Annotated in this window: 55 protein-coding genes (1 of these 55 running past the window's edge); 29 read left to right on the forward strand and 26 right to left on the reverse strand. The window is 56.8% G+C overall.

Going from position 1 to position 56,873, the window contains the following annotated elements; all coding sequences use genetic code 11:
- Window positions 1–249: 249 nt before the first annotated feature.
- Window positions 250–756, reverse strand: coding sequence for a molybdopterin-guanine dinucleotide biosynthesis protein MobB (mobB, locus tag ACQUTP_RS22880; RefSeq protein WP_080848117.1), 507 nt, complete (start codon window positions 754–756; stop codon window positions 250–252).
- Window positions 753–1,334 carry a molybdenum cofactor guanylyltransferase MobA gene (mobA, locus tag ACQUTP_RS22885; protein WP_080848115.1) on the reverse strand — a complete coding sequence of 194 codons (582 nt, stop codon included), beginning with the start codon at window positions 1,332–1,334 and terminating at the stop codon, window positions 753–755. Before mobA ends, mobB begins: the two co-directional genes overlap by 4 nt.
- A gap of 71 nt (window positions 1,335–1,405) precedes the next feature.
- On the opposite strand from mobA, the gene ACQUTP_RS22890 reads away from it, so the two are divergent.
- The 3 genes from ACQUTP_RS22890 to dsbA all read left to right on the forward strand — a co-directional run bounded on the left by ACQUTP_RS22890 (window position 1,406) and on the right by dsbA (window position 3,388).
- Entirely contained in the window at window positions 1,406–1,675 is a 270-nt protein-coding gene (locus tag ACQUTP_RS22890; RefSeq protein ID WP_002882612.1) for a YihD family protein, read from the forward strand.
- 75 nt (window positions 1,676–1,750) lie between these two features.
- Complete coding sequence (locus tag ACQUTP_RS22895) at window positions 1,751–2,737, forward strand: serine/threonine protein kinase (protein ID WP_004203612.1); 987 nt, start codon at window positions 1,751–1,753, stop codon at window positions 2,735–2,737.
- A gap of 27 nt (window positions 2,738–2,764) precedes the next feature.
- Entirely contained in the window at window positions 2,765–3,388 is a 624-nt protein-coding gene (gene dsbA, locus ACQUTP_RS22900; RefSeq protein ID WP_004203613.1) for a thiol:disulfide interchange protein DsbA, read from the forward strand.
- 30 nt (window positions 3,389–3,418) lie between these two features.
- Here dsbA and ACQUTP_RS22905 read toward each other — a convergent pair whose 3' ends face one another.
- Complete coding sequence (locus ACQUTP_RS22905; protein WP_017899843.1) at window positions 3,419–4,336, reverse strand: acyltransferase; 918 nt, start codon at window positions 4,334–4,336, stop codon at window positions 3,419–3,421.
- 396 nt (window positions 4,337–4,732) lie between these two features.
- Here ACQUTP_RS22905 and polA point away from each other — a divergent pair, with 396 nt between their 5' ends.
- Window positions 4,733–7,525: a DNA polymerase I gene (gene polA, locus ACQUTP_RS22910; RefSeq protein ID WP_004203617.1), complete on the forward strand. Its 2,793-nt coding sequence runs from the start codon at window positions 4,733–4,735 to the stop codon at window positions 7,523–7,525.
- A 359-nt stretch (window positions 7,526–7,884) separates the two neighbouring features.
- On the opposite strand, the gene yihA is transcribed toward polA, so the two are convergent.
- Window positions 7,885–8,520 (reverse strand): ribosome biogenesis GTP-binding protein YihA/YsxC, encoded by a 636-nt coding sequence (gene yihA, locus ACQUTP_RS22915; protein ID WP_017899842.1) that lies wholly within the window; start codon window positions 8,518–8,520, stop codon window positions 7,885–7,887.
- 585 nt (window positions 8,521–9,105) lie between these two features.
- On the opposite strand from yihA, the gene yihI reads away from it, so the two are divergent.
- Both yihI and hemN read left to right on the forward strand, forming a co-directional pair.
- On the forward strand, window positions 9,106–9,612 hold the full coding sequence (yihI, locus tag ACQUTP_RS22920; RefSeq protein ID WP_002882743.1) for a Der GTPase-activating protein YihI: 507 nt from the start codon (window positions 9,106–9,108) through the stop codon (window positions 9,610–9,612).
- Between the two features lie 188 nt (window positions 9,613–9,800).
- Window positions 9,801–11,174, forward strand: a complete 1,374-nt coding sequence (gene hemN, locus ACQUTP_RS22925; protein WP_080848114.1) for an oxygen-independent coproporphyrinogen III oxidase — start codon at window positions 9,801–9,803, stop codon at window positions 11,172–11,174.
- 35 nt (window positions 11,175–11,209) lie between these two features.
- Here hemN and ACQUTP_RS22930 read toward each other — a convergent pair whose 3' ends face one another.
- The 4 genes from ACQUTP_RS22930 to glnA form a co-directional block, all read right to left on the reverse strand.
- Window positions 11,210–11,320 carry a YshB family small membrane protein gene (locus ACQUTP_RS22930; RefSeq protein ID WP_004152951.1) on the reverse strand — a complete coding sequence of 37 codons (111 nt, stop codon included), beginning with the start codon at window positions 11,318–11,320 and terminating at the stop codon, window positions 11,210–11,212.
- A 110-nt stretch (window positions 11,321–11,430) separates the two neighbouring features.
- Window positions 11,431–12,840 (reverse strand): nitrogen regulation protein NR(I), encoded by a 1,410-nt coding sequence (gene glnG / locus ACQUTP_RS22935; protein ID WP_002882749.1) that lies wholly within the window; start codon window positions 12,838–12,840, stop codon window positions 11,431–11,433.
- A gap of 8 nt (window positions 12,841–12,848) precedes the next feature.
- A complete protein-coding gene (glnL, locus tag ACQUTP_RS22940) occupies window positions 12,849–13,898 on the reverse strand; it encodes a nitrogen regulation protein NR(II) (RefSeq protein WP_004203621.1) in 1,050 nt (349 codons plus the stop codon).
- A gap of 188 nt (window positions 13,899–14,086) precedes the next feature.
- Window positions 14,087–15,496 carry a glutamate--ammonia ligase gene (glnA, locus tag ACQUTP_RS22945; protein ID WP_002882753.1) on the reverse strand — a complete coding sequence of 470 codons (1,410 nt, stop codon included), beginning with the start codon at window positions 15,494–15,496 and terminating at the stop codon, window positions 14,087–14,089.
- Window positions 15,497–15,874: 378 nt separating this feature from the next.
- Between glnA and typA the strand changes: the two genes are divergently transcribed.
- The 5 genes from typA to fabY all read left to right on the forward strand — a co-directional run bounded on the left by typA (window position 15,875) and on the right by fabY (window position 20,707).
- The gene (gene typA, locus ACQUTP_RS22950) at window positions 15,875–17,698 is read left to right on the forward strand and encodes a ribosome-dependent GTPase TypA (protein ID WP_002882755.1); all 1,824 of its coding nucleotides are present in this window, start codon (window positions 15,875–15,877) and stop codon (window positions 17,696–17,698) included.
- Window positions 17,699–17,833: 135 nt separating this feature from the next.
- On the forward strand, window positions 17,834–18,433 hold the full coding sequence (gene yihX / locus ACQUTP_RS22955) for a glucose-1-phosphatase (protein ID WP_004203624.1): 600 nt from the start codon (window positions 17,834–17,836) through the stop codon (window positions 18,431–18,433).
- Entirely contained in the window at window positions 18,427–19,287 is an 861-nt protein-coding gene (locus tag ACQUTP_RS22960; RefSeq protein ID WP_004203625.1) for a virulence factor BrkB family protein, read from the forward strand. Before yihX ends, ACQUTP_RS22960 begins: the two co-directional genes overlap by 7 nt.
- Window positions 19,284–19,721 carry a D-aminoacyl-tRNA deacylase gene (dtd, locus tag ACQUTP_RS22965; RefSeq protein WP_004203627.1) on the forward strand — a complete coding sequence of 146 codons (438 nt, stop codon included), beginning with the start codon at window positions 19,284–19,286 and terminating at the stop codon, window positions 19,719–19,721. The genes ACQUTP_RS22960 and dtd overlap by 4 nt, the downstream gene beginning before the upstream one ends.
- 44 nt (window positions 19,722–19,765) lie before the next feature.
- Window positions 19,766–20,707, forward strand: a complete 942-nt coding sequence (fabY, locus tag ACQUTP_RS22970; protein WP_025999202.1) for a fatty acid biosynthesis protein FabY — start codon at window positions 19,766–19,768, stop codon at window positions 20,705–20,707.
- Window positions 20,708–20,718: 11 nt separating this feature from the next.
- Here fabY and ACQUTP_RS22975 read toward each other — a convergent pair whose 3' ends face one another.
- The 5 genes from ACQUTP_RS22975 to fdnG all read right to left on the reverse strand — a co-directional run bounded on the left by ACQUTP_RS22975 (window position 20,719) and on the right by fdnG (window position 27,484).
- Window positions 20,719–21,636, reverse strand: coding sequence for an alpha/beta hydrolase (locus tag ACQUTP_RS22975; RefSeq protein WP_004203629.1), 918 nt, complete (start codon window positions 21,634–21,636; stop codon window positions 20,719–20,721).
- A gap of 324 nt (window positions 21,637–21,960) precedes the next feature.
- Window positions 21,961–22,890, reverse strand: coding sequence for a formate dehydrogenase accessory protein FdhE (gene fdhE / locus ACQUTP_RS22980; RefSeq protein ID WP_004203631.1), 930 nt, complete (start codon window positions 22,888–22,890; stop codon window positions 21,961–21,963).
- A complete protein-coding gene (gene fdoI, locus ACQUTP_RS22985) occupies window positions 22,887–23,522 on the reverse strand; it encodes a formate dehydrogenase cytochrome b556 subunit (RefSeq protein ID WP_004203632.1) in 636 nt (211 codons plus the stop codon). The genes fdhE and fdoI overlap by 4 nt, the downstream gene beginning before the upstream one ends.
- Window positions 23,519–24,421: a formate dehydrogenase subunit beta gene (gene fdxH / locus ACQUTP_RS22990; RefSeq protein WP_100098557.1), complete on the reverse strand. Its 903-nt coding sequence runs from the start codon at window positions 24,419–24,421 to the stop codon at window positions 23,519–23,521. The genes fdoI and fdxH overlap by 4 nt, the downstream gene beginning before the upstream one ends.
- Before the next feature lie 12 nt (window positions 24,422–24,433).
- Entirely contained in the window at window positions 24,434–27,484 is a 3,051-nt protein-coding gene (gene fdnG / locus ACQUTP_RS22995; RefSeq protein ID WP_085956538.1) for a formate dehydrogenase-N subunit alpha, read from the reverse strand.
- Between the two features lie 156 nt (window positions 27,485–27,640).
- On the opposite strand from fdnG, the gene fdhD reads away from it, so the two are divergent.
- The 9 genes from fdhD to ACQUTP_RS23040 all read left to right on the forward strand — a co-directional run bounded on the left by fdhD (window position 27,641) and on the right by ACQUTP_RS23040 (window position 34,069).
- Window positions 27,641–28,477, forward strand: a complete 837-nt coding sequence (fdhD, locus tag ACQUTP_RS23000; RefSeq protein WP_017899836.1) for a formate dehydrogenase accessory sulfurtransferase FdhD — start codon at window positions 27,641–27,643, stop codon at window positions 28,475–28,477.
- A 128-nt stretch (window positions 28,478–28,605) separates the two neighbouring features.
- Window positions 28,606–28,818, forward strand: coding sequence for a YdgH/BhsA/McbA-like domain containing protein (locus ACQUTP_RS23005; RefSeq protein WP_004203637.1), 213 nt, complete (start codon window positions 28,606–28,608; stop codon window positions 28,816–28,818).
- A gap of 389 nt (window positions 28,819–29,207) precedes the next feature.
- Window positions 29,208–30,188 carry a 6-phosphofructokinase gene (locus ACQUTP_RS23010; protein ID WP_004203638.1) on the forward strand — a complete coding sequence of 327 codons (981 nt, stop codon included), beginning with the start codon at window positions 29,208–29,210 and terminating at the stop codon, window positions 30,186–30,188.
- An 11-nt stretch (window positions 30,189–30,199) separates the two neighbouring features.
- Window positions 30,200–30,514 carry a PTS sugar transporter subunit IIB gene (locus ACQUTP_RS23015; protein ID WP_004203640.1) on the forward strand — a complete coding sequence of 105 codons (315 nt, stop codon included), beginning with the start codon at window positions 30,200–30,202 and terminating at the stop codon, window positions 30,512–30,514.
- Entirely contained in the window at window positions 30,507–31,874 is a 1,368-nt protein-coding gene (locus ACQUTP_RS23020; RefSeq protein WP_004203642.1) for a PTS sugar transporter subunit IIC, read from the forward strand. The genes ACQUTP_RS23015 and ACQUTP_RS23020 overlap by 8 nt, the downstream gene beginning before the upstream one ends.
- Window positions 31,861–32,703: a class II fructose-bisphosphate aldolase gene (locus ACQUTP_RS23025; protein WP_025999201.1), complete on the forward strand. Its 843-nt coding sequence runs from the start codon at window positions 31,861–31,863 to the stop codon at window positions 32,701–32,703. Before ACQUTP_RS23020 ends, ACQUTP_RS23025 begins: the two co-directional genes overlap by 14 nt.
- A gap of 59 nt (window positions 32,704–32,762) precedes the next feature.
- A complete protein-coding gene (locus ACQUTP_RS23030) occupies window positions 32,763–33,032 on the forward strand; it encodes a hypothetical protein (RefSeq protein WP_017899833.1) in 270 nt (89 codons plus the stop codon).
- A gap of 9 nt (window positions 33,033–33,041) precedes the next feature.
- Window positions 33,042–33,479 carry a PTS sugar transporter subunit IIA gene (locus ACQUTP_RS23035; protein WP_004203645.1) on the forward strand — a complete coding sequence of 146 codons (438 nt, stop codon included), beginning with the start codon at window positions 33,042–33,044 and terminating at the stop codon, window positions 33,477–33,479.
- A complete protein-coding gene (locus ACQUTP_RS23040; RefSeq protein ID WP_004203646.1) occupies window positions 33,476–34,069 on the forward strand; it encodes an AAA family ATPase in 594 nt (197 codons plus the stop codon). The genes ACQUTP_RS23035 and ACQUTP_RS23040 overlap by 4 nt, the downstream gene beginning before the upstream one ends.
- Here the strand turns inward: ACQUTP_RS23040 and ACQUTP_RS23045 are convergent.
- Together ACQUTP_RS23045 and ACQUTP_RS23050 are read right to left on the reverse strand one after the other, a co-directional pair.
- Complete coding sequence (locus tag ACQUTP_RS23045; RefSeq protein WP_043521891.1) at window positions 34,066–34,389, reverse strand: AzlD domain-containing protein; 324 nt, start codon at window positions 34,387–34,389, stop codon at window positions 34,066–34,068. The two genes, ACQUTP_RS23040 and ACQUTP_RS23045, sit on opposite strands and share 4 nt — an antisense overlap.
- The gene (locus ACQUTP_RS23050) at window positions 34,389–35,048 is read right to left on the reverse strand and encodes an AzlC family ABC transporter permease (protein ID WP_032431168.1); all 660 of its coding nucleotides are present in this window, start codon (window positions 35,046–35,048) and stop codon (window positions 34,389–34,391) included. Before ACQUTP_RS23050 ends, ACQUTP_RS23045 begins: the two co-directional genes overlap by 1 nt.
- Before the next feature lie 99 nt (window positions 35,049–35,147).
- On the opposite strand from ACQUTP_RS23050, the gene ACQUTP_RS23055 reads away from it, so the two are divergent.
- From ACQUTP_RS23055 to ACQUTP_RS23075, 5 genes are all read left to right on the forward strand, one after another.
- Window positions 35,148–35,696: a helix-turn-helix domain-containing protein gene (locus ACQUTP_RS23055; RefSeq protein ID WP_002882865.1), complete on the forward strand. Its 549-nt coding sequence runs from the start codon at window positions 35,148–35,150 to the stop codon at window positions 35,694–35,696.
- A gap of 90 nt (window positions 35,697–35,786) precedes the next feature.
- Entirely contained in the window at window positions 35,787–36,782 is a 996-nt protein-coding gene (locus tag ACQUTP_RS23060) for a substrate-binding domain-containing protein (RefSeq protein ID WP_004203649.1), read from the forward strand.
- Window positions 36,783–36,896: 114 nt separating this feature from the next.
- Entirely contained in the window at window positions 36,897–39,020 is a 2,124-nt protein-coding gene (locus ACQUTP_RS23065) for an alpha-galactosidase (protein ID WP_285755414.1), read from the forward strand.
- 41 nt (window positions 39,021–39,061) lie between these two features.
- Complete coding sequence (locus ACQUTP_RS23070) at window positions 39,062–40,327, forward strand: MFS transporter (RefSeq protein ID WP_032455458.1); 1,266 nt, start codon at window positions 39,062–39,064, stop codon at window positions 40,325–40,327.
- Between the two features lie 51 nt (window positions 40,328–40,378).
- Window positions 40,379–40,972 carry a maltose acetyltransferase domain-containing protein gene (locus ACQUTP_RS23075; RefSeq protein WP_017899831.1) on the forward strand — a complete coding sequence of 198 codons (594 nt, stop codon included), beginning with the start codon at window positions 40,379–40,381 and terminating at the stop codon, window positions 40,970–40,972.
- Between the two features lie 122 nt (window positions 40,973–41,094).
- On the opposite strand, the gene rhaM is transcribed toward ACQUTP_RS23075, so the two are convergent.
- From rhaM to rhaB, 9 genes are all read right to left on the reverse strand, one after another.
- Entirely contained in the window at window positions 41,095–41,409 is a 315-nt protein-coding gene (gene rhaM, locus ACQUTP_RS23080) for an L-rhamnose mutarotase (protein ID WP_017899830.1), read from the reverse strand.
- Window positions 41,406–42,554, reverse strand: a complete 1,149-nt coding sequence (gene fucO / locus ACQUTP_RS23085; RefSeq protein WP_017899829.1) for a lactaldehyde reductase — start codon at window positions 42,552–42,554, stop codon at window positions 41,406–41,408. Before fucO ends, rhaM begins: the two co-directional genes overlap by 4 nt.
- 88 nt (window positions 42,555–42,642) lie before the next feature.
- Window positions 42,643–43,647 (reverse strand): ABC transporter permease, encoded by a 1,005-nt coding sequence (locus ACQUTP_RS23090; RefSeq protein WP_032455459.1) that lies wholly within the window; start codon window positions 43,645–43,647, stop codon window positions 42,643–42,645.
- Entirely contained in the window at window positions 43,644–44,651 is a 1,008-nt protein-coding gene (locus ACQUTP_RS23095; protein WP_017899827.1) for an ABC transporter permease, read from the reverse strand. Before ACQUTP_RS23095 ends, ACQUTP_RS23090 begins: the two co-directional genes overlap by 4 nt.
- Entirely contained in the window at window positions 44,648–46,159 is a 1,512-nt protein-coding gene (locus ACQUTP_RS23100) for a sugar ABC transporter ATP-binding protein (RefSeq protein WP_032455460.1), read from the reverse strand. Before ACQUTP_RS23100 ends, ACQUTP_RS23095 begins: the two co-directional genes overlap by 4 nt.
- 133 nt (window positions 46,160–46,292) lie before the next feature.
- The gene (gene rhaS / locus ACQUTP_RS23105; RefSeq protein ID WP_004203661.1) at window positions 46,293–47,279 is read right to left on the reverse strand and encodes a rhamnose ABC transporter substrate-binding protein; all 987 of its coding nucleotides are present in this window, start codon (window positions 47,277–47,279) and stop codon (window positions 46,293–46,295) included.
- A gap of 81 nt (window positions 47,280–47,360) precedes the next feature.
- Window positions 47,361–48,191, reverse strand: coding sequence for a rhamnulose-1-phosphate aldolase (rhaD, locus tag ACQUTP_RS23110; RefSeq protein WP_004203662.1), 831 nt, complete (start codon window positions 48,189–48,191; stop codon window positions 47,361–47,363).
- A 149-nt stretch (window positions 48,192–48,340) separates the two neighbouring features.
- Window positions 48,341–49,600 (reverse strand): L-rhamnose isomerase, encoded by a 1,260-nt coding sequence (locus tag ACQUTP_RS23115; RefSeq protein ID WP_004203663.1) that lies wholly within the window; start codon window positions 49,598–49,600, stop codon window positions 48,341–48,343.
- Window positions 49,597–51,063, reverse strand: a complete 1,467-nt coding sequence (rhaB, locus tag ACQUTP_RS23120) for a rhamnulokinase (protein WP_032455461.1) — start codon at window positions 51,061–51,063, stop codon at window positions 49,597–49,599. Before rhaB ends, ACQUTP_RS23115 begins: the two co-directional genes overlap by 4 nt.
- A gap of 310 nt (window positions 51,064–51,373) precedes the next feature.
- Here rhaB and rhaS (ACQUTP_RS23125) point away from each other — a divergent pair, with 310 nt between their 5' ends.
- The gene (gene rhaS / locus ACQUTP_RS23125) at window positions 51,374–52,210 is read left to right on the forward strand and encodes an HTH-type transcriptional activator RhaS (protein ID WP_004203665.1); all 837 of its coding nucleotides are present in this window, start codon (window positions 51,374–51,376) and stop codon (window positions 52,208–52,210) included.
- 73 nt (window positions 52,211–52,283) lie between these two features.
- The gene (gene rhaR, locus ACQUTP_RS23130; protein WP_004203666.1) at window positions 52,284–53,129 is read left to right on the forward strand and encodes an HTH-type transcriptional activator RhaR; all 846 of its coding nucleotides are present in this window, start codon (window positions 52,284–52,286) and stop codon (window positions 53,127–53,129) included.
- Window positions 53,130–53,161: 32 nt separating this feature from the next.
- Here rhaR and rhaT read toward each other — a convergent pair whose 3' ends face one another.
- Entirely contained in the window at window positions 53,162–54,196 is a 1,035-nt protein-coding gene (gene rhaT / locus ACQUTP_RS23135; RefSeq protein WP_004203667.1) for an L-rhamnose/proton symporter RhaT, read from the reverse strand.
- A gap of 289 nt (window positions 54,197–54,485) precedes the next feature.
- Between rhaT and sodA the strand changes: the two genes are divergently transcribed.
- Window positions 54,486–55,106 carry a superoxide dismutase [Mn] gene (sodA, locus tag ACQUTP_RS23140; protein WP_004203668.1) on the forward strand — a complete coding sequence of 207 codons (621 nt, stop codon included), beginning with the start codon at window positions 54,486–54,488 and terminating at the stop codon, window positions 55,104–55,106.
- A 72-nt stretch (window positions 55,107–55,178) separates the two neighbouring features.
- Window positions 55,179–55,853: a 6-hydroxyaminopurine reductase gene (yiiM, locus tag ACQUTP_RS23145; protein ID WP_032455462.1), complete on the forward strand. Its 675-nt coding sequence runs from the start codon at window positions 55,179–55,181 to the stop codon at window positions 55,851–55,853.
- 63 nt (window positions 55,854–55,916) lie between these two features.
- Here the strand turns inward: yiiM and cpxA are convergent, their stop codons facing one another.
- A protein-coding gene (cpxA, locus tag ACQUTP_RS23150; RefSeq protein ID WP_004203670.1) for an envelope stress sensor histidine kinase CpxA crosses the window boundary here: on the reverse strand, window positions 55,917–56,873 show its 3' portion. The gene runs 417 nt beyond the window's last position; 957 of the gene's 1,374 nt are visible here — the last part of the coding sequence; its start codon lies beyond the right edge, outside the window — the gene reads right to left on this strand; it ends in the stop codon at window positions 55,917–55,919.

Genomic DNA, 56,873 nt, shown 5'->3' on the forward strand with positions numbered 1-56,873 from the left:
CGCCGTAGCGCCGATGGTAGTGTGGGGTCTCCCCATGTGAGAGTAGGGAACTGCCAGGCATCAAATAAAGCAGAAAGCTCAGTCGGAAGGCTGAGCTTTTTTGCGTTTGTGCCATCCGGGAAGGGTGCCGGCATGCCCCCCCGGTGGCGCTGCGCTTACCGGGGCTACTGATCCGACATGGGGCTACGCCCCGGTCGCCCGGCCAGGGGCGTAGCACCGCCTTTGGGAAAAAAATCGCCTGAATACCTGCTACTGCCTCGCTAACCAGCCGACAATAAATGACGCAATCTGCGGAATATTATTTAAATCCAGCAGCGGAAGTGAGGTCGCGATCGATACATCGCTGGCCACGGCGATCGTATGCTCATCAGTCGTTAACTCTTCCACACAATGGCCGCTGTTTTGCCGAAAAAGCAGGATCTTAGGCACTGCTTCATGCTTGAAACCCTCGACCAAAACCAGATCCAGTCTGCTGGCATCCATTCGACTAACCAGCCACGTGAGATCTAATTCCGGCTTCTCTGGCGTCTCGGTCATCAATGCCCACCGCTGTTCGCTGGCGACAATAGTTTGCGCAGCGCCCGCCTTACGCAGTTCATAGCTATCTTTGCCCGGCTTATCCACGTCCATATCATGATGGGTGTGCTTTATCAGTCCCGGGCTTAATCCTAGAGCGCAAAGCTCAGGGATAAGACGCTTTAATAATGTTGTTTTTCCGGTACCGCTCCATGCGGCGATCGCCAGTAATGGGATCATGATGGCTCCTGCATCTGCTGCAAATCTTCGAGCGTATTTACATTAATGAAAGCAGTTTTCACATCGCTGAAATTCACCGGGCGCCCACCCATTTGTCGCATAAAAACCATCACCCTGCGCTCTCCATGTGCCAGATAAGCCTCCAGTTCCGGAATGATTTGACGATGAACTAATGCAACGGCGGGATGATCCCGTTCGCCGTCATGGGCCCAAACCACCGGTGCAGCGCCTTTTTGCTGGATAAAGCGCTCCACCAAAAAGGACGGAATGAACGGCGTGTCGCAGGGGCAAAAAACAAACCATGGGCTCGCGACCTGCTGCATCACAGCAAGCATTCCGGCCAGCGGCCCCTGAAAACCCTCCTGTATGTCTCGAAAGACCGGATATCCGCTGGCACGCCACTGTTCAAGATGACGATTGGCGCTAATGACTAACTCATCTACCTGCGGAGCTAATGCTTCCGCGACGTGTCGCCAGAGAGGACGTCCATTGAGCAACTGTAATCCTTTATCAATGCCGCCCATTCGCGTGGCCCTGCCGCCCGCCAGCACGACGCCGGTTATCGCCTCGCTTTGCATATGAATATCGCCTCTTTCATTGTGGGATTGACCCTGTTAACTTGTCCCTATCAAGAGTAAGGAGCATGACCATGAAATGTAAACGTCTGAATGAAGTAATTGAACTCCTCCAGCCCGCCTGGCAGAAAGAGCCAGAACTGAACCTGATGCAATTTTTGCAGAAACTGGCGAAAGAGGCTGGCTATGATGGCGAACTGAGCGATCTTTCCGACGATATTCTGATCTATCACCTGAAGATGCGTGATTCTTCAAAAGATGCTGTCATCCCGGGTATTCAGAAGGATTATGAAGAAGACTTTAAAACCGCGCTGCTGCGCGCCCGCGGCGTAATAAAAGAGTAAAAGGTTGTAAGCGCTGCCGCGTAAAGCGCAATGAGATGATATCCTGAACTATTCGTACGATTATCGGATGTCAGGATGCACGATAAGGCTTTTACTTTTCAGACGCTTCGCCCGGATACCATTATCGATGGGTTATTCGATCTGGGTATGCGGGTGGATTCCGGTCTTACCCCGCTGAACAGCTATGAGAACCGCGTTTATCAGTTCCAGGACGAAGAGCGTCATCGTTATGTGGTGAAGTTCTATCGTCCTGAGCGCTGGTCGGCAGCACAAATCCTTGAAGAACACCAGTTTGCGCTTCAGCTTGTAGAAGATGAAGTGCCCGTTGCGGCGCCGCTGTTATTTAACGACAGTACGCTTCATCAGCACCAGGGGTTTTATTTTGCCGTTTTCCCAAGCCTTGGCGGCCGACAGTTCGAGGCGGATAACCTTGATCAGATGGAGTGGGTTGGCCGTTATCTGGGGCGCCTGCACCAGACCGGGCGCAAACAGCGCTTTTCTGCGCGTCCGGAGATTGGCGTGCAGGAATATCTGCTGGAACCACGCCAGGTATTTGAACAGTCGACGCTTATCCCCTCAGGCCTGAAGGCCGATTTCCTGAAGGCGACCGATAAACTCATCGCTGCCGTCATGACGCAATGGCACGGTGGCGGGACTACTTTGCGCCTGCATGGTGACTGTCATGCAGGCAATATCCTCTGGCGCGATGGGCCGCTGTTTGTCGATTTAGACGATGCGCGAACCGGCCCGGCGATTCAGGATCTGTGGATGCTGCTCAACGGCGATAAGGCTGAACAGCGTATGCAGCTGGAGACCATCGTTGAGGCCTATGAGGAATTCAGCCCCTTTAACAGCGATGAAATCGCGCTTATTGAACCTTTACGCGCCATGCGACTGGTTTATTATCTGGCGTGGTTGCTCAGACGCTGGGACGATCCGGCATTTCCGGTTAATTTTCCCTGGTTAACCGGGGAGGATTACTGGCGAGGGCAGACGTCTACTTTTCTCGAGCAGGTGAAGGTTCTACAGGAACCCCCGCTTCAGTTAACGCCAATGTATTAATGTGATATATCCAGGAGAGAGTAAATCATGAAAAAAGTTTGGCTGGCGCTGGCTGGTATGATTCTGGCTTTTAGTGCATCCGCTGCCCAGATCACCGACGGCAAGCAGTACATCACCCTTGATAAGCCGGTTGCTGGCGAGCCGCAGGTGCTCGAATTCTTCTCATTCTACTGCCCGCACTGCTATCAGTTTGAAGAAGTGCTGCATGTCTCTGACAGCGTGCGCCAGAAACTGCCAGAAGGCACCAAAATGACCAAATACCATGTCGAGTTCCTGGGGCCGCTGGGCAAGGAGCTGACGCAGGCATGGGCTGTGGCCATCGCGCTGGGCGTTGAAGATAAAATTACGGCGCCGATGTTCGAAGCGGTGCAGAAAAACCAGACCGTACAGAGCCTGGCTGACATTCGTAAAGTGTTCGTCGACGCTGGCGTGAAAGGGGAAGACTACGATGCCGCATGGAACAGCTTCGTGGTGAAATCTCTGGTCGCTCAGCAGGAGAAAGCGGCAGCCGATCTGCAGCTGCAGGGGGTACCGGCTATGTACGTCAATGGTAAGTACCAGCTGAACCCGCAGGGGATGGACACCAGCAATATGGATGTCTTCGTCGCTCAGTATGCGGATACCGTGAAGCAGCTGGTTGAGAAGAAATAAAAAAAACGCCGGTCACTGACCGGCGTTTTTTTATCTACTTTGCCGTGACTTCCTTGCTTTGTCCCGCATGATGTCAGTTAACTGACGGTCTTTCTCTTCCCATAGCCCATTCAGCCAGCGCTGGAAACCACGCTTAAAGTTCTTATCGTTGACGTAATCGCCGTGTAGCTCTTCGCCAATCGGTACCAGATTGATACGAACCACAATGCGCGTCAGTCGGCCACTTAGCATGTCGTAAAACGGCCTTGCATGATTTTCCGGGTAGCACAGCGTAACGTTCAGCAGTTTATCGAACTGCGAGCCGAGAACATTGAGCGCCATGGCAATACCCGCCGCTTTCGGTGGTAACAGGTTGTGGTAAGGAGAGCGCGTCTCGCGCTTTTTTGCGTCGGTAAAACGCGAGCCTTCCACAAAATTGACGATTGTCGTTGGGTGCGAGCGGAATTTCTCACATGAACGGCGGGTGGTTTCGACATCTTTACCGCGGCGTTCCGGGTGACGAATAAGATAGCTGCGCGAATAGCGGCGCATAAAAGGCATATCCAGCGCCCAGCAGGCGAGGCCTATGAACGGTACCCACGCCAGCTGTTGTTTAAGGAAGTACTTATTCATCGGAATATGCTTGCGGAACAGCACGCATAGCACCACGATATCTGCCCAGCTGTGGTGGTTGCTGATCAGCAGATACCAGTTCTTTTTGTTCAGGCCTTCCAGACCCTGGACGTCCCATTTTAGCCAGGGATTGAGATGCAACAGCAGCGCCAGCCCCTCGCACCAGCAGTACATCATAAAATTGCAAAAAACGGATATAGAGCGCCATACCGCTGGAATGGGGACCAGCAGTTTAATCAGCCCGGCGACGATGATCGGTACAGAGCAGATAACGGTGACTAAGATGGTTAAGGCGATACTCAGCGGAAGTGTTATCGCAGCGAGTAATCTCGACATAGTTAGTTTATTCAGAAAGTTAGGCTGACAAAGAGCGCCTTTAAGCTGCGCAAGAGGCTGATTTTACCAGAAAACGCGGCAAATGACGGGTCTTACCAGAACAGAAAAAAACAAGGATCTTCTATCCACATGGAAGATTAGGTCATCAAATTCATGCCAGGATCGTTGATCTTCTTTTAAGTTATTGATAAATAATGGCTAATACTATTTATTCATTTATTTTCAGGGGCGGATAAGCTGACGTTGTAAAACTATGCACAAAGTTATCCACAAGCTAAGTTGTCGCGCGATCGCGACGATCGTTGAATCTTTTCCGCGAAATGCGGGAAAAATTCAGGATTTCATGCCCGTCTGTGGCATCCTTTATCCATAATCTGATAAACAGGCACGGAAATTATGGTTCAGATCCCAGAAAACCCTCTCATCCTCGTTGACGGCTCCTCCTATCTTTATCGGGCGTATCATGCGTTTCCGCCGCTGACTAACAGCGCAGGGGAGCCCACCGGGGCTATGTACGGCGTACTGAATATGCTGCGCAGTTTGATTCTGCAGTATCAACCGACTCATGCCGTCGTGGTCTTTGATGCGAAAGGGAAAACCTTCCGTGATGAATTGTTCGAACATTACAAATCTCACCGCCCGCCGATGCCGGACGATCTGCGCGCGCAGATTGAGCCGTTGCATAAGATGGTGAAAGCGATGGGGCTGCCGCTGATGGCGGTCCCGGGTGTCGAAGCTGACGATGTGATTGGCACCCTGGCGCGGGAAGCGGAAAGGGCAGGACGTCCGGTGCTGATCAGTACCGGCGATAAAGACATGGCCCAGCTGGTGACGCCGGGGATCACCCTGATCAATACCATGACCAACACTATCCTCGGGCCGGATGAGGTGGTTACCAAGTACGGCGTCCCGCCAGAGCTGATTATTGATTTCCTGGCGCTGATGGGCGACTCCTCAGATAACATTCCTGGCGTGCCGGGCGTGGGCGAAAAGACCGCCCAGGCGCTGCTGCAAGGCCTCGGCGGCCTCGATACGCTGTATGCGGAACCGGAGAAGATCGCTGAACTGAGCTTCCGCGGCGCGAAAACGATGGCGGCGAAGCTGGAGCAGAACAAGGAGGTGGCTTATCTCTCTTATCAGCTGGCGACCATCAAAACCGACGTCGAGCTGGAGCTCACTTGCGAAGAGCTGGAGGTGCAGCCGCCGGCGGCAGACGATCTGCTGGCGCTGTTCAGACAGTATGAGTTTAAGCGCTGGACCACCGACGTTGAAGCCGGAAAATGGCTGCAGGCGAAGGGGGGCAAACCGGCTGCGAAACCTGCAGTGCCTGCAGCAGCGGCAGAAGCGGAAGCAGAGGTTGAGGCCGCTACTGCACTTTCAGCAGAGCACTATGTCACCATCCTTGATGAGGCTACGCTGCTCACCTGGATCGATAAGCTGAAGCAAGCGCCGCTCTTTGCCTTTGATACGGAAACCGACAGCCTGGATAACATCTCCGCCAACATGGTCGGCCTTTCATTCGCTGTTGAGCCGGGCGTGGCCGCCTATGTCCCGGTAGCGCATGATTACCTTGATGCGCCGGATCAGATCCCGCGCGAGCGCGTGCTGGCGCTGCTTAAACCGCTGCTGGAGGATGAGAAGCTGCTCAAGGTTGGGCAAAATCTCAAATACGATCGCGGCATTTTGGCTAATTACGACATTGAGCTGCGCGGGATTGCGTTCGATACCATGCTGGAATCTTACATTCTCGACAGCGTGGCGGGCCGCCATGATATGGACAGTCTTTCCGACCGCTGGCTGAAGCATAAAACGATTACCTTCGAAGAGATCGCTGGCAAGGGTAAGAATCAGCTCACCTTTAACCAGATTGCGCTGGAAGAGGCGGGTCGCTACGCGGCGGAAGACGCCGACGTCACGCTCCAGTTGCATCTGAAAATGTGGCCGAAGCTGCAGCAGCATGAAGGTCCGCTGAATATCTTCCAGCACATTGAAATGCCGCTGGTGCCGGTGCTGTCACGCGTTGAGCGCAATGGCGTTAAAATCGACCCCGCCGTGCTGCATGCGCACTCGCAGGAAATAGCCCAGCGCCTGGTTGAGCTGGAGCAGCGGGCGCATGAGATCGCCGGGGAAGCGTTTAATCTCTCCTCCACCAAACAGCTGCAAACGATCCTGTTTGAAAAACAGGGTATCAAGCCGCTGAAGAAGACGCCGGGCGGTGCGCCGTCCACCTCTGAAGAGGTACTGGAAGAGCTGGCGCTCGATTATCCGTTGCCGAAAGTGATTCTGGAGTACCGTGGGTTGGCGAAGCTGAAGTCGACCTATACCGATAAGCTGCCGCTGATGATTAATCCCAAAACGGGCCGCGTACATACCTCCTATCATCAGGCGGTTACCGCCACCGGCCGTTTGTCGTCTACCGATCCAAACCTGCAAAACATTCCGGTGCGTAACGAAGAAGGGCGCCGTATTCGCCAGGCGTTTATCGCGCCAGAAGATTACGTTATTGTCTCGGCGGACTACTCGCAAATCGAGCTGCGCATTATGGCGCACCTGTCGCGGGATAAAGGCCTGCTGACCGCCTTCGCGGAAGGGAAGGATATTCACCGGGCGACGGCGGCTGAAGTGTTTGGCTTACCGCTGGACAGCGTCAGCAGCGAACAGCGGCGCAGTGCTAAAGCTATCAACTTCGGTCTGATCTATGGCATGAGCGCCTTTGGCCTGGCCCGCCAGCTGAACATCCCGCGTAAAGAAGCGCAGAAGTACATGGATCTTTATTTCGAGCGTTATCCGGGCGTCCTGGAGTATATGGAGCGCACCCGCGCACAGGCGAAGGAGCAAGGGTATGTTGAAACGCTGGATGGCCGTCGACTCTATTTGCCGGATATCAAGTCCAGCAATGGCGCTCGTCGTGCCGGTGCGGAACGTGCGGCGATTAACGCCCCGATGCAGGGGACGGCTGCGGATATCATCAAGCGGGCGATGATTGCCGTTGATGAATGGCTGCGGAGCGAGAAACCTCGCGTGCGAATGATCATGCAGGTTCACGATGAACTGGTCTTTGAAGTGCATAAGGATGAGCTCGATGCCGTATCGAAAAAGATCCACGAACTGATGGAGAACAGCACTACGCTGGCGGTACCGTTGCTGGTGGAAGTGGGCAGCGGAGAAAACTGGGATCAAGCGCACTAAGTATACAAAGCACAACGCGATTTTCTGTAAGTAAGCAACATAACTTATAGAGTTTTGTGAGGATCATTTGAATTTGCTATGTAAATAGTGAAAAAAAACTACAAAAAATGCTTTATCCGTGAGCGAAAGAAGAGTAAAGTTATTCGCGTAGGGTACAGAGGTAAGATGTTCTATCTTTCAGACCTTTTACTTCACGTAATCGGATTTGGCTGAATATTTTAGCCGCCCCGGTCATTTATGACCGGGGCGTTTTTTATTGCGCGAAAGAAAAGTGGCAAAAAGAAGGACACGCTTGTGCTTGACGCTGGAGAGGAACCCGGACAAGGCGCGGCACGCTCTTATCCGGCTGTTGGTGACGATTACTCGTCTACGGTGCTCTCTGCTTCCTGCGGCGGGATTTCGTTAAACCAGCTATCCAGCTTCTGTCGCAGCTTATCCACGCCAGATTTTTTCAGCGAAGAGAAGGGTTCAACCTGAACATCGCCATTGAAGGCCAGGACTGCTTCACGCACCATATTCACTTGCGCTTTACGCGCGCCGCTGGCGAGCTTATCGGCTTTGGTCAGCAGCACCAGCACCTGAATATCGCTTTCTACCGCCCATTGGATCATCTGCTGATCGAGATCCTTAAGCGGGTGGCGAATGTCCATCAGGACCACCAGGCCCTTCAGGCACAGGCGTTTTTCCAGGTATTCTCCCAGCGCGCGCTGCCACTTGATCTTCATCTCTTCCGGGACTTGCGCATAACCGTAGCCGGGAAGGTCGACCAGGCGTTTGCCTTCGGCGACTTCGAACAGGTTAATCAGCTGTGTACGTCCGGGAGTTTTGGAGGTCCGCGCCAGGCTTTTCTGGTTGGTCAGCGTATTCAGCGCGCTGGATTTTCCCGCATTGGAGCGGCCGGCGAATGCCACTTCAATACCGGTATCGGCAGGAAGATGGCGGATATCTGGCGCGCTAGTGACAAAGTGCGTCAGTTGATAATTCCAGTTGGTCAAGACGGTCGTCTCCGTTAAAACAGGCTATGGCAGGGATTATACCTGAACAGCAGAAAAAGGCTGTTTTTACCGCACGCCGGTTCTGTAAGTAAAAACCATGCACTTTGTGAGACATTGGCTATTCTTCGTATAGGACATGCCTGAGAAAAATAAGACTAATAAAGTATAACCTACTGAAAATAAATAGATTACAAGAATAGAGAAATCTGAAAAGTGGAATTTTAACGGCCAGACTGGTTGTCGATTTTTGTCAACAGGGTAAAGTAATACACAACGGCGGGGATGCTGAAAAGGATGAGGACTCAGGACGAGGGGTCAGGAAGCGCCAGGAGGCGAAGACCACAGGATTGTCAGGATGACGCGCGTTTTGGAAACGTTTCAAAGGGAAAAGGAAGAGACAGGGACCGTTGGACGCTAAGGGAAAGACAGGGTAAGTCGTTAGCGAACAGGGAAAGAAGAGCCCGTTAAGGGTGGTCAGTGAGGAAAAAGGCGACAGAGTAATCTGTCGCCTTTTTTCTTTGCTTGCTTTCTGCTAGATTCCGCCTCAATTCTATACTGAATAATACTGTCTGAAGATTACACACCATGAAAAAACCGACATCCGCCACCCGTGGCAAATCCGGCCGCAAGTCGCGTGAAGAGTTAAATCAGGAAGCTCGCGATCGCAAACGGCAGAAGAAACATCGTGGCCACGCGGCAGGAAGTCGCGCGAACGGCGGCGATGCGGCTTCAGCAGGTAAAAAACAGCGCCAGGCGCAAGATCCACGCGTGGGCAGCAAAAAACCCATCCCGCTGGGCGTGAGCGAAAGCAGCGCTCCAGCTCCCAAGCAGCATAAACCAAAGAGCGAGAAACCTATGCTTTCACCGCAGGCTGAGCTGGAGTTGCTGGAGAATGATGAGCGCCTGGACGCGCTGCTGGAACGTCTGGAAGAGGGCGGTACCCTGAATGCTGAAGAGCAGAGCTGGGTGGATGCCAAACTGGATCGCATTGATGAGCTGATGCAGCAGCTCGGCCTCTCTTACGATGACGAAGATGAAGAAGAGGAAGAGCGTCAGGAAGATATGATGCGTCTGCTGAAGGGTGGAAACTAACATTTGCATCCCATCGGATTCCCGGTACTGCTTATAACCCTTCTGGTTATATGTTATCTGCTGTGGTTATTCGTTAAACTACGACGGTTGTCGCGGCGTCAGAAATGGCTGCGCAACCGGCTCATGACCCGCGGTGCGGTGGGGCCGGGACGGCGTACCCGTCGGCGGCACCATCGGAAGGAGTGAGCATGTCTGAGCAGATAATCGACTGGGATCTGGCCCTGATCCAGAAATATAACTATTCCGGGCCGCGCTATACCTCGTATCCCACCGCGCTGGAGTTTTCACCACAATTCGGCACGGGGGAATTCGATGCCGCTGTGGCCCGTTACCCACAGCGTCCCCTGTCGCTGTACGTGCATATCCCGTTTTGCCATAAGCTGTGTTATTTCTGCGGCTGCAATAAGATCGTCACCCGCCAGCAGCATAAGGCCGATCAGTATCTCGATCTCCTTGAACAGGAGATCATCCACCGTGCGCCGCTGTTTGCCAACCGTCAGGTTAAGCAACTGCATTGGGGAGGCGGCACGCCGACCTATCTCAACAAGGCGCAAATCAGTCGCCTGATGGATCTGTTGCGTACCCATTTTCATTTCAGCGCCGAAGCCGAGATCTCCATCGAGGTCGATCCGCGTGAAATCGAGCTGGATGTCCTCGATCATTTACGCGCTGAGGGATTCAACCGCCTGAGTATGGGCGTGCAGGACTTTAATAAAGAGGTTCAGCGTCTGGTTAACCGCGAACAGGACGAAGCGTTCATCTTTGATTTGCTCCGTCATGCGCGGGAGATTGGATTTACTTCGACCAATATCGACCTCATCTACGGCCTGCCGAAACAAACGCCGGAGAGCTTTGCCTTTACCCTGCAAAAGGTCGCCGAGCTCAATCCTGACCGCCTGAGCGTGTTTAACTACGCGCATCTGCCCACGCTCTTTGCCGCACAGCGCAAAATTAAAGATGCCGATCTGCCCTCCGCTGAACAGAAGCTGGAGATCCTCCAGGAGACCATCGGCTCGCTGACGGCGGCAGGCTATCAGTTCATCGGCATGGACCACTTCGCGCGTCCTGATGATGAATTAGCGGTCGCGCAACGTCACGGCGTACTGCATCGCAATTTCCAGGGCTACACCACTCAGGGCGATACCGATTTGCTGGGGATGGGCGTGTCCGCGATCAGCATGATTGGCGACAGCTACGCCCAGAACCAAAAAGAGCTAAAGCAGTACTACCAGCAGGTGGCAGAGCAAGGGAACGCCCTGTGGCGCGGGATCGCGTTAACCCGGGACGACTGTCTGCGTCGCGACGTAATTAAGGCGTTGATCTGTAACTTCCGTCTGGATATTGATGCAGTCGAAGCGCAGTGGGCCGTGGATTTTCAGTCTTATTTTGCTGAGGACCTGAAACTGCTGGCGCCGCTGGCGCATGACGGGCTGGTGGTGGTGGAGAGTAAGGCTATCCAGGTAACGGCGAAAGGCCGCCTGCTGATCCGCAACATCTGTATGTGCTTTGATGCCTATCTGCGGCAAAAGGCTCGGATGCAGCAGTTCTCAAGGGTGATTTAATGTTTTCCCCCTCTCCCGCAGGAGAGGGGGAACAATTAGCTGAACAGCCCGACCAGCGCAGCGCACAGAACGGCAGCGACTGCCGTTTGTGGTGTGTGACTCGCAGCGGCGCCGCTCGATATCATACTCACCAGTGATTCAAACATGATGCTCTCCCCTAATGCCGGGCACGATCATACTCAACTCATCGGAACAGTAAAGTACAAAATAGCAGCACTTTGCGCTGATCGGCTATTTTTCATCACGCCGTTTAACCCTACTCCATACCCAACTCTTTTAGCTTACGCGTCAGGGTATTACGACCCCATCCCAGCAGGCGCGCAGCCTCCTGTTTATGTCCCTGAGTATGACGCAGGGCGGTCGTCAGCAGCGTGCGTTCCATTTCGGGTTGCGCTTCTGAAAGCAAGTTTTGATGACCGGAACGCAGCGCCCGATCGGCCCACTGACCCAACAGCGTCGCCCAGCTGTCTGGCTGCATCTGCGTCGGGCTATCAGGAATGGTGGTCTCAAACAGTTCGCTCGGCAGATCCTGCGTCAGCACCTCCTGGCCGGCGGCCATGACGGTGAGCCAGCGACAGGTGTTTTCCAGCTGGCGAACGTTGCCCGGCCACGCCAGGCGGGTCAGCGCTGTCTCCGTTTCCGGATGCAGCTGTTTGGCTTCAACACCTAGCTCGCGGGCGGCAATCTGCAGAAAATGGCGGGCCAGACGTGGAATATCTTCCCGACGCTCGCGCAGCGGCGGCAAATGCACCCGGATCACGTTCAGGCGGTGGAATAAATCTTCACGGAATTTCCCCTCCTGCACCCGCTGCTCCAGATTCTGATGGGTGGCGGCGATGATCCGCACATCGACCTTCACCGGCGCGTAGCCGCCCACGCGATAAAACTGGCCATCCGCCAGAACGCGCAGCAGACGAGTCTGGACATCCAGCGGCATATCGCCAATTTCATCCAGGAACAGCGTGCCGCCGTCAGCCTGTTCAAAGCGACCCTGACGGACGGTATTGGCGCCGGTAAAGGCCCCTTTTTCATGGCCGAACAGCTCGGACTCAATCAGGTCCTTGGGGATCGCCGCCATATTCAGCGCGATAAACGGCGCTTTTGAGCGCGGGCTATGGCGATGCAGGGCATGAGCGACAAGCTCTTTACCGGTACCGGATTCGCCATTGATCAGCACGCTGATGGATGAGCGCGACAGACGGCCAATAATGCGAAAGACATCCTGCATGGCCGGCGCCTCGCCAATGATATCGGCGGTGGGGCTGCTTATCGGCGCATTTCGCGGCTGCTGCTGCTCCTGATAGTGGCTAATCGCCCGGTCGACGAGGGCGACAGCTTCATCGATATCAAAAGGTTTGGGCAGATAATCAAACGCGCCCTGCTGATAAGCGCTGACCGCGGCGTCCAGATCGGAATGCGCGGTCATTATGATGACCGGAAGCATCGGATGACGCTGCTTAATCTGTTTGAGCAGCGCCAGACCATCCATTCCCGGCATACGGATATCTGACAGCAGTACATCCGGGGTTTTGGTGGTGAGGGCATCTAGCACCTCATTGCCGCTTTCGAACGTTGTGCAGCTCAAGCCGGCTCCGGTGAGCGCGCGTTCAAGCACCCAGCGGATGGAGCTATCGTCATCAACGATCCAGGCTATCCCTCGTTGCATAAACACCTCTACTTCCGAATAGGCAGGTATACCGAAAATTCGGTATGACCCGGCCAGCTGGTGAATTCAATTTTGCCGGAGTGCTGATCGATAAGGCTGCGGGCGATAGATAAGCCCAGGCCAGTACCGCCTTCGCGGCCGCTGACCATCGGATAAAACAACGTATCCTGGAGCTGGGGCGGAATACCCGGGCCATTATCTTCGACGTCAATACGGGCGGCGAGGCGATAACGCACCCCGTGCAGCGTCAGCTGGAAAGCGGTCCGGGTGCGGAGAACAATTTCGCCCCCTTCCGGCCCCAGCGCCTGCAGCGCATTACGGACGATGTTCAGCAACACCTGTTCAATTTGATCCGGGTCGTGGGGGAGCTCCGGCAGGCTGGGGTCGTAATCACGGATCAACTTCACGTTGTCCGGCAACTCCATCGAGACCAGTTTCACTACCCGTTCGGCGACCTTGTGGATGCTTTCGGTAACGTGCATGCCCGGATGCTGTGGGCCGAGCAGGCGATCGACCAGATTTCTCAGCCGGTCGGCCTGCTCGATGATCACTTTGGTATATTCCGTTAGCGCCGGGTCGGGCAGGGCTTTGCTGAGCAGCTGTGCCGCGCCGCGCAGGCCGCCTAACGGGTTTTTTATCTCGTGCGCCAGGCCGCGGACCAGATCGCGGGCGGCGACCTGCTGCGCGTGCTGCAGTTGCTCCTGGCTCAGGCGGCGCTGGTTATCCATCGGCGCCATTTCCAGCAGAATAAAGCCTTCCGGCAGCCGCTGGGCGGTCAGCGACAGGATATGCGAGCGGCCATCGATAACCAGCGTCACTTCGTTATCGGTAAAACCCTGGCCCGCCTGCAGACTCTCCTGCATCAGCCCAATATTTAATGAGAAATAGCTCAACAGCTCAGGTAACGGGGTGCCAAACAGCTTGCGCGAACTCTGCGCCAGCAACTGCTGCGCCGCAGGGTTGGCAAAGTGCACCGCCAGGTCATCATCGACCAGTAAGATACTGTTGATAAGAGAGTTGAGGATCTGCCCAGCATCGGGCAGTGTGCCTGTTGCCATTCGACAGTCTCCTGAAAAAGAGTGCACCAATTTAGTGCAGTATAGCTTTTTATCGGTAAAAAGCTCGCGAGATCAGCGTGTTGGTGGAGAAAAAAGCCCATCCTGAGATGGGCTGAAAGTTTCCACGGCAACAAAATATCCCGGGCATCCCGCGCCACAACACGACATACCCTGGATTTACAGCAAAATTAGACGCTGTAGTACAGTTCGAACTCAACCGGATGCGGAGTCATGCGTACGCGGTCGTTCTCTTCCATACGCAGGGCGATGTAAGCATCGATAGCGTCATTGGTGAATACGCCGCCAGCCGTCAGGAACTCGCGGTCAGCATCCAGGGCCTGCAGGGCTTCTTCCAGAGAACCGGCAACCTGCGGGATCTCTTTCGCTTCTTCCGGCGGCAGGTCGTACAGGTTTTTGTCCATTGCTTCGCCCGGATGGATTTTGTTCTTGATACCATCGAGGCCAGCCATCAGCAGCGCCGCAAAGCACAGGTACGGGTTAGCAGCCGGGTCCGGGAAGCGCACTTCGATACGACGCGCTTTCGGAGAGGTCACCACCGGAATACGGATGGAGGCAGAGCGGTTACGGGCAGAGTAAGCCAGCATAACCGGCGCTTCGTAACCCGGGACCAGACGCTTGTAGGAGTTGGTGGTCGGGTTCGCCAGGGCGTTGATGGCTTTAGCGTGTTTGATTACGCCGCCGATGTAGAACAGCGCCTGCTCAGACAGACCTGCGTATTTGTCGCCGGAGAACAAGTTAGTCCCGTTTTTCGCCAGAGACATATGGCAGTGCATGCCGGAGCCGTTGTCGCCGAACATTGGTTTCGGCATAAAGGTCGCGGTTTTACCAAAGCGGTGAGCGACGTTGTGAACAACGTATTTGTAAATCTGAATTTCGTCCGCTTTTTTGGTCATGGTGTTGAAGCGGGTTGCCACTTCGTTCTGACCTGCGGTAGCCACTTCGTGGTGGTGAGCTTCAACAACCAGGCCCATCTCTTCCATGATCATACACATGGTGGAGCGGATATCCTGAGAAGAGTCTACTGGCGGAACCGGGAAGTAACCCCCTTTCACGCCCGGACGGTGACCTTTGTTACCGCCTTCGTATTTGGTGGAGGAGTTCCACGCACCTTCGATATCATCGATCGCGACATGGGAGCCGGAGATAGAGGCGCCGAAACGGATGTCGTCGAACAGGAAGAATTCTGGTTCTGGCCCGAACAGGACGGTGTCAGCGATGCCGGTAGCGCGCAGGTACTCTTCAGCGCGTTTCGCGATGGAGCGCGGGTCACGGTCATAACCCTGCAGGGTGCCTGGCTCGAGGATATCGCAGCGGATGATCAGGGTCGGTTCTTCGTAGAACGGGTCAATGACCGCGGTGGAAGCGTCCGGCATCAGGACCATGTCAGATTCGTTGATACCTTTCCAGCCACCAATCGAGGAGCCATCAAACATTTTGCCTTCTTCGAAGAATTCGGCATTTACCTGATGAGACGGAATCGTGACGTGCTGTTCTTTACCTTTGGTATCGGTGAAGCGCAGATCGACAAACTTCACTTCGTGCTCGTTCAGCATCGTCAAAACGTGTTCAGCGGACATACTTAAACTCTCCCGGATTGGTCATTGTCGTCGTGGTAACGAAAACTTCATACTGCTTAAAAGTGGCGTTGTTGCCTTAAAAAATATAAAGCGAAATCTGTGCCAACTTTTAAATGCCCCATAAAACGCTGTATCATGCGCACCATAGTGCAAAAGGACTGCACCATGATGGAGATAATGCACCAAAATAGTGCCTCAGTGTGAACATTGAGCACCATTTTGGTGCAATTTTTGTTACGGTGCCCTTTTATCGCTCCGTGAAAGCGGTCACAAAGAAACTCTGCAATACTTGTTTGCGGAGGATGTTTGTGATCCTGTTCAGTCCTTCGCTTAATACGTGTACAATAACGCGCTATTTCTAATGCCTGAGGCAAAGTTGTGATCGAAAATCTGCGTAATATCGCCATCATCGCGCACGTTGACCATGGTAAAACTACCCTGGTTGACAAGCTGCTACAGCAATCCGGTACGTTCGACGCACGTACTGAAGCACAAGAACGTGTGATGGACTCCAACGATTTGGAGAAAGAGCGTGGGATTACCATCCTCGCGAAAAACACCGCAATCAAATGGAATGATTACCGTATCAACATCGTTGATACCCCTGGGCACGCCGACTTCGGAGGTGAAGTTGAGCGTGTTATGTCCATGGTTGACTCTGTGCTGCTGGTGGTAGATGCCTTTGATGGCCCGATGCCGCAAACGCGCTTCGTGACCAAAAAAGCTTTTGCCCACGGTCTGAAGCCGATCGTGGTCATCAACAAAGTTGACCGCCCGGGCGCGCGTCCGGACTGGGTTGTCGATCAGGTGTTCGACCTGTTCGTTAACCTCGACGCGACCGACGAACAGCTGGACTTCCCGATCGTTTACGCGTCCGCGCTGAACGGTATCGCGGGTCTGGACCACGAAGACATGGCTGACGACATGACCCCGCTGTACCAGGCGATTGTCGATCGCGTGCCGGCGCCGGACGTTGACCTTGACGGTCCGCTGCAGATGCAGATCTCCCAGCTGGACTACAACAACTACGTTGGCGTCATCGGCATCGGCCGCATCAAACGCGGTAAAGTGAAGCCGAACCAGCAGGTCACTATCATCGATAGCGAAGGCAAAACCCGTAACGGTAAAGTCGGTAAAGTGCTGACTCACCTGGGGCTTGAGCGTATCGAGAGCGACGTAGCTGAAGCTGGCGACATCATCGCGATCACCGGTCTGGGCGAGCTGAACATCTCCGACACCATCTGCGACCCGCAGAATGTCGAAGCGCTGCCGGCCCTGTCCGTTGATGAGCCGACCGTTTCCATGTTCTTCAACGTCAACACCTCTCCGTTCTGCGGTAAAGAAGGTAAGTTCGTTACCTCTCGCCAGATTCTGGACCGCCTGAACAAAGAGCTGGTGCACAACGTGGCGCTGCGCGTTGAAGAAACCGAAGACGCTGATGCGTTCCGCGTTTCCGGCCGTGGTGAACTGCATCTGTCCGTTCTGATTGAAAACATGCGTCGCGAAGGTTTCGAGATGGCGGTTTCCCGTCCGAAAGTTATCTTCCGTGAAATCGATGGCCGTAAACAAGAGCCGTTCGAGAACGTGACGCTGGACGTCGAAGAGCAGCACCAGGGTTCTGTTATGCAGGCGCTGGGCGAGCGTAAAGGCGACCTGAAAAACATGAATCCGGACGGAAAAGGCCGCGTACGTCTCGACTACGTGATCCCAAGCCGCGGTCTGATCGGCTTCCGTTCAGAGTTCATGACCATGACCTCCGGTACCGGTCTGCTGTACTCTACCTTCAGCCACTACGACGACGTTCGTCCGGGCGAAGTGGGCCAGCGTAACAACGGCGTGCTGATCTCCAACGGTCAGGGTAAAGCGGTAGCGTTCGCGCTGTTCGGCCTGCAGGATCGCGGTAAGTTGTTCCTCGGTCACGGTGCGGAAGTTTACGAAGGCCAGATCATCGGTATTCACAGCCGTTCTAACGACCTGACGGTAAACTGCCTGACCGGTAAAAAACTGACCAACATGCGTGCGTCCGGTACTGACGAAGCCACGGTTCTGGTTCCGCCGGTTAAGATGACCCTGGAGCAGGCTCTGGAGTTCATCGATGACGACGAACTGGTAGAAGTCACTCCGACCTCTATCCGTATCCGTAAACGTCACCTGACCGAGAACGACCGTAAACGCGCAATGCGCGGTGCAAAAGAAGAGTAATTCATTCTTCTTGCTGTTCGTAAAACCCCGCCTCTCCGGCGGGGTTTCTTTTTTTGATTCCTGCATCACACGCCAATAGTCAAATCCTGCCTTTCCCGCTAAAGTTAATTTTCCACGGCGCGGAAGGAGACGAAAATGCTCTATATCTTTGATTTAGGTAATGTGATTGTCGACATTGACTTCAACCGGGTATTGGGGGCCTGGAGCGATTTAACCCGCATCCCGCTGGCGACGCTGAAGCAGCATTTCACCATGGGAGAGGCTTTCCATCAGCATGAGCGCGGCGAGCTCAGCGATGAAGACTTTGCCGCCGCCATGTGTCATGAAATGAATATGTCCCTCAGCTATGAGCAGTTTGCTCACGGCTGGCAGGCGGTGTTTGTCGCGCTGCGTCCGGAAGTGATTGCGATCATGCAAAAACTGCGTGCCCAGGGCCATCGCGTGGTGGTGCTCTCCAATACCAATCGTCTTCACACCACGTTCTGGCCGGATGAATACCCGGAAGTGCGCGCTGCCGCCGATCGCATCTATCTGTCACAGGAGATGGGAATGCGTAAGCCTGAAGCGCAAATTTATCAGCGAGTACTGGACGAAGAGGGCTTTTCCGCCGCAGATACGGTCTTTTTTGATGATAACGTCGATAATATAGCAGGGGCTAACCGGTTGGGGATCACCAGCATTCTGGTGACCGGGAAGAAGACCATCCCTGACTATTTCGCGAAACAGCTATGCTAAGAACCGTTCATCAAAAATTACTCCACCATACCCGGCCGCTGCTGGCGTGGCTAAAGCTGCTGTGGCGGCGTATTGATGAAGACCATATGACGACCCTGGCGGGGAACCTCGCCTATGTGTCATTACTGTCCCTGGTGCCGCTGATTGCCGTCGTGTTCGCGCTATTTGCGGCCTTCCCCATGTTCTCCGAAGTCAGCGTGCAGATCCGCCATTTTATCTTCGCCAATTTTATTCCGGCGACCGGGGATGTGATCCAGGGATATATCGAGCAGTTCGTCGCCAATTCCAGCCGCATGACCGCCGTAGGCGCCTTTGGCCTGATCGTCACCTCGCTGCTGCTGATGTACTCGATCGACAGCGCGCTAAACACCATCTGGCGCAGCACGCGCAGTCGCCCCAAAGTTTACTCCTTTGCCGTTTACTGGATGATCCTGACCCTTGGTCCGCTGCTGGCGGGCGCCAGCCTGGCGATCAGTTCCTATCTGCTGTCGCTGCGCTGGGCAAGCGACCTGGACGGCGTAATTGATAATCTGCTCCGCCTTTTCCCGCTGATCCTCTCCTGGGCGGCATTCTGGCTGCTCTACAGTATTGTACCCACCACCCAGGTACGTAACCGCGACGCGGTGATCGGGGCGCTGGTGGCGGCGCTGCTGTTTGAGGCAGGTAAAAAAGCGTTTGCCCTCTATATCACCACCTTTCCGTCCTATCAGCTCATTTATGGCGTGATTTCGGTGGTGCCGATTTTGTTCGTCTGGGTGTACTGGACCTGGTGTATCGTCTTGCTTGGCGCTGAAATTACTGTCACTCTCGGTGAATACCGCAAACTTAAAACAGAAGAAACAGAACAACCATGATTGCATTAATTCAACGCGTATCCCGTGCAAGCGTTACCGTGGCGGACGAAGTGACGGGCGAAATTGGCCCGGGGCTTCTGGTGCTGCTGGGAGTCGAAAAAGACGATGATGAACAAAAAGCGAATCGCCTCTGCGAGCGCGTGCTGGGCTACCGCATCTTCAGCGATGCGGAGGGGAAAATGAACCTGAACGTTCAGCAGGCGGGCGGCAGCGTGCTGGTGGTTTCGCAATTTACGCTGGCGGCGGATACCGAGCGGGGAATGCGGCCAAGCTTCTCGAAAGGCGCCGCTCCTGACCGCGCTGAGGCGCTGTATGAGTATTTCGTCGCCCGCTGTCGCCAGCAGGAAATGAACACCCAGACCGGAAGATTCGCTGCGGATATGCAGGTTTCTTTGGTCAATGATGGTCCCGTGACCTTTTGGTTGCAAGTATGACCCAGCTTCCGGGCAGGCTGCGGGTAACAAAAGAGAGTACGACTATGTATCACCTTCGTGTACCGCAAACAGCAGAAGAGTTAGAGAGCTACTATCAGTTCCGCTGGGAGATGCTGCGTAAGCCGCTGCATCAGCCTAAGGGTTCGGAACGTGACGCCTGGGATGCGATGGCGCATCATCAGATGGTGGTGGATGAAGAGGGCAACCTGGTGGCTGTCGGCCGGCTATATATCAATGCAGAGAATGAAGCCTCCATTCGCTTTATGGCCGTTCATCCCTCGGTGCAGGATAAAGGGCTGGGTACGCTGATGGCGATGACCCTGGAGTCCGTCGCGCGTCAGGAAGGGGTTAAGCGGGTCACCTGTAGCGCTCGCGAAGATGCGGTGGAGTTTTTCGCCAAGCTCGGCTTTATCAATCAGGGGGAGATCACCACCCCGACCACCACGCCGATCCGTCATTTCCTGATGATTAAGCCGGTCGCATCGCTGGACGACATTCTCCACCGTGGCGACTGGTGTGCGCAGCTACAGCAGGCGTGGTATCAGCATATCCCGCTGAGTGAAAAAATGGGCGTGCGCATTCAGCAGTACACCGGGCAGAAATTTATTACCACCATGCCGGAAGCGGGAAATCAGAATCCGCACCACACGCTGTTTGCCGGCAGTTTGTTCTCGCTCGCCACCTTAACCGGATGGGGGCTTATCTGGCTGATGCTGCGCGAGCGGCACCTGGGGGGCACCATCATTCTGGCGGATGCGCATATCCGCTACAGTCAGCCCATTAGCGGCCGCCCCAGCGCCATCGCCGACCTCGGTTCGCTGAGCGGCGATCTCGACCGTCTGGCGCGTGGGCGTAAAGCCCGCGTGCAAATGCAGGTGGAGCTTTTTGGCGACGATAAACAGGGCGCCGTTTTCGAGGGGATCTACATCGTGCTGCCGGCGAAGCCCTTTGGCTCTTACGAAGAGGGCGGCAACGAGGAAGAGTAAGCCGCGGGCGGTTATCGTCCTGGCGATGCTAAGCGCCAGGCGATATCCCGCATGGCATCTCGCGCGGCGCGGCTGATCCCACCCAGCTGAAAGAAGCCGTGGATCACCCCCAGATAGCGCTGACAGGAACTCTCCACCCCTTGCGCCATCAGCCTTCGATGCAGCGCTTCGCCCTCGTCGCGTAAAGGATCGAACTCCGCCGTCAGAATATGCACCGGCGGCAGACCGTGAAAATCGTCGCGCCAGAGTGGACTGGCATCCGGATGGTTCGCTGGCGTCGAGGCGAGGTACATTTCATAGCCGCTCAACAACGTGTCCCGGGTAATCACATAGTCAGCGCCGTTGCTGACGTAGCTCGCCATGCTGGCGGTGGGGTCGAGCATGGGATAAATCAGAATCAGTTGCGCGGGTTGCCACGCCGCATTCGCTTTCAGGCGCAGGGCCGTTACCAGAGCGAGGTGCCCGCCGGCGCTGTCGCCAGCCAGTGTGATGCGTGAGGCGTCAACGCCAAGCTGCTCCGCGTGCCGGTGGATGATCATGACACCTTGTTCTGCGTCATCGTGCGCCGCCGGAAAGGTATGCTCCGGCGCCAGGCGGTACTGCACGGCGATCACCCGGCAACCGCTGAACCAGGCTAGCTGGCGGAGCTGATTGTCGTGGGTGGCAAAGCCGCCGCTGACAAAACAGCCGCCGTGATAATACACAATGGTGGGTAGTAAGCCGTTGCTTTTTGGCGGCGAGACGACGCGCAAGGTCATGCCATCGAGCGCGATGTCTTCAACCTGCACCCGCGTTTCTGTTTCCCCTGCGAGAACGGCGCTGGCGAGATAGCCGTTTCTCCGGTCATCAATACTCTGTTCTCGCGATGATGGCCGCCCCGCAGCAATAAACTCCTCAACCAGCGAAGCAATCCCTTTTTCCAACGTCATGGCAAGTCCCTTTTACTGGGTTAATATCCAGTGTTATAGCCTGGTTATTGCGAAAAAGATATACCGAATAAAGCCGCGATCGCATTGTGGAAAGCGGCTCGCAGAAGCGTATTTCTCAGCAAAGATCTGCTTTTTCTTCGTTTTTATCAGGTGTAATTTGCTCGTTATCCGGTGCGCCGTAATACCTTGTCCTTCTGAACAGCACCCTAAAAGTTGAACAATATCTGGAGAAGCAGAAACGGGCTAAGGAGAGCATTTCCGGCGTGTTCACACCGTATGAATGATAACGAGCGACCTGAGTCGCCCGTTATAGGAGCGCAGAACTTATTCCCCTTCGCCGGGGAACATGAACGGGTTAATTGAGCTTCTGGCGAAGCCTTCCTGCTCCATGCGGGCGTCAAGCACCAGGGATGCCAAATCGTCGGCGACGGCTTCGACTTTCGGATCCTTCTCCTGATACATAATCTTCAGGTAAGTTCCGCAGTCGCCACAGCTTTCGGCTTTCACCGCAGCCTGCTCGTTGTCCAGCGACCAGTAGTGCAGATCGCGGCTCTGTTCGCAGTTGCTACATTTGACGCGTACCACGTGCCACTCGGTTTCGCACAGATTGCAGTGCAGATAGCGCAGCCCCTGGGTGGTGCCGATCTGCACGATGCTGGAGACCGGCATCGAGCCGCACACCGGGCAGAACTGGCGCTGTTCGCCGTATTCAGCGCGCGCTTTCCCCGGAATCAGGCTGGCCATCTGCGCCCAGTAGAGCGACAGCGCGGCCCAGATGAACGGCGCTTTATCGCTGCTGACCGAGGCGAAGTCGGAAGCAAACAGCGCGCTGGCCATCTGCTCCAGCTCCTGCTCAGAGGCTTTTTCCAGATTCTCAATGACCGCCAGCGCTGGGCCGCTCATCTCCGGCTTCAGCTCGGCAATCAGCGAGTGCAGCAGCTTGTGCCAGTGTTTGTCGCGCGGCAGGACGTGGATATCCAGCGGCGGCTTGCCCTGTTCGCTGGCCGCTTTAATACGGGCGGTGAGATCCATCTGCAGCGGATGGTCGTACAGCACCACTTCCTGGGCATGGGCGATCAGCGCGGCAAAGCGCAGGTAATCGCCCAGCGGGTTATTGGCGGCCAGCTCGCGCAGACGTTCAGCGCGGCGGTTATACAGATTTTTCAGCCTGGGGAACAGTAGCGGCGGAATTGCTTCCGCCGTGCGTTTCTCGCTCGAACCCAGCTCGTCTTGCGGGATTATGCGAATACTCATTCAGATGACTTTTCCTGTTTCTGGCGGACCTCTCGGTACCAGCGCGGGTGATGTTTCTTCGCCCACGTACTGGTGACCCAGCCTTCCACCATCGCGGTAATGGTGCCTTTCACCCAGAGGGCGGCGTAGATATGCACCATGATAACCACAATTAACGCCACTGCGGCAAATGAATGCAGCATCAGCGCAAATCGGATCACCGGGATTGAGAAAGCCGGCGCAAAATACGGACGCCAGATGATCACACCGCTCACCAGCAGCAGTACCAGGAAGATAATCGCCGCCCAGAATACGCATTTCTGGCCGAAATTATAGCGTCCGGTATCGCCCACCTCCTCGTTGACGACGATCTTACGAATATTCTTCGCCCAAAAGATATCATCCCGATTGATTAGGTTGTGGTGCCAGTAACGGAAAAACATGATGATGAACGACGCGAACATCACCACCCCGACGAACGGGTGGAGAATTCGCGCCAGCTGCGGCGTGCCGAGGATATGCATCAGCCAGTTAAAGGACGGGAAGAAAAAGCCTAACCCGCTTACCGCCGCCAGGATGAAGCAGAAGGCGGTGACCCAGTGGTTGATGCGTTCCGGCGCCGTGTAGCGCACGATGGTGTCACGTCTTTTCATTTGCGCACCTCGTCTTTCTCTTCATGCAGGTTGTCCTCTTCCTCTTCCGCGTGGTTCGGACCGACGCCGACGTAGTGGAAGATACTGGCTGCGAAGGTCGCGGCGAAGCCGACGGCCGCCAGCGGTTTCCAGATGCCTTTCCAGAACTTGACGGTCTGGCTGATCTCCGGGTTTTCCGGCAGGCCGTGGTACAGATTCGGCTTATCGGCATGGTGCAGCACGTACATGACGTGGGTACCGCCGACGCCGGCCGGATCGTACAGGCCCGCATTGTCGTAACCGCGGGTTTTCAGTTCAGCTACGCGCTCGCCGGCCAGCGTTTTCATATCCTCTTTGGAGCCAAAGTGGATGGCGCCGGTCGGGCAGGTTTTCACGCAGGCCGGTTCCTGGCCGACGGTGACGCGGTCTACGCACAGGGTACATTTGTAGACGCGGTTGTCTTCCGGGTTCAGACGCGGTACATCGAAAGGACAGCCGGCGATACAGTAACCGCAGCCGATGCACTGCTCGGACTGGAAATCGACGATGCCGTTGGCGTACTGAATGATCGCGCCTTCTGACGGGCAGGCCTTCAGGCAGCCCGGGTCAGCGCAATGCATGCAGCCATCCTTGCGGATGAGCCATTCAAGCTTGTCGTTTTGCTCCACTTCCGAGAAGCGCATCACCGTCCATGACTTGGCGGTCAGGTCCGCCGGGTTGTCATACACCCCAACGTTGTGACCGACTTCATCACGAATATCGTTCCATTCGGAGCAGGCCACCTGACAGGCTTTGCAGCCGATACAGGTGGTGACGTCGATAAGCTTCGCCACCTCCTGCTGGTGGTCCCGCGCCTGAGGCGCGGGGGTGAAACCGTTAGTCGCGGAACGACGAATAATATCTTGCGATTGATAAGCCATAAGTCGTCTCCGTTACACCTTTTCCACGTTCACGAGGAAAGCTTTGAACTCCGGCGTCTGCGTGTTCGCATCACCGACGAACGGCGTCAGGGTATTGGCTATAAAGCCTTTTTTCGCCACGCCCTCATAGCCCCAGTGAATAGGAATGCCGATGGTATCGATATCCTTACCGTCAACTTTTAGCGTGCGAATACGTTTGGTCACCACCGCCTTGGCCTTGATGTAGCCGCGGTTGGAGGAGACCTTGACGGTATCGCCATGGCTGATGCCAAGCTTATTCGCCAGTTTTTCACCGATCTCCACAAACTGCTCCGGCTGCGCGATGGCGTTAAGCAGCGCGTGCTTGGTCCAGTAGTGGAAGTGTTCGGTCAGGCGGTAAGTGGTGCCGACGTACGGGAATTTCTCCGCTTTGCCCATCTGCTCGAGATCGCCTTTGAAGACGCGAGCGGCCGGGTTAGAGACCACGTTCGGGTGCAGCGGGTTAGTCCCGAGCGGCGTTTCAAACGGCTCGTAGTGTTCCGGGAACGGTCCTTCCGCCATCTTATCGATAGCGAACAGACGGCCCATCCCTTCCGGCTGCATGATAAACGGACCGACGTCGCTGCCAGGCGCAGCGGCGCTGTAGTCCGGAATATCCACGCCGCCCCATTTCGCGCCATCCCACTTCAGCAACTGACGCTTCGGATCCCACGGTTTACCCTGCGGGTCCGCGGAGGCGCGGTTATACAGGATGCGGCGGTTGAGCGGCCATGCCCATGCCCAGCCCAGCGTATTGCCGAGGCCTGACGGATCGGCGTTATCCCGGCGCGCCATCTGGTTACCTTCCGGCGTCCAGCTTCCGGCGAAGATCCAGCAGCCGCTGGAAGTCGTGCCGTCGTCGCGTAGCTGTGCGAAGGAGCTCAGCTGCTGGCCTTTCTTGACGATCACCGCGCCGGTTGCCGGGTCGGTAATATCCGCCAGCGCTTTACCGTTGCTCTCCATCGCCACTTCTTCTGACGCCGGCTCGTGTGGCGTGGAGTAGTTCCACGTCATGTTGAGCACTGGCTCTGGCGCCGGGCCACCCTCTTCGGCATACATCTTACGCAGGCGCGTAAAGATACCGGCGAGGATTTCACCATCGGTGACAGCGATCCCCGGGGCGTCCGCGCCTTTCCAGTGCCACTGCAGCCAGCGGCCGGAGTTGACGATAGACCCATTCTCTTCGGCGAAGCAGGTAGACGGCAGACGGAACACTTCGGTCTGGATTTTCGACGGGTCAACATCGTTCGACTCACCGTGGTTTTGCCAGAAGGTGGACGTTTCGGTATTGAGCGGGTCGATGGTCACGAGGAACTTCAGCTTCGACAGGGAAGCGACGACCTTGTTTTTGTTCGGGAACGAGGCGACCGGGTTAAAGCCCTGGCAAATATAGCCATTCACTTTGCCCTGATTCATCATCTCGAAGTACTGCAGAACGTCGTAGCTCTTATCCCACTTCGGCAGCCAGTCAAAGCCCCAGCTGTTTTCTGCTGTCGCTTTATCGCCGAAGAAGGCTTTCATCATGGAGACAAAGAACTTCGGATAGTTGCCCCAGTAGTTGACCTGGTCTTTCAGCAGCGGCTTCGGCGTGTTAGCCGTCAGGTAGGTCTGCAGGTCGGCCTGTTTTTCGTTCGGCAGCGACATGTAGCCTGGCAGGCTGGTGGAGAGCAGGCCGAGGTCGGTCAGACCCTGGATATTGGAGTGGCCGCGCAGGGCGTTGACGCCGCCGCCCGCCATCCCCATGTTGCCCAGCAGCAGCTGGATCATCGCCATGGTGCGGATGTTCTGCGCGCCGATGGAGTGCTGGGTCCAGCCGAGAGCGTACAGGAACGACGCGGTCTTATCCGGCGCGCTGGTTTCAGCAATGTATTCACAGACTTTGAGGAAGTCGGCCTTCGGCGTACCACAGATGTTTTCGACCACATCCGGGGTATAACGGGAAACGTGCTGCTTCAGCAGGTTCCAGACGCAGCGCGGATGCTGCAGCGTAGTATCGCGTTTGGCGAAGCCGTTTTCGTCCAGCTCATAGTTCCAGCTGGTTTTGTCGTACTGGCGTTTTTCTGCGTTATAGCCGCTGAATAGCCCGTCGTCGAAGCTGTAGTCCTCACGCACGATCAGGCTGGCGTTGGTGTAGGCTTCGGTGTATTCGCGGTTGAATTTTTCGTTATTCAGCAGATACAGGATCACGCCCGACAGGAAGGTAATGTCGGTACCGGAACGAATCGGGGTATAGAAATCAGCCACCGACGCTGTACGCGTGAAGCGCGGATCGATAACGATGAGTTTGGCACCGTTATGGATTTTGGCTTCCATCGCCCAGCGGAATCCCACCGGATGCGCTTCAGCGGCGTTACCGCCCATCACCACGATCAGGTTGGCGTTCTTAATATCCACCCAGTGGTTGGTCATCGCACCGCGACCAAATGTTGGAGCAAGACTTGCTACCGTTGGTCCGTGTCAGACACGCGCCTGGTTATCCACCGCCAGCATCCCGAGGGCGCGGGTGAATTTTTGCGTTAAATAGCCGGTTTCGTTACTGGAGGCGGAGGCGCACAGCATCCCGGTGGTCAACCAGCGGTTGACGGTGGTGCCAGCGTCGTTTTGCGCGATAAAGTTGGCGTCGCGGTCCTCTTTCATCAGCTTGGCGATGCGATCGAACGCTTCGTCCCAGCTGATTTGCTGCCATTTATCGGAGCCTGGCGCGCGATATTCCGGGAATTTCAGGCGGCTTTCAGAATGGATAAAGTCCACCAGACCAGCCCCTTTCGGACAGAGCGCACCACGGTTGACCGGATGATCCGGATCGCCTTCGATATGGAAAATGGATGCTTTGGCGTTTTTCGCGCCGTCGCCGAGGCTATACATCAACAGCCCACAGCCGACAGAACAGTATGTGCAGGTGTTACGGGTTTCGCGCGTGCGCAGCAATTTGTACTGCCGTGTCTCCGCGAGCGCAGTCGCCGGGGCAAAGCCCAGCGCTGCTGCCGTGGTTCCCGCCATACCGCCAGCGCAGATCTTAAAGAACTGCCTTCTGCTGACCTGCATGGTTCGCTCCTTGTTTCGACATTGTCACATGTAGTTATTTGCTTTGCGGTGAGAGCCGCAAAGGTTCAGAATTAGGGCATATTTCCCTCATTCCTGAAGGGATAAAAACAGAATACCACATTGTGTGTATGCCTGTTCCAATACGGTTAAAGCAAAGTGAACAAGAAGCCTCTCGAACAAATCGAAAATGTGACGAATGTCACAGGATATCGCCAGGTCTCCCTCTGGAAGCGCGAGGATCTGCAACATCCTCAGCCAGATGAGTTAGCGGAAGAGGTACCGGTCGCGCTGGTCTACAACGGTATCTCCCACGTGGTGATGATGGCCACGCCGAAAGACCTGGAGCAGTTCGCCGTCGGCTTCTCCTTATCCGAAGGGATTATTGAGCATCGGCGGGAGATTTTCGGCATGGACGTGGTGTCGGTATGCAACGGCCTTGAGGTGCAGATTGAACTCTCCAGCCGGCGTTTTATGGGGCTCAAAGCCCGGCGTCGCGCGCTGGCCGGGCGCACCGGCTGCGGGGTCTGCGGCGTCGAGCAGCTCAATGATATTGGTAAGCCGGTTCAACCGCTGCCGTTCACTCAGACGTTCGATATCGCCAATCTCGACCAGGCCCTGGCGCATCTTAACGACTTTCAACCGGTCGGCCGACTCACCGGCTGTACCCACGCGGCCGCCTGGGTCCGGTCGACGGGCGAACTGGCGGGAGGTTTTGAAGACGTCGGCCGGCATGTGGCGCTGGATAAACTGCTGGGCCGGCGGGCGGAAATCGGTGAGGGCTGGCAGCAGGGCGCCGCGCTGGTCTCCAGCCGCGCCAGCTATGAAATGGTGCAGAAAGCCGCGATGTGCGGGGTCGAGATCCTGTTCGCGGTATCAGCAGCCACCACCTTAGCGGTGGAGGTCGCCGAGCGCTGCAACCTGACGCTGGTGGGCTTTTGCAAGCCGGGCAGGGCGACGATCTACACCCACCCGCAGCGTTTGATCGCGGGTTAAAAGTTAATCAGTAAATTTGAATAATGACAGCAAATCCTTCCGCTTTTTGTTTGGTGATGTGCGGGCTACTATTTAACACATCAAGGCACAACGCCTTATCTAAACAACTAAATGAAAGGGTTTATATCATGAAAAGCATCAAAACTTTTGTCGCAGTAATCGCTATGGCCGCCTCTTTTGCTTCCTTCGCCGCTGAAACCGTCACCGCTACCGCTGCAACGATGGACGGCGCGGAAGCGAAAATCGCCGCACAGGCCCAGGCAGCAGGCGCGTCGTCATACAAAATTACCGAAGCCTTTACCGGCAACCGCGTGCATATGACTGCCGAACTGAACAAATAAGCGTAACGCTACTGTTGAAAGAGCGCCTCAGGGCGCTTTTTTTGTTTCCGTTTCGGCAAAAAACAGCCACTATTCCCCACCGCCGCGAAAAAAATGTGGCAGTACTCACGTTTCCGTTCTTTTCTTAACTCCCCATTATTACCGCCAATGAAACATCTTCACTGTTGAATATCTCGATATTTTAACGCTATGAAATATAAAGATATTAAAAAGGAAAAGCGATGAAGAACACGCTCTGCATGTGCGATCTTTGTCACAAAAATAAGCCCGCCGTTGTGACTGTCAACTATTCATGTACGTAATTTAATAAGCATTATGTGATCTCCATTGCAAATACAAGTCTTGCAGTCAGGGAAAAATGTCGTCAGGCAAATGAGCGAGGAGGCGTCATGAAAATTGGCATCGTTATTAGCGGCGGGGATGTTTCGGGAATGAATAATTTTATATTCCAGATTGCCAGGCAGGCTGATGCCGACATCACGCTGTTTAATGGCGGTATTCCTGGCCTGCTGGAGAAAAATCATCAGGATATCGCGTGGCGCGATCTGGTTGATTTCTCCATTACCGCGGTGCCGATCATTACCTCCGGACGAACCAGTCGCAAACTACAGCGCAGCGAATATGAAATGATTGCTAAAAAACTGAAATCGCTGCGTATTGACGTGCTTATTATGGCCGGGGGGGACGGCAGCCTGCAGTTTCTCAATACCCTAAGTGAATTTGATATTAATTGCTTTGGCGTGGGAATGACTATCGATAATGACGTGTATGGCAGTGATTATACGATTGGTTTTTCCACGGCCTGCGAGCAGATTATTAAAGAAGTCTCCCGTTTAAGAAATACCGGAAGAGCGCTGCCGGGGCGGGTTTTTATGGTTGAGATATTAGGAGGTTATTGTGGAGAATTAACGTTACAGTCCGCCATTAAATGCAATGCGGATATTGCCCTGATCCCGGAGGCGCAGATGCCGCTGGCCATGCTTGCGGAGCGGATTACCCGGAAGCTGAGCACGCAGAACAGCGTCGTTATCCTCTGCTCAGAAGGCTACACCAAAGAATACTCTCCCGGCTTTCAGGGAGCGATTGATACCATGATCAAACAGCTGGAACCGCAAATCGGCGTCCGAATCCGTAAAACGATTGTCGGTTATGGCCTACGCAGCGGTGACCCGACCTGTGAAGAGATTTATCAGGGCACCATTATGGCCAGTGAAGTGGTTCGCTGTATTCAGTCAGGTATGAAAAATAAAGCCATAATAATTAATTCCAGTAACAAACCTATTCCGATTGATTTAGTCAGTATGAAAAAACGTCTGGTCGATACTGAAGGACATCATTATAAACTTGCCAAGCAACTCAATATTATTTGAGGAGACCCTCCATGCTGAAAATTTTATGCGTATGTGGCTGCGGCCTCGGTTCAAGCTTTGCCATTGAAATGACGGCGAAGGCAGTTTTAAAAAAGCTGGAAATTCCCGCTCATATTGAACACACCACCGTATCCGAAGCCGGAGCCTTTAAATCGGATATGATTTTGACGCAAAAAACCTTTGCCGACATCTTAACCGCCGATGCTACTGAAGAGGAAATTAAACGCGTCGTGGTGCTCAATAAGCTTACGGATAAAGAGGAAATTGAAACCAAGATCGTCGCATTCTTAAAAGAACGTCATCTGAAGGTGGCTGATTATGAATAGCTTCGTTGCGTTTATCGTTAAGGATTTACTTGGCCAGGCATCCATTCTTATTGCTTTTATTGCCATGCTTGGCCTGATCCTGCAAAAGAAATCGCCGGGCAAAACCGCGGAAGGGACGTTTAAAACGCTGCTTGGCTTCTTAATTATGATGGCGGGGATCAACATCATTGTCGCCACGCTAACCTTTCTGAACGATATCTTCACCCAGGGATTTGGCATGAAAGGCTATATTACCGATGTGGCCGCCATCGCCGGGTTAGCGAATCGGGAATTAGGTTCGGAAGTGGCGCTGACGCTGCTGGTGATCTTTGCCGTCAATATTATTATCGCCCGTCTGACGCCGCTTAAATATATTTTCCTGACCGGCCAGGCGCTGCTGTGGATGGCGACGATCGGCGCCGTGATTGGCTATAAGTCCGGGCTCACCGGCGTACCGCTGATTTTAACCGGGGGCATCTTCGGCGGCGTGATGGCGGTGTTAATGCCGGCCCTGGCGCAGCCGGTGGTCAGGCGCATTACCGGGTCTGACGACGTAGCCCTGGGGCACTTCTGTACCATCGGTTATCTGGTGCAGGCCGCCGTCGCGAAGGTCGTCGGCAAAGGTTCCCGCTCCACGGAAGATCTCGAGCTGCCTGATAACTTTAAGTTTCTGCAGGATACCTATCTGGCCATGGCGGTGGTGATGGTGCCGATGTATCTCATCCCGGCTATCGCGGCGGGCCCGCAGTACATCGCGCAGTTCTCCGGCGGGATTAACTACCTGATGTATGCCTTTATGCAGTCCATTCAGTTTGTCGCCGGGGTTTTTGTCCTCTATAGCGGTGTGCGTTTATTGCTCAATGAGCTGGTGCCGGCCTTTCGCGGTATCGCGATGCGGATTGTTCCGGATGCGAAGCCGGCTCTCGATTGCCCGGTACTGTTTCCTTATGCGCCGAATGCGGTGATTGTCGGATTTCTGGCGACGACCGTCGGCTCGATTATCGGCATGCTGGTCTTCCCAATGTTCGGTCTGGCGATGATCCTCCCCGGGCTGTTAACCAACTTTTTCGCCGGCGGCACGGCAGGGGTATTTGGCAACGCGCTGGGCGGACGCCGCGGGGCGATGATCGGCGGGGTTATTCACGGCCTGTTTATCACGTTTCTGCCGGCCATTCTGGTGCCCATGCTGGAGAGTTACGGCTTTACGGGCGTCACCTTCAGCGACTCTGACGTCATCAGCTCGGGTCTGGTATTAGGCCACGCCTTCCAGAATAACTGGCTCTTTGTCGCCTTATTTATTGTGTTTGTCGCCGCACTGGCATGGTTTGTCAACGGGAAATCCGCTAAGCCGAAAGGGGAAAATGTTCATGAGTCTGTATAATTTCAATGAGATTTTAAAAATTGCCCAAGCGAGAAATTTTAAAGCGATTGGCTCGTTTAACTTGCACTGTATTGAGATGCTGCCGGCGTTTTTCAAAGCCGCGCAAAACAGCCACAGCCCGTTAATGATCCAAATTTCAACCGGGACCGCGGAGTACCTCGGCTATCGTTTGCTGGTCGACGCCGTGCGTTCATTAGCGGACAGTGAAAATATTCCAGCCTGTCTGCATCTTGACCACTGCTCAGATATTAAGGCCATCGAGACGGCAATGAACGCGGGCTTTTCGTCGGTGATGTACGACGGCTCACATTTAAGCCTTGAGGAAAATATCGGTAATACGCGGATTGTGGTGGAGATGGCCCGCCCGCGCAATATTACGGTAGAAGGCGAACTGGGGGCGATCGGCGGGTCTGAGGATGGAAAAGCGGTGGCGGCGGAAGATATCTGTTTTACCACCGTCGAAGACGCGAAACGCTTTGTGGAAGAGACCCAGGTCGATATGCTGGCCGTTTCGGTAGGCACCGTGCATGGCCTCTACACCGGTAAAGCGCAGATACAGCACCAACGGCTGAAACAGATTAGCGCGGCGACCGGCGTGCCGCTGGTGCTGCATGGCGGTACCGGCGTCAGCGATGAGGATATGCGGCTGGCCGTCACCGAAGGGATTAATAAAGTGAACGTCGGGACGGAAATGAACGTGCAGTGGGTTGACCGCTGTAAAACGACGTTTGAGAAAGGGAAGGTGAATGACAGCGTACGGAAATTCTTAATTCCCGCCAACCAGGCTGTCACTGATGTCTTAATGGAAAAAATGGCGTTATTTAAATAACGTTTTCTCCTTCACTCTCTATTTCATTGCCCTGTCTTCCGCCAGGGAGGGAACTTGCTATGTTTGAATCATTGAAAACGTTGTGGAAAAAAGAGCAAACCCCGCTGCAGGATTATGATCAACAGTCCCGTCAGTTGGCGGAGGAAATTGCCAGACTGGAAGGCGAACTACAGCGCCAGCCTGGCAATAGCGAGGTGCAAAAAACATTAATGCTGACTTACAACCGGGCGCTATCGATATATGCCAAAAGCACCACCCATCGGCAGGATATCGATACGCTGTTTCTGCAGATTGATAATTTACGCAATATTATTCGCCGCAATATTTAGGAATACAGAATGACCATAAAAGAACTGCTTATTGAGGCCGATGCCATTCAGGTTGGCGTTGTGGAGTCCGACTGGCAGCGGGTAATAAAGCTGGCTGCCCGCCCGCTGGAGGCAAAAGGCTTTATTTCGACGGAATATAGCCAGGCGGTGATCGACAATACCCTGAACCATGGCGCCTATTACGTCTTCGATGAAGGTATTGCTATCCCCCATGCCCGACCCGAGTGCGGCGTCAGACGCAACTGCTTTAGCCTGGTGCTGCTGGAAAAGCCGATTCCTTTTGCGGACAGTGAAAAAGCCGACATTGTCATTATGTTTGGCGCCCGGGATAGCAATGCGCATATCGAGGAGGGGATCCGCTCCATCGTCGCGCTGCTGGATAACAATGACACGATGGCCAAACTGCGGATGGCCCGCAGCCGGGAGGAGGTTGTCGCGTTACTATGAACAGACATCTGACCCCAGTCTGCAAAACGGCTATTTTAATCAACGGCATTCCGGCCTCGGGGAAGAGTACCATCACCCGTTTGCTGGCGGAGACCTTCAGCCTGCCGGTATTGACGATCGACGGCATCAAAGAGCCGTTTATGGCGCGTCTGGCCCCGGTCGACCGGCCAATGAATCGCCAGCTGGGCTGTGCGGCGTATGAAGTGATCTGGTCGATTGTCGGCGCGTCGCCTGCCAGTATGGTCTGGTTGATCGACGCCTGGTTCGGCTTTCAGCCCCGGGAGACCTTGCAAAAATTGCTGCGGCAGGCGGGCGTGGAGCAGGTGATTGAGATCTGGAACCATATCTCCCCCGAGCTGGCGGTCGCGCGCTATGCCTCGCGGCTGGCGACGCGGCCGCCGGGCCACCCCGGCGAAGAGTATCTGCCCGAGCTGGCCCAGCTGGCCGGGCGCGCGCAGCCCATGTCTTTAGGGCCCCTTTTGACGATAGACCAGCAGCGCCCGCTGGAGATAACGGCGGTTATTCACTGGCTTGAAGGCACAATTAGCGGACAACGTACCGGTTTGGCGAATTACGCCTACCCGTCCTAGGACATACCCGCCAGCCGCAGTAGCGCCGTCACCACCGCCGCGGCGATAATCACGCCGATCAGCGGCACCTTGCGCCAGGCGAGAAACACAGCGACAGCCACGCCCAGAACGCGCGCTATGCCGGCGAAATGCGCGCCTTCATAGAAAGTGGTGGCCAGGGCGACGGAAAAAAGCAGCACCGTCGCCGCATCGGAAAGCAGCGCCTGCGAGCGCTCGGAAAATGCCAGCCGATTACCAAGCTTCGCGCCGCCAAGACGCATCAGATAGGTTCCCAGCGACAGGATGGCGATACCGGCGATAAACAGCGTCATATTGCCCATTATTTTTTCCTCGACAGTAAACCAAACAACGAGAGCAGCACCGGCAGCCCGGTAGGCGCAAACGGCACGGCAGCAAGCGCCAGCGCGGCGCCGCTGACGGCGCGGATCAGCGTGGTACGGTTTTTAAAGGCCGGGATCACCAGCGCCAGCAGGATTGCCGGGAAGACCGCGTCAAGCCCGATGGTTTCCGGCGCCGGCAGCAGTTTGCCGACGGCGGCGCCGGTGAGCGTACCCAAAGGCCAGATCAGCGCTACGCCGGCGCCGCACAGCCAGTAGGCCGCTTTGCGCTGCGCGGGGGTGGGCTGCGACAAGCCAAAGACCACGCTCTCGTCGTTCATAATGTGGCACCCGATAAAGCTCAAGGCGCGCCGACCAACCAGTTCGCGCACAGTCACCCCGAAAGGGATATGGCGCGCGTTGACTAACAGGCCGGCGGCGGCGGCGGCCAGCGGGCTACCGCCGCTGGCGACAATACCGATAAACATAAATTCAGAGGCGCCCGCCAGCACGGACACCGAAAGTACGAGCGGCACCCATAAGGGAAAGCCGTAAGCCACCGCCAGCGACCCATAGGACATGCCTACCACCCCGACGGCGAGGCAAACTAAAACAATCGCTTTTATCGTGTCTCCGCTGAGACTGGAGAGAGTTTGTTTCATATCACTTAGCCATATCGAACGAATTTCCATTATAATGAACACATAATGATCGTTTTTCAAGGCGAACAAATCGTTCGATATAAAAAACAAGGGGCGGGTATGACACAGCCAATCAGCGTTATCGCCAAAAGTCTGGTGCGGGAGCGGGCGCGGACCGGGCTTTCGCTGGCGGAAGTCGCGCGTCGGGCGGGTATCGCAAAATCCACGCTATCGCAACTGGAGTCCGGCAACGGTAATCCGAGTCTGGAAACGCTGTGGTCGCTCTGCGTAGCGCTGGATATTCCATTTGCCAGGCTGCTTGAGCCGCAGGTGAACAAAACGCAGGTGATCCGCCGCGGCGAGGGGACAAAAGTGGTGGCGGAGCAGGCGAACTATCAGGCTATTTTGCTGGCCGCCTGTCCACCCGGCGCGCGTCGGGACATCTATTTGCTGCTCACCCAGCCCGGCGCCGACCGCATTTCGCATCCGCATCCGCCAGGCTCGGTGGAACATATTATCGTGACCCAGGGGCGGGCGCGGGTAGGGCTGACGTCGGCGCCGGAAGAGCTCGGCGAGGGCGACTATATCTGCTATCCGGCGGATCAGGAGCATGTGTTTCAGGCCCTGGAGCCGGATACGCAGGCCCTGCTGATCGCTGAGCAAAACTGACATCGCACCGGCGGGCGTCGCGCTCTCGCTGGACGCCATAGCCGTATTGCGGGACACTAGCCGCATTCTTCCGCGAAGACAGGCATACCTATGTCGCTGAAAGCCATTGCTAAAGAACTTGGGATCTCGGTAACGACCGTCAGCCGCGCGTTAAACGGCTATGATGATGTGTCGCAGGAGACCCGTGCTCGCGTGGAGGCTGAAGCGCAGCGTCGCGGATATCGGCCAAACACGTTCGCGCGTCGCCTGAAAATGGGCAAAATCGACGCCGTTGGCCTCGTTTTCCCCGTGCGCCCCGCGCCGCTGAATAACAACGTCTTTCTCGAAATGGTGGGAGAAATCAGCCACGAGCTGGCGCGCTATGAGATTGATTTACTGCTGATCGCCGATGATGAACAGGCCGATAAACACGGCTATATGCGCATGGTGCAGAGCCGTCGCGTCGATGCGTTGATCGTCGCGCATACCCTGGACGACGACCCGCGCCTGATTCAGCTGCTCTCTTCCGGCTTTCCTTTTCTCGCGCTGGGCCGTAGCCGCCTGCCGCAGCCCTACGCCTGGTTTGATTTCGATAACCAGGCGGGCACGTACCGCGCCACCCGCCATCTGATTAGCCAGGGGCATCGGCGCATCGCGCTGCTGAGCGAAAATAATAATCAGGCGTTTATTACCCAACGCCGCAACGGTTACCTGGAAGCGCTGCGCGAAGCGGGCCTGGCGGAAACCTGGCTGCGCAGCGTGCCGCCCACCCGCCGCGGCGGGTTTCAGGCAACGATGGAGTTGCTGCGCTTGCCTGAACCGCCAACGGCGATTGTCACCGACTGCAATACCCATGGCGACGGCGCGGCGATGGCCCTGGCTCAGCTCGGACGTCTTACCGGCGCCGATCGCGTCTCACTGGTGGTCTACGATGGTTTGCCGCAGGATAGCATTATCGACACCCCGGTGGGCGCGGTGGTTCAATCCACCCGACAGGGGGTGGGCCGCCAGATAGCCACGATGGTCCGCCGCTTAATTGCCGGCGAAGATCTGACCTCGCTTCAGGTGCTCTGGCAGCCCGAATTCATTCCCGGCGAAACCGCCTGATAATTTTCTCCACAGATTAATTTCCTGAACTCGATCACGGATCCGAAACGTTTTGGTTGGCGTCCGAAACGTTTCGGATCAACAGTAAGACATTCCTTGATATGGAGATGTCTAATGTCAGATTCGATTATACGCCTGCAAAGCGCAACGGTTGACGTGGTGATCAAAGTCCGCCCTTTCGCCGAAATTATCTACTGGGGGCCGCATTTAAGCCACTTTTCGCCGCAGGATGCCGACAGCCTGACGCGACCGGTCGCCAATGGCCGCCTCGATGTCGATTCCCCGGTCACTTTAATGGCGGAACTGGGCCATGGTCTGTTTGGCGCGCCGGGCATTGAAGGCCATCGCCAGGGGCTGGATGCCTCGCCGATTTTCGCCACCAGCAAAGTGCGGCACGAGGGCCAGACGCTAACCCTGGTCAGCGAAGACCCGCATGCCGGCCTGCGTTTGTACAGCGAGATCGCATTGGATGCCAGCGGTGTGTTGAGCGTGCGCCATGGCGTGACCAATCTGCGCGTCAGCCCATGGCAGGTGGATCGCCTGGCGGTCACGCTGCCGGTCGCCGAACGCGCTCGTGAGGTAATGGCTTTCCATGGCCGCTGGATCCGCGAGTTTCAGCCTCACCGCCTGACCCTGGAGCACGACAGCTTTGTGCTGGAGAACCGCCGCGGGCGCACCTCTCACGAACATTTCCCGGCCCTGATCACCGGCAGCCACGCCTTTAGCGAGATGCAGGGTGAAGTCTGGGGCGTGCATCTGGCCTGGAGCGGTAATCATCGCCTGCGGGCGGAGGTGAAAACCGATGGCCGCCGCTATCTGCAGGCCGAGGCGCTCTATCTGCCGGGCGAAATGGCGCTGGCAGAAGGGGAAACCTTGTGGACGCCTTACCTGTATGCCAGCTACTCGGCGAACGGGCTGAACGGCATGAGCCAGCAGTTCCATCGTTATCTGCGCGAACGGATTATTCGCTTCCCGGGCAACAAGCCGCGCCCGGTGCATCTCAACACCTGGGAGGGGATCTATTTCGACCACGATCCGGACTACATCATGCGCATGGCGGATGAAGCGGCGGCCCTGGGCGTGGAGCGTTTTATCATTGACGACGGCTGGTTTAAAGGACGCAACGACGACTGGGCGGCGCTCGGCGACTGGTATCTCGATGAGAAAAAATACCCCCACGGCCTGACGCCGGTTATCAACCACGTGAAATCGCTGGGGATGGAGTTCGGTATCTGGGTGGAGCCTGAGATGATTAACCCGGATTCCGATCTGTATCGGGCACACCCTGATTGGGTGCTGGCGCTTCCGGGCTATACGCCGCTTCCCGGGCGTCATCAGTTTGTCCTGAACCTGAATATTCCGGAAGCCTTTGATTATCTGCTGGAGCGGATGAGCTGGCTGCTGGGCGAACATGCGGTGGACTACGTGAAATGGGATATGAACCGCGAGCTGGTGCAGCCGGGCCATAACGGCAAAGCCGCCGCCGATGCGCAGACTCGCCAGTTCTACCGCCTGCTGGATACGCTGGTGGCCCGCTTCCCGCATATTGAATTTGAATCCTGCTCCTCCGGCGGCGGTCGTATCGATTATGAAGTCCTCAAGCGCAGCCATCGCTTCTGGGCTTCTGACAACAATGACGCCCTTGAGCGCAACACCATCCAGCGCGGCATGAGCTACTTCTTCCCGCCGGAGGTGATGGGCGCGCATATCGGTAATCGCCACTGTCATGCCACCTTCCGCCAGCACAGTATCGCCTTCCGCGGCCTGACGGCGCTGTTCGGTCATATGGGGCTTGAGCTGGATCCAGTGAGCGCCGATGAAGAAGAGCGCGCCGGGTATAGGAAATACGCGGCTCTGCATAAGCAGTGGCGCGACGTGATCCATCACGGCGTGCAGTGGCGGATGGATATGCCGGACGCCACCACCCTTGCTCATGGCGTCGTCAGCCCGGATAAAGCGCAGGCGATTTTCCTCGTCAGCCAGCTGGCGATGCCGGACTACACCCTGATGGCGCCGCTGCGCCTGGCGGGGCTGGAGGCGAGCGCCCGCTATCAGGTGACGCTCCTCGATCATCCGAACATTCAGATCACCGGCGAGGGCGGCCACACCATGCGGAAGCTGCCGGCATGGATGACGACGCCGCAGACGGTGAGCGGTGAGTGGCTACAGCAGGCGGGGCTGGCGCTGCCCATCCTCGACCCGGAAAGCGCCATTCTGATTGGCCTGCAACGCGTGTGATGGTATCGGGCCGCGTCGCGGCCCTTCTTGAGGAAAATATAATGAACCCGACCGTCTGTACCCACAAAAACAACCCCAACTTCTGGATTTTCGGGCTGTTCTTCTTTCTCTACTTCTTCATCATGGCCACCTGCTTTCCGTTTCTGCCGATCTGGCTGTCGGATGTTATCGGCCTGAATAAAACTGAAACCGGCCTCGTTTTCTCCAGCCTGTCGCTGTTCGCCATCTGTTTCCAGCCGGTTCTCGGGGTGATCTCAGACAAGCTGGGGCTGAAAAAACATCTGATGTGGATCGTGACCGTTCTGCTGGTGCTGATTGCTCCCTTCTTCCTCTATGTTTTCGCGCCGCTGCTGAAAACCAACATCTGGCTCGGGGCGCTGAGCGGCGGCGCCTATATCGGCTTTGTATTCTCCGCAGGCGCCGGCGCGATGGAGGCCTATATCGAACGGGTAAGCCGCAACAGCGGGTTTGAATACGGCAAGGCGCGCACCTTTGGTTGTCTGGGATGGGCGCTGTGCGCCACCACCGCCGGCATGCTGTTCAGCATTAATCCCGAATGGGTGTTCTGGATGGGGTCGGCCGCCGCGCTGCTGCTGGTGGTGCTGGTGGCTATCGCCAAACCGCAGGCCAGTCAGTCCGCGCAGGTAATAGACTCGCTCGGCGCCAATCGCCCGGCGATCGATTTAAAAACGGCGGTGCGCATGTTCCGTCAGCGGAAGATGTGGATGTTTATTCTGTATGTTATCGGCGTAGCCTGCGTGTATGACGTTTTCGATCAGCAGTTCGCCACCTTCTTCAAATCGTTCTTTGCGACCCCGGAAGCAGGCACCCGTGCCTTTGGTTTCGCCACCACCGCGGGAGAAATATGTAACGCCATCATTATGTTCAGCTCGCCGTGGATTATTAACCGCATCGGAGCGAAGAATACCCTGCTGATCGCCGGGATGGTGATGGCGGCCAGAATGATTGGCTCTTCCTTCGCCACCACCGCCGCGGAAGTGGTGGCGCTGAAGATGCTCCATGCGCTGGAAGTGCCGTTCCTGCTGGTGGGCGCCTTTAAATACATCACCGGCGTGTTTGATGTCCGGCTGTCGGCGACCATTTATCTGGTGGGCTTCCAGTTCGCCAAGCAGGTGGCGGCGATCTTCCTCTCCGCCTTCGCCGGCAATATGTATGATCGGATCGGCTTCCAGGAGACCTATATGATCCTCGGCGGAATAGCCCTGACGGTCACCTTAATATCCGCGTTTACGTTAGCGGGCAAGGCGAAAAGTGAGCCGCTGCGCGATAATGCGATGACCGTTTAATTATCAACATTCCGTGGCACAGGGTGGTGCCTGACAGAGAAGGAAGATGTCATGATGGATATGAAAAAACGTATGAACAGCGGTGAGCTTTACCTGGATGCAGGATATGGCTTGCCGGAGCAGCGGCTGATGGGTAAAGCGCGGGCCTATGAATATAATCATTCGCATCCGTTTAATCAGGAATTGCGCAACGATATTATTCAGCGCATGTTCGCGAAAGTCGGCGAACAATGCTGGATAGAGCCGCCGATCAATATTGCCTATGGGATCCATACGACGATTGGTGATAATTTTTATGCCAATTTTAACCTCACGCTGGTCGACGATGCGGACATTATCATCGGCAATAACGTCATGTTTGCGCCAAATGTCACTATCTCCACCGCCGGGCATCCCATCCACCCCGCGCTGCGCCATACGCATCAACAGTTTTCATTACCGGTAGTGATTGAAGATGGGGTCTGGTTAGGCACGGGGGTGATTATTAATCCCGGGGTAACGATTGGCCAGAATTCAGTCATAGGCGCGGGCAGTGTGGTAAATCGCTCTATACCGGCGAATGTGGTTGCCGCTGGCGTACCTTGCCGGGTATTAAGAGAAATTACCGATGCGGATAAAGACAAATACGCACTTTTCCCCGGATGATGGACGAGAGAAACAGGGGAGCGTAAAGGATCGTGTCCCCTGTTTTGCATTATCGCCGTTGAACCGGCCTCCAGCCCGCATGGGGGGAGGCCGGGGAAAGTACTCTCCGGCGTCGCGGGGTTTCACGCCAGATAAAACACTTCTTTGAGCTCCGCGCTCAGCGGGCTGTTGTCCGGGTTGCTGGGCATCACCTCGCGCATGTATTTCCACCAGCGCTGGCACACTTCCGTGCTGGCGACCGCCTCCCAGCGGGCTTCCGACTCAATCTCCACCGTGGCGAACAGCAGGTTGCGCTCTTTATCGAGATAAATGGCGTAGTGGTGCGCGCCGTGCGTTTTCAGCACCGCCTCCAGCTCCGGCCAGATGGGGTTGTGGCGACGTGCATACTCCTCGTGCGCGTCAGGGTTCACCTGCATCACAAAGGCTTTGCGGATCATAATGCCTCCAGATAGAGCTCGCGTACCTCATCGCGGCTGGCGGGGCGCGGGTTACACGGCGCGCACGGGTCGGCCAGCGCTTTGTCCAGCCAGCCTTCGATATCGGCTTTGCTGACGCCAAGCTGGCTGAAGCCCTGGGGGATCCCTACGCGTTTGCTCAGCGCGCGAATGGCGTTGATGGCCTCCATGCTGGCGGCTTCATCGCTCATGCCGTGGGTATCGACACCCATCGCCTGCGCCACGCGGGCGAAGCGCGCCACCGCGTTCGGGCGGTTAAAGTTTTCGATGATCGGCAGCAGGATGGCGTTGCACACTCCGTGTGGCAGGTTGTGGGTGGCGCCAGGCTGATGGGCCAGGGCGTGTACCAGCCCGAGGCCGGCGCTGTTGAACGCCATGCCCGCCAGATACTGGCCAAAGGCCATCTGTTCGCGGGCCTGCAGATCGTGTCCCTCCTCTACCGCTTTTGGCAGCCACAGGTTGATCAGGCGGATGGCCTCGAGGGCGTTGGCGTCGGTGAGGGGATGGGCGCCAACGGAGACAAAGGCCTCGATGGCGTGGGTCAGGGCGTCCATGCCGGTGGCGGCGGTAACGGCTGGTGGGATGTCGAGCATCACGCTGGCGTCGTCGACGGCGATATCCGGGATCAGGTTCGGGTCGATAATCACCTCTTTTACCTGACGCTCGCTATCGATAATCACGGCGTTGCTGGTCATCTCCGCCGCCGTGCCGGCGGTGGTGTTGATGGCCACCAGCGGCACGCCAGCGTTTTTCACTTTGCCGACGCCGGAGTAGGCTGTGGAGGGGCCAGGGTTGGCGGTGAGGATTTTTATCGCCTTGGCGGTATCAATCGGGCTGCCGCCGCCGAAGGCGATCAGGTAATCGCAGCGGGCCGCCTGGTACGCCGCATAGCCTTGCTGCACCAGCGCTTCGGTGGGATTAGGGTACACGCCGTCAAACAGCTGATAAGCCATCTGCTGTTCATCCAGCGCGGAAAACAGACTGTCCAGCAGGCCCAGCTTCACCAGTTGACCGTCGGTGACGATCAGCGCCTTGCCCCACTGTTTGCCCGCTACCAGCTTGACCATATCACCGATAGCGCCTGCGCCGTGGAGGCTGATTTTAGGTAGTGCCAACATAAAACTCATGATAATTCTCCTTAATGTTGATTTTGGGAAATCCGTTTCCCCTCACCCCGCCCTTCTCCCTTGGGAGAGGGCCAGGGCGAGGGGGAAATTAACATCGTCTTCGCTGCAGCATCCGCCGGGCCATAATCGGCAGGGAGATCACCACGATCAGCATCGCGCCGATAATCACCGACATCACGATGCCGGGTACGTTCAGCAGGCTCAGGCCGAAGGTCACCAGCCCCATCAGAAAGGCGGCGATGATCACCCCGGGCATGCTGCCGGAACCGCCAAGAATATTGACGCCGCCGAGCACCGCCATGGTGACAACCGCCAGCTCCCAGCCCATCGCCAAAGTGGGGCGGGTACTGCCGAGCCGTGAGGTCAACAGGATCGCCGCCAGCCCGGCCATCAGCCCGACCAGCGCGAACAGCGCGAGGTTATGTCGCTTCACGTTGATCCCGGAGTACCAGGCGCCGGTCGGGTTATTGCCGATGGCATAGGTTCGGCGGCCAAAGTTAGTTTTATGCAGCAGGAAGGTGAAGGCGGCCGCGAGGAGGATAAACAGCGCAAACTCAAAAGAGAGCGCCCCCCACACGTACCCCTGGCCGAACCAGGCAAAGCTCTCCGGGTAGTGGTTGAGCGCCTGATCGCCCAGCAGGATATAGGTGATGCCGCGATACAGGCTCATGGTGCCGATGGTGATCACGATCGACGACAGGTTAAAACGCGTCACCAGGATACCGTTGAACAGACCGCATAGCAGACCCACGCCCAATCCGACCAATACCAGCAGCGGCGTATCCATCCCCGCCGCCGCGCAAAAGCCCATCACCGTTGAGCTGAGCGCCATCGTCGAGGCTACCGAAAGGTCAATTTCGCGGGCGATAATCAGCATCGCCATCGGCAGAACGACGATCGCCTTCTCAGTAAAGGTGAAGGTGGCGTCCGACAGGTTCCAGATATTGAGGAAGTAAGGGGAAGCCAGGGCGTTGCCGATAAATACCGCGAGGGTCACCGCCAGTAAAAACCCTTCCCAGCACAGCAGGCGGCGCAGCGGCGACGGCACGGCCGGGGCGTTTTTCATCTCTTCAGATACCATCATCTTGCTCATGATTTCATCCCTTGTTTCTGCCGGGCTAACGCCGCGTTACGCAGGATTAACCGCCCGTGACCGCGATTGCCGCGCTCGTTAAGCAGCACCGCCATGACGATCACTGCCCCGGAAATCGCCATTTGCCAGAACGGCGAAATGCCGATCACCGGCAGGGCATTATTGATGACCCCGAGGAACAGCGCGCCGCACAGGCAGCCCAGTACCCGTCCGCTTCCGCCCATGGTGCTGATACCGCCGATCACGCAGGCGGCGACCACCTGCAGCTCAAAGCCGTTCGCCACATCGACATAGGCGACAGCGAAGCGCGAGATCCACAGATAGCCGCAGAAGCCGGCCAGCGCGCCGGAGAGGCAGAAGCTGACGAACTGCATTTTCCCGGCGTTAATGCCGGTGTAATACGCCGCCGTCGCGTTGCCGCCCGCGGTATACAAGGCCCGGCCGGTGCGGCTGTAGCGCAGGAAGTAACCCACCAGCAGCAGCGCGGCGATGGCGCACCAGCTCAGCAGCGGCAATCCCAGGAGGGTGCTGCGCGGCAGACTGAGAAAATCAGCGCTCATCTGATGTGAGTTAACCCAGCCACCGTCGGTCAGCAGGAAGATAATGCCGCGATAAATGCTCATGGTGCCCAGGGTCACCACGATGGCGGGAATGCCGAGGCGCCAGACCAGCAGGCCGTTAATCATCCCCATCAGCAGGCCCAGCAGGGTTGCCAGCGCCAGCAGCGCTACCACCGGAATACCCGGATTATGGGCATTGAGCAGGGCGACGATCATCCCGGTCAGCGCCAGGTTGGCGGCCATCGACAAATCGATGCCTTTGGTGAGCAGCACCATCATCTGTCCGAGGGCGAGAATGATAAGGATGGCAGTATCGTTAAACATCTCCACCAGATTACCCGGTGAAACGAACGACGGCGCCCGGCTGCCAATGGCGCCGATCATCAAAATGATGACCAGCGCCAGCAGCGCTTCGCGATGCTTCAGCCATGCGTGTCCCATCATGCTGCCTCCTGGCCGATGCCGCTGGCGGCGCTAACGATGGTTTCCGCCGTCGCTTCCCCGGCCCGGTACTCGGCGACCATCAGCCCTTCGTGCATCACGATAATCCGGTCGGCCATGCCCATCACTTCCGGCAGCTCTGACGAGACCATAATCACCGCCAGCCCTTGGCTGACCAGCTCGGACATAAACTGATGCACAGCGGCTTTTGAGCCGATATCGATGCCTTTGGTCGGCTCATCGAGGATGATCACCTCGGGCTGGGTCGCCAGCCATTTGCCGATCACCACTTTCTGCTGGTTGCCGCCAGAGAGGGTCTCCACCGGCTGCCGCCAGCTGGAGGCTTTAACCTGCAGGCGCGAGGCGTACTCGTCCGCCAGCCGCCATTCCCGGGCGTCGTTCAGGACGCCGTTAGGATTGAGCTTGCTCAGCTGCGGCAGACTGATGTTCTGGGCGATAGGCAGGGCGATGATCGCCCCCTGTTTCTGTCGCTCTTCCGGTACGCAGACGATGCCCGCGCGGATAGCGTCGGCGGGTTGGCGAAAGCGCATGGGGCTGCCGTTCAGTCGGATCTCGCCGGAGGAGGGATGCGTTACGCCGGAGAGCGCCTGCATCAGCTCGGTGCGTCCGGCGCCCACCAGGCCGTAAAAGCCGAGAATTTCTCCCTTGCGCAGGCTGAAGCTGATATCGGCAAACTCGGTAGGATGACAAAGATCGTTGACCTCCAGCACCGTTTCCCCTGGGGTACAGTCGACTTTCGGGTAGGTTTGGCTGATCGCCCGGCCCACCATCATCGACACCATCCGCTCTTCGGTAATATCGCTCATTATCCCGGAGCTGACGTACACCCCATCGCGCAGGATGGTGTAATAGTCGGCCAGCTCGAAAATTTCATCGAACTTATGCGAGATAAACAGGATCGCTTTGCCGTCCTGCTTCAGACGCTCAACGATGTGATAAAACTCCAGGATTTCATGCTGGGAAAGCGCGGCGGTCGGCTCATCGAGGATCACCGCCTGGGCGTCGAAAGCCAGCGCCCGGGCAATCGCCACCATGTGCCGCTGGGCGATGCTGAGCGTTTTTAACGTTGCCCGCGGGTCGATCTGGACTTCCAGCCGGGCGAGGATCTCGCCAGCCCGGCGGTGCATCGCCGGCCAGTCGAGCGTTTTGAGCAGCCCTTTATAAAGATACTGGCCGACGAAAATGTTTTCGCTGACCGAGAGTTCGTCAAACAGCACGGTTTCCTGGTGAATGGCGGTGATCCCTACCTTATGCGCCGACTCCGGCGTCGGCAGATGAATGGGAATCGCTTTATAGAGGATCTCCCCCTCTTCGGGCTGATAAATACCGGTCATCACTTTGACCAGTGTGGATTTCCCCGCGCCGTTTTCGCCGATGAGGGCGGTCACTTTGCCGGGCCAGAGATCGAGCTGCACGTTTTCAAGGGCGCGCACACCGGGAAAAATCTTGGTGATCCCCTTCAGCGACAGCAGTGGCGTTGATGCTGACATGATAGTTCTCCGTAAAATCGCCCCTCACCCCAAAGGGGAGAGGGAACGGTCCGGCGCCCGCAGGCCGCATCGCGCAGAGGGCCAGCCATTCCCCCTCTCCCTCTGGGAGAGGGCCGGGGTGAGGGAACAAGGGTTAGAAAATTTTCGAGAACTTATCGATGTTGCTCGCATCGTAGACAAACGGCTCGGCCATCGCGCCATTCCCTTCGGCGTCCAGCTTCACTTTGCCCAGCTTGCCCATACTGGCTTCGGTTTTGGTCGCCGTGCCTTTGACTAAATCGTCGGCCAGATAGGTGGCGGCGTAACCGAGGTCAATCGGGTTCCAGATGGCGAAGCTTTTGCTGGCGCCAGACTTGATCGCGCCGGCCATTTCCGACGGCAGCCCCAGCCCGGTGACATAGACTTTGCCAATTTTTCCCTGGTCCTTCACCGCCTGCGCGGCGGCAACAATCCCCACCGATGACGGCGAAACAATGACTTTCAGGTCCGGATATGATTTCAGCAGGCCCACCGCTTCGCGGTAGCTTTTATCCGACAGATCGTCACCGTAGGCGACGGTCACCAGATTGACGGACGGATACTGCGGCAGCACCTTTTTCATCTCCTCAATCCAGATATTCTGGTTAGTGGAGGTCGGGGTGGCGCTTAACACCGCCACATCCCCCTTCTCCACGTTCAGCGCCTTCAGCGCATCGGCGGCGAGCTTGACGTTGGTCTCGCCAATTAAGGCGTTATTGGAAGGATTAAGATGGATCTGGCGGCCTGCCGGCGCCACGCCGGAGTCCCAGGAAACCACTTTGATGCCGCGCTGCATCGCTTTTTTCAGCACCGGCACCACCGCGTCCGGATCGTTGGCGGAAATGGCGATCGCATCCACCCCCTGGGCGATCAACCCGTTCAGCACATCGATCTGCGCTTCGGCGGTGGTGGTGGTCGGGCCGGTGTAGATCACTTTGACATCACCTAACTCTTTGGCGGCCTGTTGGGCGCCAACGTTGGCGGCTTCGAAGAAGCCATTTCCCAGCGATTTCGCCACGAGGGCGATTTTAACTTCTGCTAAGGCGGAACCGGACAACGCCAGGGCGGCAACGGTGAGGATCAAGCTTGTCTTTGTTTTCATTGCTTTTACTCCACATGAGTCAGTTTTGTAGGGTTTGCAGGTGAGGCTTCGCCCCGTCTCGGTGAGCGGGGCGCGATGTTGTTATGGATAAAGATCTAACGCGGACTGCAGCGGCTGGACGTTGAAGCGTTTGCCAAGAGCGATAAGCTCTTCGCGAGTGATGGTCTGCTTCATCCCGCCCATGGACAGGACTTTCACCAGCACTTCGGCGGACTTCTCGGCAGTGTCGATCAGGCCGAAGGTCTCATCCAGGGTTGGGCCGCTGCCGAAGACGCCGTGGAACGGCCACAGCACCAGCGAGTGTTTTTGCATGGTTTCCGCAGTCGCCTGGCCGATTTCATCGGTGCCTGGCACCATCCACGGCAGAATGCCGACGCCATCCGGGAAGACCACCAGACATTCGGTGCTACCTTCCCACAGCTTGCGGGTGAACAGATCGCTGTGGTTCTCCAGGACGTAGGTCAGGGCGATCAGATTGGTGGCATGACAGTGCATGATCACCCGGTCCTTGCCGTCGGTCAGTTTGATGCGCTCGCTGTGCGACAGGAAGTGTGCCGGCAGCTCGGAGGTCGGCACCGCATCCTCCGTCAGACCCCACAGGATATGGTATCCCGCGCCGTCGCTGTCGACTTTCACCACGCCAAGGTTAGCGGCCGGGTCGAGCTGGACATTACGGAAGAATTTGCCGGAACCGGTGACGATAAACGGCTGGTTGGCCAGGGTTGGCATCGGCTGGCTGAGGGCGATATAGCGGGGTTTAGCGTGGAAATCCGCCGCGTAAGGTTCGATATCCGCCTCATCCAGACGCAGCGTCAGGTTGCCGCCGTTGCGCTCGTCCCAGCCTTTCAGCCAGGCGTCGGAGGTGGCTTTGATCATGCCCTGGACGAACCAGGCGTCGATAATGGTCTGCATAGTCTTGTCTTTCCTGTTGATTCGGTGAGGGGTTGACCCCCTCACCCTAAATATGTGCGTGCCCCCGGATTGCGCCGTAAACGGCTTATCCGGGCTACCGGTTCGTAGCCCGGGTAAGGCGTCAGCCGCGACCCGGGGAAGCCCGTGCATTACCCGCGCTGGCTCAGAACCGCATTCTCATAAGCCCGCACGTTGTCCAGCCACTGGCTGCCCGCCGGCGTGTCGTGACGCTGGCAGTACATCTCCCAGATGGCCTGCCACGGCAGGGATTTTTGCTCTTCGAGTAGCGCCAGGCGGGCGGTGTAATCGCCGTCGTTCTCCAGCTGGCGCAGCTGGTTGGTCGGTTCCAGCAGGGCGCGCAGCAGCGCTTTTTTCATATTGCGGGTACCAATCACCCAGGCCGCGATGCGGTTGATGGAGGCATCGAAGAAGTCGAGGCCGATGTGCACGCGGTCAAACAGGTTATGGCGAATGATTTCGCTGGCGATGGCCTGAGTCTCATCATCCAGCAGTACCACGTGGTCGCTGTCCCAGCGCACCGGGCGGCTGACGTGCAGCAGCAGGCGCGGGATGTAGAGCATGGCGGCGGAGATCTTGTCGGAGATGACCTCCGTCGGGTGGAAGTGGCCGGCATCCAGGCACAGCGCCGTCTGGCGGCTGGTGGCGTAGCCCATATAGAACTCGTTGGAGCCGACGGTGTAGCTTTCGGCGCCGATACCGAACAGCTTGCTCTCGACGGCGTCGATGTGGTGCGCCGGGTCGAATTTTTCGCTGATGACTTCATCCAGCGCGTTCAGCAGCCGCTGGCGCGGCGCGAAGCGGTCAACGGTAATGTCCTTCATGCCGTCCGGCACCCAGATATTCATCACCGACGGGGTGCCCAGCTGCTCGCCAAAATAAGCGGATACGCGGCGGCTGGCTTTGCAGTGGTCGATCCAGAACTGGCGGATCTCATCGTTGGCATGCGACAGGGTAAAGCCGTCGGCGCTCAGCGGATGCGAGAAGCAGGAGGGGTTGAAATCCAGCCCCAGTTTGTTGGCTTTCGCCCACTCGACCCAGTTTTTAAAGTGCTCCGGCTTTATCTCATTGCGCGCCACCGGCGCGTCGGCTTCCAGATAAATAGCGTGCAGGTTGAGACGTTTTGGCCCCGGAATCAGGCTCAGCGCCTGCTCAAGGTCGGCGCGTAGCTCCTGAGCATTGCGCGCTTTGCCCGGGTAATTGCCGGTGGCCTGGATGCCGCCGGTCAGGCTTCCCGCCGGGTTTTCGAAACCGGCGACGTCGTCACCCTGCCAGCAGTGCATGGAGACGGGCAGACGGTCCAGCTGGCGCAGGGCCTCCTCGACATCCACGCCGACGGCGGCGTAGCGCTGCTTAGCAATTTCCCAGGCTTGTTCAAGTTGAGTGGTCATGCGCAAAGCTCCTTGGTCTGTTGTGGCTGAAACTGCGCCACGAAACGGGCAATTTCACTATCAGGATTGGGGGTAAAGGCGGTGAGGGATGCGTTGCCGTGCACCACCTGACGAAACTCATCGACGCTGGCCAGCTCGTCGAGGGTCATTAACTGGATGCCGATATTGCCGAGGGTGGAGGCCTCTGTCGGGCCGGCCACGACGGCGATCCCGCAGGCGTCGGCGCACAGCTGGTTGAGCAGTTCGTTCTGGCAGCCGCCGCCGACGATATGCAGCTGGCTAAAGGGCTGGCCGCGCAGCGCCGCCAGCTCGTTAAGCACCCGGGCGTAGAGCAGCGCCAGGCTGTCGAAAATGCAGCGCGCCAGTTCGGCGTCGCTGTGAGGAACCGGCTGGCCGGATCCGCGGCAGGCGGCCTGGATCTCGGCGCTCATACTGGCCGGGTTGATAAAGCGGTCGTCATTGCAGTCAATGATGAAGCGACACGCCGGCAGTGCGGCAGTGCGGGCGATCAGCCCCTGCAGGTCGCTGACGTTTTGTTCTTTCAGCACCCGCTGCAGCAGCCACAGGCCCATGATATTTTTCAGCACCCGATAGCGGCCTTCGGCTCCGCCTTCGTTGGTGATATTGGCCTGCAGCGCCGCGTCGCAGGTGTAAGGGGTCAGGCTTTCAAACCCCATCAGCGACCAGGTGCCGGAGGAGAGATAGGCGGCGTGGCCGTCGGCCAGCGGGGAGGCGATCACCGCGCTGGCGGTGTCGTGACTGGCGACGGCGACCACCGGAATACGGTTGCCTTGCGGGCAGATCCAGTGGCCTGTCACATTGCCGGGATGCGTCGGGGTGCCAAACCACTCGCGCGGCGCGCCGGTCCAGTTCAGCAGCGTCTCATCCCAGTTATCGCTGTGGATGTTGACCAGCTGGGTGGTGGTGGCGTTGGTATATTCCCAGTTCAGATTGCCGGTCAGGCGGAAGCTGAAATAGTCGGGGATCAGCAGGGCATGGGCGGCCTGACTGACCAGCTCCGGCTGCTGTTCCACCAGGGCGCGCAGCTGATAAAGGGTGTTAAACGGCAGAAACTGAATGCCACTGCGGCGATAGATCTCCGCCCGGCCCAGCTGTTCTTCAGCGTGACGTAGCAGGCCCTGGGTGCGATCGTCACGATAGGAGACCGGCAGCCCGACGCGCTGACCCTGCTTATCCAGCAGGACATAATCCACGCCCCAGGTATCGATGCCGATGCTGTCGATCAGGATGCCCTGCTCACACACTTTCTCCAGCCCGCGGCGGATCTCGCCTTCGAGGCTATCGAGATCCCAGCAGTCGAAGCCATCCACCTTCTGCAGGCTGTTGGTGAAGCGATGAATTTCACGCAGCGTCAGGGCGCGCGGCCCGGACTGATAGCTGGCGAGCATGACCCGCCCGCTGGAGGCGCCTAAATCGACGGCGACACAATGACGAATACTCATGGAAAGACCCTTCTTAAAATCATTGTCCGCAGTCTAAAAAAGGGCGCTGACTCACACCTTCTCGCTACGGACAGCCGAAACTGGCCGCTGGCAAGAAAGCAAAGGTGACCGTGAGGAAAATCACAAATTGCGGTTTTGGGCGGTGGTGAGGAGGATGTGATGGGGTCCGCAGTTCCGCATCTTTCCGGCTGATTCTTGAAAAAGCGGCAGGATTTACGAATTTTGCGGTCAAAAATTGAAGGTCGGATAGCCAACCCTTCATTACTATCAGCCGGTGACTGATAATTTTTCTCATTACGAGGGTGGCATCATGACCATATTGCACAGTACGGATTTCTTTAAGGCCGGGATCTCGACGGTGGCTATTGAACCCCGCCTCCCTCAGTCGGCCTTTCCTGAACATCACCATGATTTTCATGAAATTGTCATCGTGGAGCAGGGTACGGGCATTCACGTCTTCAATGGCCAGCCCTATACCATCGGCGGCGGCTCGGTCTGCTTTATTCGCGATCACGACCGGCATCTTTACGAGCACACGGACAATCTGTGTCTGACCAACGTGCTTTATCGCGCGCCGGATGCGTTTCGGTTTCTCGCCGGGGTCAGCCAGCTGTTGCCCCAGGAGCAGGAGGGCAACTACCCGTCGCACTGGCGGGTGAACCAGACGGTTCTGCAGCAGGTGCGGCATATCGTGGCGCAGATGGAGGCCATGGGGAGCGAAACGGATACCCATGCCGTCGCCAGCCGTGAGATCCTGTTTATGCAGCTATTGGTGCTGCTGCGGAAAAGCAGCCTTGCGGAAGAGGCCACCAACAACGATGCACGGCTTAATCAGCTGCTGGCCTGGCTGGAAGACCATTTTGCGCAGGAGATCTGCTGGGAGGAGGTGGCGGCGCAGTTTTCGCTATCGCTGCGTACACTACACCGTCAGCTGAAGCAGCAGACCGGCCTGACGCCGCAGCGCTATCTCAATCGGGTGCGCCTGATGAAAGCCCGCCACCTGCTGCGCCACAGCGATGAAAGCGTGACGGATATCGCCTATCGCTGCGGATTCGGCGACAGTAACCACTTTTCGACGCTTTTTCGCCGCGAGTTTTCCTGGTCGCCGCGCGATATCCGCCAGGGGCGCGACGCTATTCTTCAGTAACGCGAGAGGAGTCAACGTATTGCGGAGCAAAAACGCGAATAATGCGCCGTTATCCGCGTTGGGAGTGTGAGCCGTGGCCGGTTTGATTCTACGTAAAGAGGAATTTTTCCCTTCCGCCACGCAGGCGGTGGCGGTGGCTGACCGCTACCCGCAAAACGTCTTCGCTGAACACACCCATGAGTTCTGCGAGCTGGTGCTGGTGTGGCGGGGCAACGGGCTGCATGTTCTCAACGACCGTCCCTGGCGCATTACCCGCGGCGATCTGTTCTATATTCGCGCCGAAGATAAACACTCCTATGCTTCCGTTAACGATCTGGTTCTGCAGAACATCATCTATTGCCCGGAGCGGCTGCAGCTCAATTTCGACTGGGCGGGGGCGATCCCTGGCCTCTTCGGCACCCCGTGGAAGCCCCACTGGCGCATGGGCAGCACCGGTATGGCGCAGGCGCGTCAGGTGATTAGTCAGCTTGAGCATGAGTGTTCCCGGCACGATGCGCAGGGGAATGCGATGGCCGAGCTGTTGTTTGCTCAGCTGGCGCTGACCCTCCAGCGGCATCGCTACGCGACGGATAATCTGGCGGCGACGCAGCGCGAAGCGCTGTTGGACAAACTGCTGGCCGCGCTGGCGGCCAGCCTGAGCCGCCCCTTTGTCCTGGAGCGTTTCTGCGAGCAGGAGGGTGGCAGCGAGCGGGCGCTACGTCAGCAGTTTCGCCAGCAAACCGGGATGACCATCAATCACTATTTACGCCAGCTGCGGATCTGCCATGCGCAGTATCTGTTGCAGCATACCGAGCGCTTAATCGGCGATATCGCCATGCAGTGCGGCTTTGAGGACAGTAACTACTTTTCGGTGGTGTTCAGCCGGGAAATCGGCATGTCGCCGGGGCAGTGGCGGCAGCGCAGTCGCGCCGCCGCCTGAAGCGCGTCTTTGTCAGGCAAATGCTCCGGTGCTTAACGGGCCATTCCCAGACCGACGATGTTGGCGGCGATGATGATCACCACGCAGCCGAGGCTCAGGACGCTCACCGGACGACGACCGGCGTTGTTCCACTCCTTCAGCACCAGACCCACCAGACCGCCGCACAGTACGTAGAAGCTCATGTGCAGCATCCAGCTCATATAGTCATACTGCGCCGGAATGCTGGCGTGGCCCCAGGCATAGAAGAAGAACTGGAGATACCACATCAGGCCGCCGAGGGCGGAAAGCAGCAGGTTGCTGATGATGAGGGGTTTGGCCAGCGAGAAATCGGCTTTGACGGACAGGCTCTTCACTTTTGCCAAACGAATAAAGCAGAAGCCAAGGTTAACCAGCGCCCCGCCGCCCATAATCACCACGTAGCTTGGCAGCGCCGCATATAACGGGTCGACGCCGAGCGCCGCGGCGGCATCATGCATCGGTTTGGCGGCGTTCATCGCGAACGACATCCCTGCCGAGAAGATACCGCACATCACCGCCAGCAGAAGCCCTCTCTTCAGATTGAACTCTTCGGCTTTGATGCCCATTTTGCGCTCTTTCAGCTGGCCCGCGCGGGTGACGATGCCAACGCCAACCACCGCCACCAGCACGCCGAGCAGCGTCATTTGACCGCCCTGGGTGTGCATCAGCACTGAAAACTGACCGTTAATAATCGGCGTCATCAGCGTACCGACAATCAGCGTGATGCCAATGGCGATGCCAATCCCCATCGACATGCCGAGATAGCGCATGGTCAGGCCATAGTTGATATTACCGATACCCCACATGGCGCCGAACAGAAAGACCGGCAGCAGCGTGGAGGCGTTAAAGGAGCGGTAGTAGGCCCAGAAATCGGGTAACAGCGTGGCGCTGATGGCCCAGGGCAGGATCAGCCAGGAGACGATCCCCCCGACCGACCACATGGTTTCCCACGACCAGTGTTTTACTTTCTTGAACGGGGCATAGAAACAGGCGGCACTGGCGGCCCCTATCAAATGCCAAAAAATACCCATCGTAATCGCGTGGTTCATTGATTTTATCCTCATCTTTTTTTATCGGAGACGGCGGCTTCCGATGCGATGAGTGTAAAAATTAGCCGCTTTGGCCGCCTTCAGGACGTTGCCACAGGATGGCGAACTCTGGCAACCATGGGCTTAATTAGTTGTTCTACATCACAAAACGGCGGGTATTTCTTCTGGTTATATCCATATGAAAAATACGGCATTGATAAGCATTTTCAATACCATTTAATTAACTATAATGGACAAACTGCTTACGCGGCGTTAACACTTGAGCCGCTCGACAATAATGGAGATGATTATGAGCTATACCCTGCCATCCCTGCCGTACGCTTACGATGCTCTGGAACCGCACTTCGACAAGCAGACGATGGAGATCCATCACACCAAACACCATCAGACCTACGTGAACAATGCCAACGCCGCGCTGGAAAGCCTGCCGGAGTTCGCTAACCTGTCCGCTGAAGAGCTGATCACCAAGCTGGATCAGCTGCCGGCTGACAAAAAAACCGTACTGCGTAACAACGCCGGCGGCCACGCGAACCACAGCCTGTTCTGGAAAGGCCTGAAAACCGGTACCACCCTGCAGGGCGACCTGAAAGCGGCTATCGAGCGCGATTTCGGCTCTGTGGACAACTTCAAAGCGGAATTTGAAAAAGCCGCTGCTACCCGTTTCGGTTCCGGCTGGGCGTGGCTGGTCCTGAAAGGTGACAAACTGGCCGTTGTCTCCACCGCTAACCAGGATTCTCCGCTGATGGGCGAAGCCATTTCCGGCGCTTCTGGCTTCCCGATCCTGGGTCTGGACGTGTGGGAACACGCTTACTACCTGAAATTCCAGAACCGTCGCCCGGACTACATCAAAGCCTTCTGGGATGTGGTGAACTGGGACGAAGCTGCAGCGCGTTTTGCCGCCAAAAAATAAGGTTGCAATGTGCTAAGAGAGAAGCGAGTCTGATGGCTCGCTTTTTTTATATCGGTAGCAAGGAGAGCAGAGATGCATTATCCGGTGAATGTCTTTGTTGGCAAAATCAGGGACTACACGGGCAGTCGTCCCAGCGCGATCGGCAAAATCCAGGTTGACGGCGAGTTGCAGCTCGGCGATCTCGGTCTCGAAGGGGATGAGCAGGCGGAGAAGAAAATCCACGGCGGGCCGGACCGCGCGCTGTGTCACTATCCGCGCGAACACTATGCCGACTGGATCCGTGAATTCCCCCAGCAGGCCGATCGGTTCTGCGCCCCGGCGTTCGGCGAAAACCTCTCCACCACCGGGCTCACCGAACAAAACGTCTACATTGGCGATATCTTTCGCTGGGGCGAGGCGCTGATCCAGGTCACCCAGCCGCGCTCTCCGTGCTTCAAGCTCAACTTTCATTTTTCGATCAATGACATGGCTCAGCTGATGCAAAACAGCGGGAAGACCGGCTGGTTGTATCGGGTGATCGCCGGGGGGAAAGCCTCCAGCGATGCACCGCTCGAGCTGGTCTCTCGCCTGAGTGAGGTCAGCGTCCATGAGGCCGGGGCGATTGCCTGGCATATGCCGTTTGATGACGATCAGTACCACCGCTTATTGTCGGCCGCGGGCCTGTCGGTGAGCTGGAGCAGAACCATGCAGAAGCGCCGTTTAAGCGGTAAGATCGAGGATAGTTCGCGGAGATTATGGGGGAAATAATTCCCCCATATTGAGTATTTCCGGGGATGCTCCCGGCTTAGCGTAGCGCAAGCCGGGATAGCATCAGGTGCGCTTATACAGCGGCAGCCAGAGGGTTAAGCGCAGACCGCCCAGCGGGCTGTCGTCGGCCTTCACCCAGCCACGGTGCTGCTGAATAGCGGTTTCGACAATCGCCAGCCCCAGGCCGGTGCCGCCGGACTCGCGGTCGCGCGCCTCGTCGGTCCGGTAGAATGGCCGGAAAATCTGCTCGCGATCCTCCGGACTGACTCCCGGGCCGTCGTCATCGACGTTAACCGTAATCCCGTCTTTATCCACCGAGAAGCTGACGGAAATCTTCGTGTGCGAGTAGCGCAGGGCGTTGCGGACGATGTTCTCCAGCGCGCTTTCCAGCGCATTGGGGTTACCGTACAGCGGCCACGGGCCAGGAGGATACTCAACGGTGAAGGATTTACCCATCTGCTCGGCTTCAAACGCCGCGTTGTCCAGCACTTCGCTCCACAGCTGATTGGCTTTGACCGTCTCGCTCACCAGGGCGTTTTTCGCCTGATTGCGCGACATCACCAGCAGGTCGTTGATCATGCTGTCCAACCGGTGCGCTTCAGTTTCGATGCGCTCCAGCTCCTTGCTCTCACCGCTGCGGCGGCGCAGCAGGGCGGTGCCCAGCTGCAGGCGCGTAAGCGGCGTGCGCAGCTCGTGCGAGATATCGGACAGTAGCCGTTGCTGGCTGGTCATCATCCGCTCCAGTGCCGTCACCATCTGGTTAAAGCTGGCGCCGGCGGCTAAAAACTCCTGCGGTCCAGCTTCCAGCTCCGGATGCTGCCGCAGGTTGCCCTGGGCGACCTCGTCGGCGGCATTTTTCAGCTTACGCGCTGGTTTCGCCAGGCTCCACGCCAGCCACAGCAGCAGCGGGGCGCTAACCAGCATTGTGACGATCAGCAGCAGCAGCGGCCGGTCAAACAGCAGGTTGATAAAGTCGGATTGTGAGGTGCTGGCGGGACGGATCAGATACAGCTGATAGTT

This window comes from Klebsiella sp. 2-CIP_Kleb. (assembly GCF_050378715.1).
Classification (GTDB): domain Bacteria; phylum Pseudomonadota; class Gammaproteobacteria; order Enterobacterales; family Enterobacteriaceae; genus Klebsiella; species Klebsiella quasipneumoniae.

Coding starts and splice junctions, on each gene's coding strand:
- mobB (WP_080848117.1), bottom strand. CDS start 756: ATGATCCCATTACTGGCGATCGCCGCATGGAGCGGTACCGGAAAAACA.
- mobA (WP_080848115.1), bottom strand. CDS start 1,334: ATGCAAAGCGAGGCGATAACCGGCGTCGTGCTGGCGGGCGGCAGGGCC.
- ACQUTP_RS22890 (WP_002882612.1), top strand. CDS start 1,406: ATGAAATGTAAACGTCTGAATGAAGTAATTGAACTCCTCCAGCCCGCC.
- ACQUTP_RS22895 (WP_004203612.1), top strand. CDS start 1,751: ATGCACGATAAGGCTTTTACTTTTCAGACGCTTCGCCCGGATACCATT.
- dsbA (WP_004203613.1), top strand. CDS start 2,765: ATGAAAAAAGTTTGGCTGGCGCTGGCTGGTATGATTCTGGCTTTTAGT.
- ACQUTP_RS22905 (WP_017899843.1), bottom strand. CDS start 4,336: ATGTCGAGATTACTCGCTGCGATAACACTTCCGCTGAGTATCGCCTTA.
- polA (WP_004203617.1), top strand. CDS start 4,733: ATGGTTCAGATCCCAGAAAACCCTCTCATCCTCGTTGACGGCTCCTCC.
- yihI (WP_002882743.1), top strand. CDS start 9,106: ATGAAAAAACCGACATCCGCCACCCGTGGCAAATCCGGCCGCAAGTCG.
- hemN (WP_080848114.1), top strand. CDS start 9,801: ATGTCTGAGCAGATAATCGACTGGGATCTGGCCCTGATCCAGAAATAT.
- ACQUTP_RS22930 (WP_004152951.1), bottom strand. CDS start 11,320: ATGTTTGAATCACTGGTGAGTATGATATCGAGCGGCGCCGCTGCGAGT.
- glnG (WP_002882749.1), bottom strand. CDS start 12,840: ATGCAACGAGGGATAGCCTGGATCGTTGATGACGATAGCTCCATCCGC.
- glnL (WP_004203621.1), bottom strand. CDS start 13,898: ATGGCAACAGGCACACTGCCCGATGCTGGGCAGATCCTCAACTCTCTT.
- glnA (WP_002882753.1), bottom strand. CDS start 15,496: ATGTCCGCTGAACACGTTTTGACGATGCTGAACGAGCACGAAGTGAAG.
- yihX (WP_004203624.1), top strand. CDS start 17,834: ATGCTCTATATCTTTGATTTAGGTAATGTGATTGTCGACATTGACTTC.
- ACQUTP_RS22960 (WP_004203625.1), top strand. CDS start 18,427: ATGCTAAGAACCGTTCATCAAAAATTACTCCACCATACCCGGCCGCTG.
- dtd (WP_004203627.1), top strand. CDS start 19,284: ATGATTGCATTAATTCAACGCGTATCCCGTGCAAGCGTTACCGTGGCG.
- fabY (WP_025999202.1), top strand. CDS start 19,766: ATGTATCACCTTCGTGTACCGCAAACAGCAGAAGAGTTAGAGAGCTAC.
- ACQUTP_RS22975 (WP_004203629.1), bottom strand. CDS start 21,636: ATGACGTTGGAAAAAGGGATTGCTTCGCTGGTTGAGGAGTTTATTGCT.
- fdhE (WP_004203631.1), bottom strand. CDS start 22,890: ATGAGTATTCGCATAATCCCGCAAGACGAGCTGGGTTCGAGCGAGAAA.
- fdoI (WP_004203632.1), bottom strand. CDS start 23,522: ATGAAAAGACGTGACACCATCGTGCGCTACACGGCGCCGGAACGCATC.
- fdxH (WP_100098557.1), bottom strand. CDS start 24,421: ATGGCTTATCAATCGCAAGATATTATTCGTCGTTCCGCGACTAACGGT.
- ACQUTP_RS23005 (WP_004203637.1), top strand. CDS start 28,606: ATGAAAAGCATCAAAACTTTTGTCGCAGTAATCGCTATGGCCGCCTCT.
- ACQUTP_RS23010 (WP_004203638.1), top strand. CDS start 29,208: ATGAAAATTGGCATCGTTATTAGCGGCGGGGATGTTTCGGGAATGAAT.
- ACQUTP_RS23015 (WP_004203640.1), top strand. CDS start 30,200: ATGCTGAAAATTTTATGCGTATGTGGCTGCGGCCTCGGTTCAAGCTTT.
- ACQUTP_RS23020 (WP_004203642.1), top strand. CDS start 30,507: ATGAATAGCTTCGTTGCGTTTATCGTTAAGGATTTACTTGGCCAGGCA.
- ACQUTP_RS23025 (WP_025999201.1), top strand. CDS start 31,861: ATGAGTCTGTATAATTTCAATGAGATTTTAAAAATTGCCCAAGCGAGA.
- ACQUTP_RS23030 (WP_017899833.1), top strand. CDS start 32,763: ATGTTTGAATCATTGAAAACGTTGTGGAAAAAAGAGCAAACCCCGCTG.
- ACQUTP_RS23035 (WP_004203645.1), top strand. CDS start 33,042: ATGACCATAAAAGAACTGCTTATTGAGGCCGATGCCATTCAGGTTGGC.
- ACQUTP_RS23040 (WP_004203646.1), top strand. CDS start 33,476: ATGAACAGACATCTGACCCCAGTCTGCAAAACGGCTATTTTAATCAAC.
- ACQUTP_RS23045 (WP_043521891.1), bottom strand. CDS start 34,389: ATGGGCAATATGACGCTGTTTATCGCCGGTATCGCCATCCTGTCGCTG.
- ACQUTP_RS23050 (WP_032431168.1), bottom strand. CDS start 35,048: ATGAAACAAACTCTCTCCAGTCTCAGCGGAGACACGATAAAAGCGATT.
- ACQUTP_RS23055 (WP_002882865.1), top strand. CDS start 35,148: ATGACACAGCCAATCAGCGTTATCGCCAAAAGTCTGGTGCGGGAGCGG.
- ACQUTP_RS23060 (WP_004203649.1), top strand. CDS start 35,787: ATGTCGCTGAAAGCCATTGCTAAAGAACTTGGGATCTCGGTAACGACC.
- ACQUTP_RS23065 (WP_285755414.1), top strand. CDS start 36,897: ATGTCAGATTCGATTATACGCCTGCAAAGCGCAACGGTTGACGTGGTG.
- ACQUTP_RS23070 (WP_032455458.1), top strand. CDS start 39,062: ATGAACCCGACCGTCTGTACCCACAAAAACAACCCCAACTTCTGGATT.
- ACQUTP_RS23075 (WP_017899831.1), top strand. CDS start 40,379: ATGATGGATATGAAAAAACGTATGAACAGCGGTGAGCTTTACCTGGAT.
- rhaM (WP_017899830.1), bottom strand. CDS start 41,409: ATGATCCGCAAAGCCTTTGTGATGCAGGTGAACCCTGACGCGCACGAG.
- fucO (WP_017899829.1), bottom strand. CDS start 42,554: ATGAGTTTTATGTTGGCACTACCTAAAATCAGCCTCCACGGCGCAGGC.
- ACQUTP_RS23090 (WP_032455459.1), bottom strand. CDS start 43,647: ATGAGCAAGATGATGGTATCTGAAGAGATGAAAAACGCCCCGGCCGTG.
- ACQUTP_RS23095 (WP_017899827.1), bottom strand. CDS start 44,651: ATGATGGGACACGCATGGCTGAAGCATCGCGAAGCGCTGCTGGCGCTG.
- ACQUTP_RS23100 (WP_032455460.1), bottom strand. CDS start 46,159: ATGTCAGCATCAACGCCACTGCTGTCGCTGAAGGGGATCACCAAGATT.
- rhaS (WP_004203661.1), bottom strand. CDS start 47,279: ATGAAAACAAAGACAAGCTTGATCCTCACCGTTGCCGCCCTGGCGTTG.
- rhaD (WP_004203662.1), bottom strand. CDS start 48,191: ATGCAGACCATTATCGACGCCTGGTTCGTCCAGGGCATGATCAAAGCC.
- ACQUTP_RS23115 (WP_004203663.1), bottom strand. CDS start 49,600: ATGACCACTCAACTTGAACAAGCCTGGGAAATTGCTAAGCAGCGCTAC.
- rhaB (WP_032455461.1), bottom strand. CDS start 51,063: ATGAGTATTCGTCATTGTGTCGCCGTCGATTTAGGCGCCTCCAGCGGG.
- rhaS (WP_004203665.1), top strand. CDS start 51,374: ATGACCATATTGCACAGTACGGATTTCTTTAAGGCCGGGATCTCGACG.
- rhaT (WP_004203667.1), bottom strand. CDS start 54,196: ATGAACCACGCGATTACGATGGGTATTTTTTGGCATTTGATAGGGGCC.
- sodA (WP_004203668.1), top strand. CDS start 54,486: ATGAGCTATACCCTGCCATCCCTGCCGTACGCTTACGATGCTCTGGAA.
- yiiM (WP_032455462.1), top strand. CDS start 55,179: ATGCATTATCCGGTGAATGTCTTTGTTGGCAAAATCAGGGACTACACG.